The following is a 40,503-nucleotide window of genomic DNA, read 5'->3' as shown; positions in this document are numbered from 1 at the left end:
TCGCCCGCAGGTCCTCCCAGTAGGCGTACCACTCCTTGGCGTCCTCGACGGCGAAGCCGATCGACCCTTCCGGCGAGAACAGGGTCTTGCCGCGCTGGCGCAGCCAGACGTCCAGCACATAGGCGTAGCGGGCGCCGTAGGGTGCGCCCCAGAGCTGGTCCTTGCCGGCCGCCTTGGTCAGTTCGGCCGCCAGCTCGGCGAACTGGGTCCAGGTCGTGTCCGGCGTCGGCACCGGGATGCCGGCCTTGGCGAACACCGTGGTGTCGTAGAACATCGAGAAGGAGTTCAGCCCCAGCCCGACGCCGTAGATCTTGCCGTCGACCCGGCACAGGTCGAGCATCTTGGTGCCGAAGGCCTCGACATCGAGCGGCTTGGGGATGAACTGGTCGAGCGCCATGCAGGCGCCGCGCTTCGAGTAGTCAGAAACGGTGCTGGGCTCGAGCTGGAAGATGTCGGAGACGTTGCGCCCCGCCATCTGCGTCGACAGCTTGGTCCAATAGGCATCGCCGGCGAGCGGCTCGCCGACGATGGCGACGTCGGGCGCCTTCTGCTTGTAGAGGTCGGCCACGCCCTGGGTGCGCTTGGCGCGCTCCTGCGAGCCCCACCAGGTCATGCGCAGCCGCGTCTCGGCGGCCATGGCGCGGCCGGCATCGAAGGACAGAGCCGCGCCGCCGGCGGCCCCGGCGAGAAGCGAGCCCTGCAGGAACGAACGGCGGTTGAAAGCCTTCATTGTTGCCTCCCCTGGCACAGCGGCGTTCGGCCGCCACGTTATAACCGTTTGGTTACTTATTATTGAGCGGCGAGACGGGAAGTCAAATCAGGAATGGCTAAGCCAGGTGGCGCCTCACGGCGCGGCCGGATGTAACCAATTGGATATAACTTGTCTGGCAAATCCGAGCCGACTCAGCGGGCCGAGACGCCCTTGCCGAAACGCTTCTCGATCCGCGCCTGGACCAGCTCGAACACGGCCGACATCGCCCAGTAGATCAGCGCGGCGACGATCAGCATCTCCATGTATTTGAACTCGGCCCGGCCATGGGTGCGGGCCAGGAACATGATCTCCCACACCCCCATCACCGAGACCAGGGACGAGTCCTTGAGCATGGCGATGAACTGGTTGCCGGTGGGCGGGATGATCAGCCGCATCGCCTGCGGCAGCACCACCAGCCAGGTGACCTCGGCCGGCTTCAACCCCAGCGATCGAGCGGCCTCGGTCTGGCCGTGCGGCACCGCCAGGATGCCGGCGCGGAAGATCTCGGCCATATAGGCGCCGTAGCACAGCGACAGCGCGATGATGCCGGCGGGGATGGCGTCGATCACCAGGCCGAGCTGCGGCAGGCCGAGATAGATCAGCATGGTCTGCAGCAGCAGCGGCGTGCCGCGGAAGAAGGAGGTGTAGAAGGTGGCGACGCCGAAGGCAGGCCCGCTGTCGGATAGCCGGGCCAGAGCCGCGGCCAGGGCGATCACGGTCGAGATCGCGATCGACACGGCGCAGATGAACAGGGTCAGCGCCGCGCCCTGGATGAAGCCGTCGCGCAGCTCGAGCCCGAGCAGAATCGGCGCCCGGTCGAGCATGAAGGAATAGCTGAGGCTGAAGCTCCAGCAGAAGGCCGCGAACAGGCCCAGCAGCTCGACCCAGATCACCGTCACCTGCGCCCGGAACGGCAGGTGCGACAAGAGCCAGAAGTTCAGCACCACCAGCGCGGCCAGGATGGCGACGACCAGCCAGGGCCCGGCCGCCTGGCCGGCCGGCAGGGCCAGGGCCGGCACCACCGCCGCCAGCCTTGCGACCAGCCCCGAATAGTCGAAGCCGGCCAGCACGGCGGCGGAGACCAGGAACAGAAGCCCGCGCAGCAGCTGCGGCCGCGCCAGCGCCTCGAACAGGCGAAGCACCCTCTCAGGCCGCGGGCTTGGTCAGGTCGACCCCGTACCATTTCTCCGACAGCTTGGTCAGCGTGCCGTCATCCTGCATCGCCTTGACGATCTCGGCGATCTTGGCGTGCAGCTCCGGATCGCCCTTCTCGATCGCCACCGCCAGCGGCTCGTAGTACAGCGGCTCGCCCACCACCTTGATCGGGTAGCCGTTCTTGATCGCGCCCTGGATCGTCGGCAGCGCCGTCATCGCCGCGTCGAGCCGGGTGCCGTCGCCCAGCTTCAGGTCGTCCAGCGCCGGCACGTCGGTGTCGTAGGACTGGATCTTGGCGTCCTTGACCACGAACTCGAATTTCGGCGCGCCGGCGGCGTCGATCACCAGGTCGCCGCGCAGGTAGTTCTCATAGGTCGTGGCCGCGCCGACGCCGATCTTCTTGCCCGAGGCGTCGGCCGGGGTCTTGATCGTGGTGTTGGCCGAGTTCACCGCCAGGGCCGCCGGGGTGTAGTAGTAGATCGCCGGGAAATCCAGCACCTCGGCCCGCGCCTTGGTCGGCGTCATCGACCCGACCGAGACGTCCCAGCGCCCGGCCCATTTGCCTGAAACGATGGTCTCCCACCCCGGGGTGACGAACTCGATCGAGACGCCGAGGCGCTTGGCGATCTCGGTCCCGACATCGATGTCGAAGCCTTCGAACTTGTTGCTGGCGTTGAGCGAGGATTGCGGCGGGTATTCCGGATCCGTCGACATCACCATCTTCTTGTTCTGCATGATCCGGTCCAGCACGGCGCCGGCGAAAGCCGGGCTGGAGGACAGGACGCCCATGGCGGCGACGGCCAGGACGATGCTGCGCAGACGCATATTCAGTCTCCCTGTGACGCGGGGACGGCGCCTCTTCCGGACGTCCGCCCGCAGCCAGCCTAATCCCGGCCCGCCGCACCATACAAGGATCAGCGGGCGTCGAGTGGTACGGTCGCCGTGGCGGGCGCAACGCGGCCGGGCGCACCGGCCGAGACCGCCCGACGGTGGGTGCTGAGCCGCGCCTCGAGCCAGGCGAAACCGCGGACGATCAGCCAGGTCAGCACCAGATACATCAGCGCCGCGGTGATCAGCGGCTCATAGGTGCGGAAGGTCTGCGCCCGGATGATGTTGGCCTCGCCCATCAGGTCACGCACGGTGATGGTGAAGACGATGGCGCTGGCCTTTAGCAGCAGCACCGTCTCATTGGCGAAGACCGGCAGGCTCTGGCGCAGGGCGATGGGCAGCACGATTCGGCGCATCATCAGGCCGCGATGCATGCCGACGGACCGCGCCGCCTCGACCTCTCCCCGCGGCACCGCCTGGACGGCGCCGCGCAGCACCTCGCCGGAATAGGCGGCGGTGCTGATGCTGAGCGAGATCACCGCGCACCACATCGGCTCACGCAAAATCGGCCACAGCACGCTGTGCCGCACCGCCGGGAACTGGGCCAGGCCATAATAGATCATGAACATCTGCACGATCAGCGGCGTGCCGCGGATGAACAGGATGAACAGGAAGGCCGGCGCCTTCAGCCACCAGCGCCGTGATACCCGGGCCAGCGCCACCGGCACGGCGAGCGCGTTGCCGCAGACCATCGACGCTGCCACCAGCAGGATGGTGACGACGACGCCGTCGAAGAGGTTGCCGACAATGCGCTGGACGAAGTCGAGATCCATCGTTCAGCGCCCCTGGAAGCCGCGGCCATAGGCACGCTCGGCCAGCTGGAACAGCCCGACCGAGGCGATGGTCATCAGCAGGAAGATCACGGCCACCACGGCGTAGAAGGTGAAGGGCATGCGCGTGGTGGCGGCGGCGGTGGCGGCGCTGCCCAGCAGGTCGCGGATGCCGACCACGCTGATCAGCGCGCTGTCCTTCAGCACCACGACCCAGAGATTGCCCAGCGCCGGCAGGGCGAAGCGCATCGCCTGCGGCAGCACCACGCGGAAGAACATCACCCGCGGCGGCAGGGCCAGCGACTTCGCCGCCTCGATTTGCCCGGGCGGCACCGCCAGGATGGCGCCGCGGAACACCTCGGTCGCATAGGCGCCGGAGACGAAACCGAGCGAGGCGACGGCGGCGGCGAAGGCGTCGATCTCCACCATCACCCCCGGCACCACCAGCCCGATCAGCGATCGCAGCGCGGTGGTGCCGCCGTAATAGACGAACAGGATGATCAGGATGTCCGGCACACCGCGGACGATGGTGGTGTAGGCGTTGCCCAGGGCCCGGATGGGCCGGGGCCCGGCCAGCTTGGCCCAGGCCCCGAGCAGACCCAGCAGCAGCCCGACCAGGTAGGAGGCGATGGCGATCTCGATCGTCACCACCGCCCCGGCCAGGAGCTGCGCCCCCCACCCCTTCTCCCCGAAGCCCAAGAGGGCGGCGAGCTCGTCCATCCCCGCGGCCTCAGCCGTAGATGTCGAAGCTGAAATACTTGTCGTTGATCTTCTTGTAGACGCCGTTGGCGCGGATCGCCTTGATCGCCTCGGAGAACTTCGCCGCCAGTGGGTCGTCCTTGCGCACCGCGATGCCGGCGCCGGCCCCCAGCAGGGGGTCGCGGATCGGCTGGCCCTTGGCCTCGAAATCGGCGCCTTCCGGCGACTTCAGGAAGCCGTCCAGCAACGCCACCGAATCCGCCAGCAGCAGGTCGACGCGCCCGGCGATCAGGTCGAGATTGGCGTTCTCCTGCGTGTCATAGGTCTTGATCGTGACGATGCCCTTGTACTTGGCCTCGATGTAGTTGGCATGGATGGTCGAGACCTGGACGCCGACGGTCTTGCCCTGCAGCCCCGCCGGCGAGATGTCGATCGTCTCGCTCTTCGGACCGATGAAGATCGCCGGCGAATCGTAGTACTTGTCGCTGAAGTCGACGACCTGCTTGCGCTCGTCGGTGATCGACATCGAGGCGACAATGGCGTCGAACTTCTTCTCCTGCAGCGCCGGGATGATGCCGTCCCAGCTCTGCAGCACCCATTCGCACTTGACCTGCATCTGGGCGCAGAGCGCGTCGGCGATCTCGATCTCGAAGCCGTTCAGCTTGCCCTGGGCGTCGACCCAGGTGAAGGGCGGGTAGGATTCGGGCGTGGTGCCGATGCGCACCACCTCCTGCGCCGAGGCCGGGGCGGCGAGGCCGGCCAGGGCGGCAACCGCCAGGCAGGCGGCAAGGATCGGTCGGTTCATCTCTTCTGCGCTCCCTGTTTCTTGGTTCGACGGTACCGGCCCCTCAGGGTTCGAGGGGTCCGGGCCTGGCCGTCGCGCTGGGCGACCGGCAGACCAGCTTCATCAGATCGTCGCCCGGGCGGGTGCGGCGATGGGCGCGACGGGTCATCACCACGCCGGCCTGCGGCGCCAGGACCGGCACCCCGCCGCCCTCCTCGCCCGGCCGGATCAGGATCGTCGCCAGCAGGTCACCGGCCTCGACCCGGTCACCCGGCTTGCGGACGAAGGAGATGGCGCCGCCCGCCGGCGCCTTGATCATCTCGACCCAGTCGAGCGGCACGGCCGGGCCGGACCAGTCGGCGCGCGGCCCGGCATCGCCGGCGACCACGCCGCGGCCGGCCAGGAAGCGGAACAGCCCGTCGGCATCGCTGTCGGCCAGACCGGCATCGACATCGGCCATGCCGCGCAGCTCGACCGTCGACACGGCGCGGCCGGCTAGGTCGCCGCTGCGCAGCCAGGGCTCGAGGCAGGCATCGTCGAAGGCACCGCCGCCGTCGCCGTCCCACAGCAGCACGGTGTCCGCGCGCATGGCCGCCGCGAGGTCGGTCATGGCCGGCCACAGGGCCGTGGGGATGTAGAGGTACAGCGGCGATTCATCGTCGCAATGCAGGTCCAGCACGATCTCGCAGGGCATCGCCAGCCGCAGCAGCCGGGCCTTCAGCCGGTCGGTGGCGGTGACCACGGCATCGTCGCCCGGCAGCAGCGACGGGTCGGGCCGCTGCAGCCGCGGGAAGCCGCGGTTGAAGTTGACCCGGCTGTCGAGCTCGTACCGCCCCTGGCCGGTGCCGTGCAGCCATTGCTGCTGCCCGATCGGGTTGGCCCAGGGCACGATGGTGATGTCGCCGCGGATGTCGCCTGCCGCCTCGGCCCGGCGCAGCCGGGCGCACAGCGCGTCGATGGCGATGACGCCGGGCAGCTCCTCGGCATGCAGCGCCGCCTGGAGATAGGTGGAAGGCCCGCCGCCGCGGCCGCGGAAGCGCAGCACCGGGATCCGCCATTCGAGGCCCGGCATATCGCCGGGAATCACGTCCCAGGAACGGTCCATACCTGCCCTGCCCGTCTTAGGATGGGAGCACGATCATGCCGCGCGCTTCAGGCGGCGTCGCTTGAAATCGGCCAGGATCTCGCGCGCCGCATTGTGGCCCGGCGCCCCGGTGACGCCGCCGCCGGGATGAGTACCCGACCCGCACATGTACAGGCCCGGCACCGGCGCTCGGTAGTCGCCATGGCCCAGCACCGGCCGGGCCGAGAAGATCTGGTCCAGCGACAGCGCGCCGTGGAAGATGTCGCCGCCCACGAGCCCGAAGGTGCGCTCGAGATCCAGCGGGCTGTTGATCTGGCGGCCCAGCACCGAGGCCTTGAAGTTCGGCGCCCAGGCATTGACCGTGTCGATGATCAGGTCGGCCGCCGCTTCGCGATGGTCGTCCCAGCTCGCGCCATCCGGCAGCTTCGGATCGAAGTGCTGACAGAACAGGCTGGCAACGTGCTGGCCCGGCGGCGCCAGCGAGTCGTCCAGCGTCGACGGGATCAGCATCTCGACGATCGGCGTCTTCGACCAGCCGCCGGCCTTGGCATCGAGATAGGCCTTGTCCATGTAGTCGAGGCTGGGGCCGAAGATGATGCCGCTGGTGTGGTGGTCGGCCAGTTGCTTGCCGGGCAGGCAGGTGAAGTCCGGCAGCTCCGACAGCGCCACGTTCATGCGGAAGGTGGCGGAGCCGCATTTGAAGCGGTCCATGCGCTCGCGGAAATCCTGCGGCAGCGCCGCCGGGTCGACCAGCTTGCCGTAGAGCAGCTTGGGGTTGAGGTTGGAGACGATGCAGCCGGCGCGGATGATGTCGCCCGCCTCGGTCACCACGCCGACGGCGCGGCCGCCCTCGACGATCACCTCGCGCACGCCGGCATCGGTGCGGATCACCGCGCCGCGCGACGCCGCCGACTTGGCCATCGCCTGGGTGATCGCGCCCATGCCGCCGATGGCATGGCCCCACACGCCCTTCTTGCCGTTCACCTCGCCGAAGACATGGTGCAGCAGCACGTAGCCGGTGCCGGCATGGCTGGGGCTGGCATAGTTGCCGACGATGCTGTCGAAGCCGAACAGGGCCTGCACCACCGGCGTCTCGAACCAGCCCTCCAGGATGTCGGTCGCCGATTTGGTGAACAGGTCCAAGAGGTCGCGCCGCATCACCATGTCGAGCTTGCGCAGCCGGTTGCCGAGCGAACCGGCCTTGATCAGCTCCGGCAGCGCGCCGGACCAGCCGCCGGACGCGACATTCGGCGGGGTGCGCAGCACCACGTCGCGCAGCACGTCGGCGATGACGTCGAGCCGATCGCCATAGGCATCGTAGCGCTCGGCATCGCGGGCCGAGAACCGGGCGATCTCCGCCTTGGTGCGGCCCGGGCCGGACAGCAGGTAGCGGTGGTCGTCGACCGGCAGGAAGTTGGACAGCTTCCGCTCCACCACCTTCAGCCCGTGGCCCGGCAGATCGAGGTCGCGGATCACCTTGGGGTTCAGCAGGCTGACCGTGTAGGAGGCGACGGAGTTGCGGAAGCCGGGGTGGAACTCCTCGGTCACCGCGGCGCCGCCGACCACCCTTCGCCGCTCCAGCACCGTCACCTTCAGCCCGGCGGCCGCCAGATAGGCGGCGCAGACCAAGCCGTTATGGCCCCCGCCGATGATCGCGACGTCGAAGACCTGTGTGTTCGCCATGAAGATCCGCCCGCCCTGTCTTTCTGCTTCTTATTCCGCCGCGAAGGCGGGCGCCTGCGACGCCTCGCGCCGCAGGCTCCAGCCCGGCGGCGGCGGCCGGTGCAGCCGGCTTTCCGGGATCAACCGGCGCATCGCGCGGGCGAAGCTGCGCAGGCAGACCTCGGTGGTGCCGAGCGGCCCGACGGTGTAGCTGGAGGAGCCCATGCCGGCCTGCACCCGGTCGATCAGCGTCTTGTCCTCGATGCTGACCCGGCGGTTGATCCGCCAGTTCAGGTAGCGCGCCGCCTTCATCTCCGGCCGGTGGTCCGGATGCACATAGGCGATCTCGCGGATCATCGTCTCGGTCGGCGAGACCGGGATGAACTGCATGAAGTCGATCTGGTCCGGATAGATGTCGAAAGCGACATTGGGCCAGAGCTTGAAATAGGTCCACAGCCGCTGCCGCTCCGGCGGCAGATGCGGCACCTCCGGCAGGAAGTGCTGGTAGGCGCGCTCCGACAGCACGGCCGACGGCCGCTCCTGCAGCTGGCCCCACATCTTGTCGACCCAGGGCCGGGCCTCGACGCCGTAGCCGCGGCCGAACAGCCGGGTCAGCCCGGGATGGGCGACGGTGATGTGCAGCCCGTCGGAGTAGTTGTCGGCGACGTTCTTCCAGTTGACCGCGCGCGGCCGCATCGTCACCCGGCCCAGCGGCACCATCTCCTCGATCCGGTAGGCCGCCATCTCCTCGGCATAGCCGCCCATCATCTCGGCCACGCTCGGCGTGCCGGGGGCGAGGCGGATGAAGATGAAGCCGCAGAACACCTCGTGCTCGACCGGCACCAGCCCATGGGTGCCGAAGTCGAAATCGCCGTAGCTGGAGCGCTGCGGCATGCCGACCAGCCGGCCGTCATGCTCATAGGTCCAGGCGTGGTAGGGGCAGACGATGCGGCTGCCGCACTGGCCCTTCGGCCCGTCGAGCAGCCGCGCGGCGCGGTGCCGGCAGACATTGTGGAAGGCGCGCACCTGTCCGTCGCGGCCGCGCAGCACCACCACGTTCTCGCCCAGGAACTCGAAGGTGTGGAAGTCGCCGGCCTGCGGGATGTCGTTCAAGTGGCAGACCACCTGCCAGGAGGTGCGGAACACCGCCTCCTGCTCGACCGCGAAGAATTCGGGATCGCGGTAGAGCCAGGCCGGCAGGCTGACATCGTCATCCGGCAGGCCCGCCTCGGCGCGGCGGTGCATCGGTTCGATCATGGCTGGCCTCCCGCGGCCTTATGGCCGCCTTGTTATACGACCGTATAACAGCCGTGGAGGACCGGTCAACTCCCTATCCGATCGGCGGCGATGCCCTCATCGCGCCCGGGCCTCGCCTTCCGGCTGCCGGTCGAGCAGACGCTCGATCTCGGCCATGATGTCTGTCGGCAGGGGCCCTTTCTCCAACGCGCCGGCATTCTCCCGCACCTGCGCCGGGGAGCGGAAGCCGGGGATCGGCAAGGTGCGGGGCGACTTGGCCCAGAGCCAAGCGATGGCGCCCTGGGCCGGGGTGCGGCCATCGACGGTCAGCAGGTGCCGGATCCGGTCAAGCCGACCGGCGAATTCCGGGACGACGCGGCCGTCCTTGAAATAGTCCATCCAGCCGAAGGTGTTGGAGCGGACGTCGCCCGCCGGCAGCGCCTGTCCGGCCGCGAACTTGCCGGTGAGCAGCCCCATCGCCAACGGCGAGCGGTTGATCGAGACCAGACCGTGCTCCTCGACCACCGCGAGCAGGCTCGGCGCGTCGAAGAACAGGTTCATTCCGTGCTGCACGGCGACGAAGCCCGACCGCCCGGCATAGGCCGCGGCCCGCTCGGGGAAATCGGTGCTCCAGCCATAGGCGCCGACGGCGCCGGCGGCACGGAGCCGGTCCAGCTCGTCGAACACCTCTCCGGCCGGCCCGATCGGCAGGTCGTTGAGATGCAGCTGCACGAGGTCGATCCGCTCGCGGCGCAGTCGGCGCAAAGAGGCCTCGACCGCGCTGCGGGTCTCCCGCCTCAGGTCGCCGTCGGCGATGCTGCCCGCCATCTGCTTGGTCGCGGGATCGAAGCGGTTGCCGAGCTTGGTCGCGATCACCACGTCGTCCCCACCCTCGAGAGCTTGGCCGAGCACCTCCTCAGAATGGCCGGCGCCGTAGACATCGGCGGTGTCGAAGACGCGGAGGCCGAGATCGACGGCGCAGCGGATCGCGGCGATCGATTCCGCATCATCGACCGTGCCGTAGCCCAGCGGCGTCTCGCCGGCGAAGAACGGGCCGCCGATCGCCCAGCAGCCGAGGCCGAGGCGCGGCACCTCCCGCTCGTCCCACAGGCGGATCGTGGCGGCCGGATGCGGTTCGGTTCGGTCGGTCATGGCATTCCCTTTTCAGGATCGAAACAAAAGTCGATCGGACTTCCAGAGCCTATGGGCTAGGATGCCGATCGGAAACGCACGGCTTCGCAATGAGCTTTTCAGGATTGAAAAGACCGCTCGATTGGGAGGACATCCGGCTGTTCCTCGCCGTCGCCCGCGGCGAGGGGCTGAGCGCCGCGGTCCGCCAGGCGGGGTCCAGCCCGGCCACGCTGGGACGGCGGATGACGGCGCTGGAGCGCAGCCTGGGCCAGCGCCTGTTCATCCGCGAGCGGCTGGGCTACCGGCTGACCGAGCCGGGGCGCCAGTTCCTGGCCCAGGCCGAGGAGATGGAGGCCGCCGCCACCGGCATCGAGCGCTGGCGCGACGGGCTGTCGCCGCGCCGCACCGTGCGGATCTCGGCCGGCACCTGGACCTCCTGGTTCCTGGCCCGGCACATCGATGCGCTGTGGTCGCCGGGCGAGCCCTGGACCATCGACTTCGTCGCCGCCAATGCCCGGCTCGACATCGCCCGCGGCCAAGCTGATATCGGCGTGCGCAACCGCCGGCCGGAGGAGCCGTGGCTGGCCGGGCGCCGCACCGGCGACGTCGCCTTCGCCGTCTATGGCCGGCGCGGCGGCGGGCTGGAGGAGCGCTGGATCGGCGTCACCGGCGACGGCGCCGTCACCCCCTCGGCCCGCTGGGTGGCGGAGCGGCACGCCGCCGCCACGGTGATGCGCGGCAACGATCCGCGGCTGATCCTGGACCTGCTGCGCCGCGGAGTCGGCCGGGCAGTGCTGCCCTGCTTCGTCGGCGACACCGAGCCGGAGATCGAGCGGCTGGAGGAGATCGAGGCGTTGCGCCACCAGCAATGGCTGGTGCTGCACCAGGATGAGCGCCGGCATCCGGCGGTGCGCGCGGTGATCGAGCGCATCGTCCGGCTGATGCGGGACCATCGGGCGCTGTTCCGCGGAGAAGGCTAGGCGTCCGCCGCCAGCCCCATCGAGCCACCGGAGAGCAGGCCGTCGACCCAGCCATTGGCGATGCGCACGGCATCGTCCGGCGTGAACACCGAAGGGTCGAGGCAGAGCTCGAGCCACAGCCCGTCGAGCATGGCGGTGAAGGCCAGCGCCGCCAGCGCCGTGTCGATACGGCGCGACCGGGCGGCGGCGGCCTCGGCGATCAGCCCTTCCAGCCGGCGGCGATAGGCGGCGTAGACGTCGCGATGGATCCGGCGGATCGCCTCGTCGCGGCGCACCAGCGCCCAGAAGGACAGCCAGATCGACAGCAGGTCGGGGTCCAGCACCGGCGGCCTGAAGCTGGCGTCGATGAAGGCGCGCAGCCTCGCCTCCGGCGTCGTGTCGGCCGCGCCCAGCGCCGTGGCCAGCGTGTCGGACACATGGCCGCCGATGAATCGATAGGTTTCGGCGATCAGGGCGTCGATGCCGCCGAAATAGTGGCGCACCAGCCCGAGGGACACGCCGGCACGCGCGCAGACCTCGCGCACCGATGTGGCCGCATGGCCGCGTTCGGCCAAACATTGGGCCGTAGCTTCGATCAGCGCCCGGCGTCTGACCGCCGGCAATTCGCGCGTGAACTTCGCGCGCGGCCCAGGTTTATCTTCGGGCACGCTATCGGGGGCGGAGCGTGGCTCAGCCAAGAAAGGCTACGGCCCGGGGTTTCCCCCGGGCCGTGTCCGCTGTCACAGGAGCTGGACGGCTTCCGCCATCGGGCCCTTCTGGCCCATGCGGACCGTCAGGCGCACCCGCTGCTCGCTGTTCAGGCTCGGCAGGCCGGCCTTCTGCAGCGCGCGCGAAGCGACATAGACGTCCTTGCCGCCATCGTCCGGGGTGACGAAGCCGAAGCCCTTCTCCGCGTTGAAGAACTTCACCGTGCCCTCGACCTCGGTGGCCGGGCCGCTGAAGCCGCCGCGATCGCCGCCGAAGCCGCCACCGCCGCCGCCAAAGCCACCACGGCCGCCGCCGTCACCGAAACGGCTCGGGCGGAAACCGCCAGCGCCGGCGCCACCGCCGGCCGGCGGAGCGCCGAGCTCCTCGATGCGATGGATCACCGCGACCTGCGGGCCCTTCTGACCTTCCGCGATATCGCAGACGATCTTCGTGCCCTCATACATCTCGCGATGGCCGGACTGTTCCACGACCGAGGCGTGCAGGAACGCATCCGGCGAACCGTCCGTCACCTGGACGAAGCCGAAGCCCTTCGTCGGGTTGAACCACTTGACCACTGCCGTCACGTCACGGCGATATTCGCCGCCTCCGACGCGCGGCGGATGACGTCGGTTCATCATTGAACTGAAACTCCAAGAGAAAGTGCTGCACCAGGACCAAGGGTGCGGCTTCCGCGAGCGGAAACCAGAATCTGTCCGCTCGCAACCGGCATGCCACCGGTGCTGGACGGTCTGAACGTTTTTGTCGAGACGACCATTCGTTACCTGAGACAACCAGCCCGCGTGTGGTGGACCACCCGCGGGCGACGATCGTCTCTATACCCCTCAGCCGAGCCTACAGAAGACACCCGGGCGAACTATAACCTCAGGCCGCGCGCCTTGACCATAGGCGTCGCACCGGGTTGCGAGAGATTCTTTCGCACGACAAATCGAGGCGGGATCAGCGTGACAGCCGCACCGGAGCGCCGGTCTTGCACGATTCCCACGCCGCGTCGGCGAGCAGCAGCGCCCGCTTTCCGTCCTCTCCCCCGGCGCGGGGCGCCCGCCCCTCCAGCACCGCGTCGATGAAGTCGTCGAGCTCGCGCCGATAGGCTTCGGCGTAGCGCTCCAGGAAGAAATGCAGCGGCTTGTCCCGCACCACCCCGTCGGCGCCGGCATATTCCACCGTGGTCGCGGCCCGGTTCTCGGCCCGCAGCATGCCGAGCGACCCGAAGGCCTCGACCCGCTGGTCGTAGCCGTAGACGGCGCGGCGGCTGTTGGAGATCTGGGCGATGGCGCCGCCCGCGGTCTTCAGAGTCACCACCGCGGTGTCGACGTCGCCCTCGGCGCCGATCGCCGGGTCCACCAGGTTGCTGGCCGTGGCGTAGATTTCCACCGGCTCCTCGCCCAGCAGCCAGCGGGCGATGTCGAAATCGTGGATCATCATGTCCCGGAACAGGCCGCCGGAGACGCGGATATAGCTGGCCGGCGGCGGGCCGGGGTCACGGCTGGTGATCGCCACCAGCTCGACCTTGCCGATGCGGCCCTCGGCGATGCCGGCATGCACCGCCTCGAAGCTCGGGTCGAAGCGGCGGTTGAAGCCGAGCGCCAGCGGCACCCCGGCCTGGGCGACGATGTCGAGGCAACCCTCCACCCGAGCGCTGTCGAGGTCGATCGGCTTCTCGCAGAAGATCGCCTTGCCGGCCTTGGCTGCGGCCTCGATCAGGTCGGCATGGGTGTCGGTCGAGCTGGCGATCACCACCGCGTCGGCGCCGTCCAGCGCCGCCAGGCCGTCGCCGACCGCGGCGCCGTGCTGCTGCGCCAGCACTTCGGCCGCCTCGCGATGCACGTCGACCACCGCCACCAGCTGGGTGCGCGGGTTCCGGGCGATGTTGTCGGCATGGATCTTCCCGATCCGTCCGGCACCGAACTGGCAGATCTTGAGCATGATTCCTCTCCCTCGCGACGCGCCGGATCATCGTCTGGGCGGCGGCCGACCGCGACAGAAAAATCAGAATTCTGAGGTTGCAGTCAAATGGAATATTTGTTCTATTTGGCCGAAACAGCCTTGGGGAGGACCAGCCCATGACCCGCCATCTGACCGGCCACCGCGGCGGCTTCGGCCCGGGGCTGACGCAGATCACCCGCTTCGACGAACCCGAGGACGACACCGGCATCGCGGTCGCCGTGCTGAAGCTGGCGCCGGGCGAGAGCCGCGAGATCGAGACCGTGAACGAGACCGCCTGGCTCCTGATGTCCGGCACCGCCGAGGTGACCGTCGACAACCAGGCCGTACGCTTCTCCCGCGCCTCGCTGTTCGATGAATCGGCCAGCGCCGTGCATGTCGCCGCCGGCGCCCGGGTGCGGCTCGCGGCCGAGACCGAGGCCGAGTTCACGGTCTACGAGACGAAGAACGCCAAGCCCTTCCCGCCCCGCGTCTTCGGGCCGGCGGACGTGCCGAACGAGCATCGCGGCAAGGGCCAGGTCGACGAGGCCTGCTACCGTTATGTCCGCACCATCTTCGACCTGCGCAACAGCGACCCGAACGCCGAGCTGGTGCTGGGCGAGGTCGTCACCTTCCCCGGCCGCTGGTCGAGCTATCCGCCGCACCACCACCCGCAGCCGGAGATCTACCACTACCGCTTCACCGATCCGCGCGGCTACGGCCATGCCGAGCTGGGCGAGACCGTGCTGAAGGTGCGCGCCAACGACACCGTGAAGATCTTCGACGGCTTCGACCATGCGCAATGCGCGGCGCCCGGCTACGGCATGTACTACGCCTGGGTGATCCGGCACCTGCCGGGCAACCCCTACACCGTGCCGGAATTCACCGAGGAGCACCGCTGGACCATGGACGCCCAGGCCGAGTTCTGGCGCCCGGAGGGAGTGTCCCGCCGTGGCTGATCCCACCCTCGACGTCATCTGCATCGGCCGGTCGTCGGTCGACCTCTATGGCGAGCAGGTCGGCGGCCGGCTGGAGGACATGGCGTCCTTCGCCAAATACGTCGGCGGCTGCCCGACCAACATCTCGGTCGGCGGCGCCCGGCTGGGCCTGCGCACCGCCCTGCTGACCCGGGTCGGCGACGAGCACATGGGCCGCTTCATCCGCGAGCAGCTGGCGGCGGAGGGCGTGGACACCAGCCATGTCATCACCGACCCGAAGCGGCTGACCGCGCTGGTGATCCTGGGCATCCGCGACCGCCACACCTTCCCGCTGATCTTCTACCGCGAGAACTGCGCCGACATGGCGCTGACCGAGGACGACATCGACGAGGCCTTCATCGCCTCGGCCCGCGCGGTGGTCGTCACCGGCACCCATTTCTCCACCCCCGGCGTCGCGGCGATGAGCCGGAAGGCGATGCGGCTGGCCCGGGCCCACGGCCGCAAGGTGGCGCTGGATATCGACTACCGCCCGGTGCTGTGGGCCCTGACAGGCCACGGGCTGGGCGAGGAGCGCTTCGTCGAGAGCTCCGCCGTCAGCGCCCATCTGCAGGCGATCCTGCCGGACTGCGACCTGATCGTCGGCACCGAGGAGGAAATCCACATCGCCGGCGGCGCCACCGACACGCTGGCGGCGCTGCGCCGGGTGCGGGAGCTGAGCGCCGCCACCATCGTGGTCAAGCGCGGGCCGATGGGCTGCGTCGTGTTCCCCGGCGCGATCCCGGACGATATCGAGCAGGGGGTCAAGGGCCCCGGCTTCCCGGTCGAGGTCTACAATGTGCTGGGCGCCGGCGACGGCTTCATGGCCGGCTTCCTGCGCGGCTGGCTGCGCGACGAGCCGGTCGAGGCCGCCTGCCGCTACGCCAATGCCTGCGGCGCCTTCGCCGTGTCGCGCCATGGCTGCGCCCCGTCCTATCCGAGCTGGGCGGAGCTGTCGCAGTTCCTGGCCGAGGGCAGCGCCCATCACCGGCTGCGCGAGGATCCCGCACTGAACCAGGTGCACTGGGCGACGACCCGGATCCGCGACTGGCCCGAGGTCCACGCCATGGCCTTCGACCACCGGTCGCAGCTGGAAGAGATGGTGGCGCGCCACGGCGTCGACCCGGAGCGGATCGGCGAGTTCAAGCTGCTGGCCTGGACCGCGGCGAAGCAGGCGCATGGCGACCGGCCCGGCTTCGGCGTGCTGATCGACGGGCGGCTGGGCAGTGAGGCGCTGTTCGCCGCCGCCGGCACCGGCGCCTGGATCGGCCGGCCAATCGAGCTGCCGGGGTCGCGCCCGCTGCGCTTCGAGGGCGGGCCCGATGTCGGCGTCACCCTGCGGGAATGGCCGCTGGAGCACGTCGTGAAGTGCCTGGTGCAGTACCACCCGGACGACCCGCCGGAGATCCGGGCCGAGCAGGAGCGCCAGCTGCTGGCCCTGTTCGACGCCAGCCGCGCCACCCGGCACGAGCTGCTGCTGGAGGTGATCCCGCCCCGGACCATGCCGGCCGACGACCGCACCGTGGCCCGGGCGCTGGACCAGCTCTACGCCCTCGGCATCCATCCGGACTGGTGGAAGCTGCCGCCCCCGCCCTCGGAGGCCGCGTGGCAGGCTGTCCAGGAGGTGATCGCCCGGCGCGACCCGCATTGCCGCGGCGTGGTGCTGCTGGGGCTGGAGGCGCCGGAGGAGGAGCTGATGGCCGCCTTCACCCTCGCCGCGCGCCAGCCCTGGTGCCGCGGCTTCGCGGTCGGCCGCACCATCTTCGGCCGCGCCGCCGAGGACTGGATCGCCGGGCGCATCGACGACGACGAAGCGGTGAGACGGATGGCCGCCAGCTATGGCAGCCTGATCGCCGCCTGGGAGAATGCCCGCGCCGCGGCGCAAGCCGCGGCCTGAAGGGAGCGATAGGGATGGGAACCGTGCGTTTGACCATGGCGCAGGCCCTGGTGCGCCACCTCGCCGCGCAATGGATCGAGGATGAGGATGGCAGCCGTGAGCGCCTGTTCGCCGGCTGCTGGGCGATCTTCGGCCATGGCAATGTCGCCGGCATGGGCGAGGCGCTGTACGCCCACCGCGAGAAATTGCCGACGCTGCGGGCGCACAATGAGCAGGCGATGGCTCTGTCCGCGGTCGCCTATGCCAAGGCGCAGTTCCGGCGCCGGATGATGGCGGTCACCACCTCGATCGGCCCGGGCGCCACCAATCTGATCACTGCTGCCGCCCTGGCCCATGTCGACAGGCTGCCGGTGCTGCTGCTGCCGGGCGACGTCTATGCCAGCCGCCGGCCCGACCCGGTGCTGCAGCAGGTCGAGGATTTCGGTGACGGCACGGTCAGCGCCAATGACTGCTTCCGCCCGGTGTCACGCTATTTCGACCGGATCACCCGGCCGGAGCAGATCCTGACCGCCCTGCCCCGCGCCCTGGCGGTGCTAACCGACCCGGCCGAGTGTGGGCCGGTGACGCTGGCGCTGTGCCAGGACGTGCAGGCCGAGGCCTTTGACTATCCCGCCTGGTTCTTCGAGGCGCAGGTCCACCGCATCCGTCGCCCCGGCGCGGATGAGGCCGAGCTGGCCACGGCCGTCGCGGCGCTGAAGCGGGCCGAGCGGCCGCTGGTGATCGCCGGCGGCGGCGTGCTGTATTCCGGCGCCGCCAAGGCCCTGGCCGGCTTCGCCGAGCGGCACGGCCTGCCGGTGGCCGAGACCCAGGCGGGCAAGGGCAGCCTGGCCTGGAACCACCCGAACAATGCCGGCTCAATCGGCGTCACCGGCTCCAGCGCCGCCAATGCGCTGGCGGTCGATGCCGATGTGGTGCTGGCGGTCGGCACAAGGCTGCAGGACTTCACCACCGGCTCCCGCGCCCTGTTCCGGGCGCCGGGGGGGACGCTGATCCAGCTCAACGCCGCGGTGTTCGATGCCGGCAAGCACGGCGCCCTGCCGCTGGTCGCCGATGCCCGCCGCGGCCTGGATGAGCTGTCCGAGGCTCTCGGGTCCTGGACCGCGCCGAAGGCCCAGTCCGACCGCACCCGCGGGCTGATCGCGGAATGGACCGCGTCGGTCGACCGCGCCACCGCCGCCAGCAACGCCCCCCTGCCCTCCGACGCCCAGGTGCTGGGCGCGGTGAACCGGGCGGCCGGGCGCGGCGCCATCGTGGTCTGCGCGGCCGGCGGCCTGCCGGGCGAGCTGCACAAGCTGTGGCGCACCGACGCGCCGGGCGGCTACCACCTGGAATACGGCTATTCCTGCATGGGCTACGAGATCGCCGGCGGCCTCGGCGTCAAGCTGGCCCGGCCGGACCGCGAGGTCTATGTCCTGGTCGGCGACGGCAGCTACATGATGATGAACTCCGAGATCGCGACCGCGGTGCAGCAGGGCGTGAAGCTGACCATCGTCGTGCTCGACAACCGCGGCTTCGGCTGCATCAACCGGCTGCAGAACGCCACCGGCGGCGCGTCCTTCAACAACCTGTTCCGCGACATCGAAGGATCCCAGCCGATCGACTTCGCCGCCCACGCCGCCAGCATGGGCGCGGCGTCGGAGAAGGTGGCCGGGATCACCGAGCTGGAGGGGGCGCTGCTGCGCGCCAAGGCCACCGACCAGACCAGCGTCATCGTCATCGACACCGACCCGGTGGTGACGACCGAGGCCGGCGGCGCCTGGTGGGACGTGGCCGTCCCCGAAGTCTCCGACCGCGATCCGGTGCGCCGCGCCCGCGCCGGCTATGAGGAACAGCTGGCCGGCCATCCCGTCACCGGGCGCTCCGCCTGAACCATCAACCAACCGACCGCACGAGACCGCCGCGATGACCGTCACCCTCGGCACCAACCCGATCGCCTGGAGCAATGACGACCTGCCGGAGCTGGGCGGCGAGACGCCGCTCGAGACCTGCTTGTTCGAGGCACGCGAGGCCGGCTTCACCGGCATCGAGCTGGGCAACAAGTTCCCGCGCCAGGCCGACGCCCTGCGGCCGATCCTGGAGTCGCACCACCTGTCCCTGATCTCGGGCTGGTACAGCGCCAACCTGCTCGACCGCTCGGTCGAGGAGGAGATCGCGGCGATGGAGCCGCACCTCGCCCTGCTCGCCGCGCTCGGCTGCAAGGTCATGGTGTTCTGCGACACCTCCGGCGCGGTGCATGGCGATCGCGGCACGCCGCTGACCCAGCGCCCGACCCTGCCGGAGGATGCCTGGCCGGAATTCGGCCGCAAGCTCACGGCCGTCGGCGACCACATGGCGAAGCGCGGCGTGCGGCTGGCCTATCACCACCACATGGGCACGCTGGTGCAGAGCGAGGCCGAGGTCGACCTGCTGATGCAGCACACCGGCCTGTCGGTCGGGCTGCTGCTCGATTCCGGGCATATGACCGTGGCCGGCGGCGACCCGACGGCGCTGGCCGGGCGCTACGCCAGCCGGATCAACCATGTCCATGCCAAGGACGTCCGCCGCGACGTGCTGCAGACCGTCCGCGACGAGGATTGGAGCTTCCTCGACGGCGTCATCGGCGGGCTGTTCACCGTGCCGGGCGACGGCATGGTCGACTTCCCGCGCATCTTCGACGCCCTGCCGAAGAGCTACACCGGCTGGATGGTGGTGGAGGCCGAGCAGGACCCGGCCAAGGCGCATCCGCTGACCTACGCCCGGCTGGGCTACCGCAACCTGTGGAAGTTCGCGACCGGCGCCGGCTTCGAGGTCACGACCTGAGGCGAGAGTCTCCTCGATCGACCCTCCAAATTGTCATGCCCGGGCTTGACCCGGGCATCCAGAGATGTCGAGGCCGCTCCAGGTGGCCCTGGATTGCCGGGTCAAGCCCGGCAATGACAATGAGGGAATACGGGCCGGGCGGTTGATGTCATAGTGCCCGCATCGAATCACTTGCCCGGATGGTGAAATGTCGGCTTTCTCTTCTTTCTTCGCCTTCTTCGCCCGCATCTTCCTCGCCGTCCTGTTCGTGGTCTCCGGCTGGACCAAGCTGATGGCCTTCGACGGCACGGTGCAATATGTGGCTCAGGCCTCGAACCTGCCGGCGCCGCAGATCTTCACCGCGCTGACCATCCTGGTCGAGCTCGGCGGCGGCATCCTGCTGGTGCTCGGCCTGTTCTCGCGCTTCGCCGCCTTCATCATGGCCGGCTTCACGCTGCTGACCATCCTACTGGTTCATCATTTCTGGACGATGGCCGATGCCGAGATGCAGTTGAATCAGCTGATGGCGATGAAGAACCTCGCCATCGCCGGCGGCCTGCTGATGGTCACCGCCTTCGGCCCCGGCGCCTGGGCGATCGGCCCCGGCCGCGACTGAGCCGCGGCTTCAAATCGATGAAGAACGGCGGGCCTCGGCCCGCCGTTTTCGTTTTGATCAGCGGTGCTTGAACTGCGGCGGCCGCTTCTCGGCGAAGGCGGCCATGCCCTCGCGCCGATCCTCGGTGCCGAAGGTGGCGTGGAACATCCGCCGTTCGAACAGGATGCCCTCGGCCAGCGGCGTCTCGTCGGCGCGGTGCACCGCCTCCTTCGCCATCATCGTGATCGGCAGCGAATAGCCGGCAATGGTCTCCGCCGCCTTCACCGCCTCGGCCAGCAGCTCGGCCGCCGGCACCACGCGGGCGACCAGGCCCGACCGCTCCGCCTCCGCCGCATCCATCATCCGGCCGGTCAGCACCAGGTCCATCGCCTTCGACCGGCCGATCAGCTTGGTCAGGCGCTGGGTGCCGCCGGAGCCGGGGATGGTGCCCAGCTTGATCTCCGGCTGGCCGAACTTCGCCGTGTCGGCGGCGATGATGAAGTCGCACATCATCGCGATCTCGCAGCCGCCGCCGAGGGCATAGCCGGCCACAGCGGCGATGATCGGCTTGCGCAGCTTGACGATGCAGGTCCAGTTCTCGATCAGGTTGCCGCGATAGGCGGCGATGAAGTCCTTCGACGCCATCTCCTTGATGTCGGCGCCGGCGGCGAAGGCCTTCTCCGACCCGGTCAGGACGACGGCGCCGATATCGTCATCCGCGTCGAAGGCGGCCAGGGCCTGGGCGAGGTCCCGGAAGATCGCGTCGTTCAGGGCGTTCAGCGCCTGCGGCCGGTTCAGCGTGATCAGGCCGACCCGCCCCCGGGCCTCCACCAGGATGGTCTCGTAGCTCGCGGTCATATGGTCCTCCGCCTCGGATTGATCGAACGCCCGGTCAGCGTTGGCAGACCGGGCAGAAGAAGGTGCTGCGGCCGGACTGGACCAGGCGCTGCACGGTGCCCCGGCACTTCGGCTTGCGGCACGGCTCGCCCTCGCGGTCGTACACCGACCAGGAATGCTGGAAATAGCCGAGCTCGCCATCGACCTGGACGTAGTCGCGCAGGCTGGACCCGCCGGCCTCGATGGCGCGCTGCAGCACGGCCTTGATCTCCGGCACCAGCCGCGCCGACCGCACCCCGGCGACCGAGGCGGCGACCCGGCGTGGCGAGATCCGCGCCGCCCACAGCGCCTCGCAGACATAGATGTTGCCCAGGCCGGCGACGACGCGCTGGTCCAGCAGCGCCGCCTTGATCGGCGTGATCTTGCGGGCCAGCGCCTGGTCCAGATAGGCGGCGTCGAACTCGTCCGACAGCGGCTCCGGCCCCAGCGCCTCCAGCGACTTGTGGGCGTGCAGCGCGTTCTGGCTGACCAGGTCCATCATACCGAAGCGGCGGGTGTCGTTGAAGGTGACGACCGACCCGGCCTCGGTCTCGAACACCACGTGGTCGTGCGGGCTGACGATCTGCGGCCGGCCCTGGCTGACCATCATCCGGCCGGACATGCCGAGATGGATCAGCAGCACCATGCCGTCATCGAGATGGATCAGCAGGTACTTGGCGCGGCGGTCCAGCCGGACGATGCGGCGGCCGGTCAGCCGCTCGGCCATCCGCTCGGGCAGCGGGAAGCGCAGATCGGGGCGGCGCTGTTCGACGCGGGCCAGGATCTGGCCTTCCAGGACGGGCACCAGGCCGCGGCGAACGGTCTCGACTTCGGGAAGCTCGGGCATGGCCGGCACACTGGCACGACCCGGCGCCGGACGCTATGGTCCCGGCCATGAGCGACGCGCCCCACAATCCTGAATCCCGCTGGTTCGGCGACACCGAGGTCGACCCGACGGAGAAGACCCATCGCGTCCACGGCGTCTTCACCAGCGTGGCCCAGCGCTACGACCTGATGAACGACCTGATGAGCGGCGGCGTCCACCGGCTGTGGAAGGCCCAGTTCATCGCGGCGATCCGGCCCCACCCGGGCGAGGTGCTGCTGGACGTGGCCGGCGGCACCGGCGACATCGCCTTCCGCTTCCTCGACCGCGCCGGCCCGACCGGGCGCGCCATCATCTGCGACCTGACCGAGGGCATGGTCGCGGTCGGCCGCGACCGGGCGATCGACCGCGGCCGGGTCGGCCCGATCCTGCACATGGTCGGCAACGCCGAATCGCTGCCGGTCGCCGACCGGTCGGTTGACGTCTACACCATCTCCTTCGGCCTCAGGAATGTGACCCGGATCGACGACGCGCTGCGCGAGGCGCGGCGGGTGCTGAAGCCGGGCGGGCGCTTCTTCTGCCTGGAGTTCAGCAAGGTTGTGCTGCCGGGCCTCGATCGCGCCTACGACCTCTATTCCCGCGCGGTGATCCCGCGCATGGGCAAGGTGGTGGCCAAGGACGAGGACAGCTACCGCTACCTGGTCGAGAGCATCCGCCGCTTCCCCGACCAGCCGAGCCTGGCCGAGCGAATCGAGGCCGCGGGACTGGAGCGGGTGCGCTGGACCAACCTGTCGGCCGGCATCGCCGCGATCCACACTGGCTGGCGGATCTGAGGGTTTCGAGGAGGCCGCATGATCGATCGCGAGCGAGAAAGAACTTCGGACGCTCAGCCACCAAAGGGAGAACGGCAGCGGATCGAAGAAGACACCGCGGCCTCGATAGCGTTCTGGAACGAATACGAGGCTCGATTCGGAACGCCCGCTGACGAGTATTGCGAGATCTGATCCGGTCGAGCCGGACCAAATTTCACGGCCGCCGTCGCGCATTTCGTCGCAAGCGGCGATCGTAGGGCTTGCCGAATCCGGCTGAGCGCCCTAAAGAACATTCATGCGATGTAGTTCGCCTCTGCCGCCCCTGGGGACCTGCCGTGACGCTGACGCTGCGTGACCGCCGCATCCTGCTGGTCATCGCGGGCGGCATTGCCGCCTACAAGTCGCTGGACCTGATCCGCCGGCTGCGCGAGCGCGGGGCGCGGGTGCGCTGCATCCTCACCCAGGCGGCGACCGAGTTCGTCACCCCCCTCGCCGTCTCCGCCCTCACCGAGGACACGGTCTATCGCGAGCTGTTCTCGCTGACCGACGAATCGGAGATGGGTCATATCCGCCTGTCGCGCGACGCCGACCTGCTGGTGGTCGCCCCGGCCACCGCCAACATTCTGGCGCGGATGGCGGCCGGCCTGGCCGACGATCTGGCCACCACCGCCCTCCTGGCCACCGACAAGCCGGTGCTGGTAGCGCCGGCGATGAATGTGCGGATGTGGGACCACCCGGCGACGCGGGACAATCTGGCCTTGCTGCAGCGCCGCGGCGTGCGCGTGGTCGGCCCGAATCCGGGCGAGATGGCCTGCGGCGAATACGGCCCCGGCCGGATGTCGGAGCCGCTGGAGATCGTCGCCGCGGTCGAATCCTATTTCGCGGAGTTCGACCGCTTCGGCACCGGCGGGCCGCTGCATGACCGCCACGTCATCGTCACCAGCGGCCCGACGCATGAGCCGATCGACCCGGTGCGCTACATCGCCAACCGCTCCTCCGGCAAGCAGGGCCATGCCATCGCCGCGGCGCTGCGCCAGGCGGGAGCGCGGGTGACGCTGGTCAGCGGCCCGACCCATGAGCCGGCGCCGCACGGCGTCACGGTGGTGCCGATCGAGACCGCCGACGAGATGCTGGCCGCCTGCCGCGCCGCCCTGCCGGCCGACGCCGCGATCTGTGCCGCCGCGGTGGCCGACTGGCGCGTCGCCGCCCCGTCGGGGCACAAGATCAAGAAGGGCGCCGGCGGCCCGCCGGCCCTGGCCCTGGCCGAGAACCCCGATATCCTGGCGACGCTGAGCGCGCCCGGTCCGGACCGGCCGGCCCTGGTTGTGGGATTCGCCGCCGAGACCGAAGACGTCATCGCCCATGCCCAGGCCAAGCTGGCCCGCAAGGGCTGCGACTGGATCCTGGCCAATGACGTGTCGCCCGGCACCCAGGCCTTCGGCGGCGATTCGAACATCCTGCACCTGATCACCGCCGACCGCACCGAGACCTGGCCCCGGCTGAGCAAGGCCGATATCGGCACCCGCCTGGCCGGCGCCATCGCCCGCCATTTCGAGAAGGCCTGAGCCCATTCCGATGACCGAAGCCGTCCCCATCGCCATCACCCGCCTGCCGCACGGCGCCGACCTGCCGCTGCCCGCCGCCGCCACCGAGGGGGCGGCCGGGCTGGACCTGCTGGCCGCGGTGGCGGAGCCGGTGACGGTGGCGCCCGGACGGCGGGCGATGATCCCGACCGGCATCGCCATCGCCCTGCCATGCGGCTGGGAGGCGCAGGTGCGCCCGCGCTCCGGCCTCGCCCTCAAGCACGGCATCACCATCGTCAATGCGCCCGGCACGATCGATTCCGACTACCGGGGGGAGATTGGCGTGGTGCTGATCAATCATGGCGACGAGCCAGTCGCCATCACCCGGGGCATGCGGATCGCCCAGATGGTCGTGGCCCGCCACGCGACCGTCATCTGGGACGAGCGCGCGAGCCTCGACGCCACCGCCCGCGGTACGGGCGGCTATGGATCCACCGGAACGGGAGCCTGAGGGATGTTCCGACTGCCCAAGAAGATGCTGTTCGCGATCGAGGCGGTTCTCGACATCGCCTACAATGCTGTCGATACGCCGGTGCAGAGCGCCGAGATCACCAAGCGCCAGGGCATCCCGCGGCGCTACCTGGAGCAGGTGCTGCAGCAGCTGGTGCGGGTCGACATCCTGACCGGGGTGCGCGGCCCGCGCGGCGGATATCGCCTGGCGCGGGAGCGCCGGCGCATCACCGTCGGCGAGATCGTCCGCGCCATCCGCTCGCTGGAGACCGCGGCCGATGACGAGGATGCATTGCCGCCGGGGTCCCGGCTGGGGCAGGAGATCGTCCGCCCCCTCTGGGCCGAGCTGCAGGAGGAGGCAGTCAAGAAGCTCGACGCCCTGAGCATCGAGGACCTCTCGAACCAGGCCCGCGACAAGGGCATTCCGCGCGAGCGGGCCGCCCCGGTGGACTTCTCGATCTAAAACCGGTCCGGCCTGCTGGCCTTCCCCAGGGCCGGCGCGTATAAATGTTGATCACCCTATTTAACGCCCCTGGAGAGTAATATGTCGTCCACCGTCGGCAAGATCGAGCTGCCTGCCCGGACCGAGTTCCGGGGCAAGATCTACGACTCGATCCTCGACACCATCGGCGCGACCCCGCTGGTACGGGTGAAGAAGCTGGCCGCGGCCCATGACGCCAAGGCCGACATCCTGGCCAAGCTGGAGTTCTTCAACCCGCTGTCGAGCGTGAAGGACCGCATCGGCCTGGCGATGATCGAGGCCCTGGAGGCCGCGGGCAAGATCAAGCCCGGCGTGAGCACCCTGATCGAGCCGACCTCGGGCAACACCGGCATCGCGCTGGCCTTCGTCGCCGCGGCCAAGGGCTATCGCCTGATCCTGACCATGCCGGAGACCATGTCGGTCGAGCGGCGGAAGATGCTGAAGCTGCTGGGCGCCGAGCTGCACCTGACCGAGGGCCCGAAGGGCATGAAGGGGGCGATCGCCAAGGCCGAGGAGCTGGTCCAGACGATCCCGAACGCGATCATCCCGCAGCAGTTCGAGAACCCGGCCAACCCCGAGGTGCACCGCCGCACCACGGCCGAGGAGATCTGGGCCGACACCGATGGCGGCGTCGACATCCTGATCTCCGGCGTCGGCACCGGCGGCACCATCACCGGCGTGGCCGAGGTGATCAAGCAGCGCAAGCCCAGCTTCAAGGCGATCGCGGTGGAGCCCGAGGACAGCCCGGTTCTCTCCGGCGGCAACCCGGGCCCGCACAAGATCCAGGGCATCGGCGCCGGCTTCGTCCCCGGGATCCTGAACACCAAGGTCATCGACGAGGTCGTGCGGATCTCGAACGAGCGGGCCTTCCAGGTCGCCCGCCAGGTGGCGAAGCTCGAGGGGCTGCCGGCCGGCATCTCCTCCGGCGCCGCCCTGGCCGCGGCGCTCGAGGTCGGCGCCCGGCCGGAGAACGAGGGCAAGAAGATCGTCGTGATCGTCCCTTCGATCGCCGAGCGTTACCTGTCGACCGCGCTGTTCGAAGGGCTGGATTAAGCTCCGCCTTCTCAGTGCGTGCGGGGGAAGCGGGCCTTCGGGCCCGCTTCTTATTTGTCCAAAGCGATCACCCGGCCGATACCCACCGCCTCGAGGAAGTCCGGGTCGTGGCTGGCGACCAGCAGCGCCCCGTCATAGGCCGCGACCGCCCGCTCGATCGCCGCGATCGAGTCGAGGTCGAGATGGTTGGTCGGCTCGTCGAGAATCAGCAGGCGGGGCGGCCGCGGCCCGCCCAGCACGCAGGCCAGCGCCGCCCGCAGCGTCTCGCCGCCGCTAAGGTCCCCGGCAGGGCGCAGCGCCGCATCGGCCCGAAACAGAAAGCGCGCCAGCGCCGCCCGGCAGGCATTGTCGGTGGCGTCCGGATGCATCGCCCGGAAATTCTCCAGGATGGTGCGGTCCGGCCGCAGCCCGCCGGCCCGCTGGTCGAGCATGGCGACGCCACCAAAGCGACGAACCCGGCCCTCATCCGGCTCCAGCTCCCCGGAAGCGAGGCGCAGCAGCGTCGACTTGCCGGCGCCGTTCGGCCCGGTCACCGCCACCCGCTCCGGCCCGGTCAGGGCGAAGGACAGGTCGCGCAGCACCGGCCTCACGGCACCCGGCGGTCCCCAGGACACATGCTCGAAAGCCAGGACCGTGGTGCCGGCGGCCAGCCCGGTGGAGGGCACGGAGGCCCCCAGGGTATCGGTCCGCTCGACCGCGGCCCGCGCCTCGGCCAGCGCCGCCTCGGCCCCCTCCTCCCGCCGGTCGCGCAGCCCCGTCTGGCGCGACTGGCTCTGCCCGGCCTTCTCCTTCTTGAAGTCCAGCAGGATCTTGGCCTGGCCGCCGCCGGCGCGGGATTTGCGGGCGCGGGAATCGCTGCGGGCCTTGCGCTCCAGCGCCGCCTGCCGCTCCCGCGCCAGCCGCGCCACCTCCTGCTCGGCATGAGCGAGGTCGTGCCGCGCCGCCTCGGCGTCGGCCTCGCGCCGCGCGCGGTAGTCGTCCCAGTTGCCGCCATAGATCCGGGCGCCGAGGCTGGACAGCTCGACGATCCGGTCCATCCGGCGCAGCACCTCGCGGTCGTGGCTGACCACCAGGGCGCTGCCGCGCCAGCCTTCCAGCAGGGCGCAGATCGCGGCGCGGCCATCGGCGTCGAGATTGTTGGTCGGCTCGTCCAGCACCAGCATGTCCGGCGGGTCGACCAGCAGCCCGGCCAGGGCCAGGCGTGTGGCCTCGCCACCGCTCAGCGTGCCGAGCGGCCGGCGCAGGTCGAGATCGCCGGGAAGGCCCATCCTGGGCAGCGCTGCGGCCGCCCGCTCCTCCACCGTCCAGTCGGCGGCGGCCAGGTCATCCTCGTCCCCTTCCCCCGCCAGCAGCCGGTCCAGCCGGGCCAGGGCCGGGGCGATGCCGAGCGCGTCGGCAGCGGTCATGCCGGGCACGACCCGCACGGCCTGGGGCAGCAGCCCGATCCGGCCCTGGCGCAGGACGCGGCCGGATTGCGGCGGCACCTCGCCCAGCAGCAGGCGCAGCAGCGTCGACTTGCCGACGCCGTTGCGGCCGACGAGGCCCGTCCGCTCCGCCCCGAAGGCGAGCGTCAGATCCTCGAAGAGCGGGCGATGATCAGGGGTGTGGTGGGACAGCGACTCGGCGGCAAGGAGAGGCATGGGGACTCGACGGATTCAGCATGACGGGGCGGGTGAAGTTCCGGTCCGTCCTGCTTTCCATCGGGTCTCTCCTTGGCTGTGAGGCGGGCAGCATAGACAGCCCGTCCCCGCCGCGCTAGCCCGGAGCAAACGACGCAGCGGAGGAAGCGACGATGACCAAGCCACGGGCCCGCGACCTGGGCATTCCCTTCGACGGCGAGCCCGGGCCGCTGAACGCCATCACCGACATCGCCGGAATCGAGGTCGGCGCCGCCACCATCATCTCCGGCAACGGCAGGATGGAGGTCGGGCGGGGGCCGGCGCGCACCGGCGTCACCGCCATCCTGCCGCGCGGCCGCGTCTTCAACCCGGTCTTCGCCGGCACCGCCGTGCTGAACGGCAATGGCGAGATGACCGGCACGATCTGGATCGAGGAATCGGGCTTCCTCGAAGGGCCGCTGGCGATCACCAACAGCCACAGCGTCGGCGTCGTGCGCGACGCGGTGATCGGCTGGCAGGCCCGCCACGGGCTGGTGGCGCCGCTGAGCCACGACCTTTACTGGTGCCTGCCGCTGGTGGCCGAGACCTGGGACGGGATCCTGAACGATATCAACGGTTTCCACGTCACGGCGCAGCATGCGGTCGAGGCGCTGGACGGCGCCCGGCCGGGCCCGGTGGCGGAGGGCAATGTCGGCGGCGGCACCGGCATGTCGCTGTTCGGGTTCAAGGGCGGCACGGGCACGGCGTCGCGCCGGCTGTCATCCGGAGAGGGCGGCCACACCGTCGGCGTGCTGGTGCAAGGCAATTTCGGCCGCCGCAAGAACCTGATGATCGCCGGCGTGCCGGTCGGCCGCGAGATCCCGGACCTGCTGCCCGACCTGGCCTGGGACCGCGACGCCGGGTCGATCATCGTCGTCATCGCCACGGACGCACCGCTGCTGCCGCATCAGTTGAAACGCCTGGCCCGGCGGGCCCCGATCGGCATCGCCCGCACCGGCGGCTATGGCGCCAATGGCAGCGGCGACATCTTCGTCGCCTTCTCCACCGCCAATCCCGGAGCCTTCAGCCGCCAGGACAGCCGGCTGGTGCAGGTGCTGCCGAACGACGCCATGGACGGGCTGATCGAGGCCGCGGCCCAGGCGACCGAAGAGGCGATCGTCAATGCCATGATCGCGGCCGAGACCATGACCGGCCGCGACGGCAACACGCTGCATGCGATCCCGCATGACCGGCTGCGGGAGATTCTCAAGAAATACAACCGCTTGACGGAGTGAGTGGAGGGGCCCGACAGGTTGGGTCCGTTCTTGCGAACCCAACGGAGGTACGAGTCGCAAGATATTGGGTTCGCGGGCCAACCCAACTTTCCGCTTAATGCACCGCCATCTCGGCCCGGATCTTCTGGCGCAGCAGGTCGATCGGCGCCAGCCGGTCGCGCTGGGCCTCGAAATGCCAGAAGGTCCAGCCGTTGCAGGACGGCGCGCCCTGCAGCGCCGCGCCGACGCGGTGGATCGAGCCGGCATGGTCGCCCTCGCTGTTGCTGGCGATCAGCGTGCCGTCGGCCCGCACCTTGGCGACGTAGCGGCGCTGGGTGTCGAACAGCCGGTCGCCCGGCCGCAGCATGCCGCGCTCCACGACCCAGCCGAAGGGCACGCGCGGCGCCTGGCGCTTCGACAGGGTGTCGAGCATGCTCGGATCGGCCGGCGATTCGATCGTGGCGATGCGCTGGGCGGCGACGCGGGCATAGACCTCCTCACGCTCGACGCCGATGAACTTGCGGCCCAGCCGCTTGGCCACCGCGCCGGTGGTGCCGCTGCCGAAGAACGGGTCGAGGATGGTCTCCCCCGCCCGGGTCGAGGACAGCAGGACGCGCCACAGCAGCGCCTCGGGCTTCTGCGTCGGATGCGCCTTGCGGCCGTCGATCTTCAGCCGCTCGCCGCCGCTGCAGATCGGCAGCGTCCAGTCGCTGCGCATCTGCAGTTCCTCGTTCAGCGCCTTCATGGCGTCGTAGTTGAAGGTGTAGCGGCTGTCGGGCGACTTGGCGGCCCAGATCAGCGTCTCATGCGCATTGGTGAAGCGGGTGCCGCGGAAGTTCGGCATCGGGTTCGATTTGCGCCAGACGATGTCGTTCAGGATCCAGAAGCCGAGATCCTGCAGGATGGCGCCGACCCGGAAGATGTTGTGATAGGTGCCGATCACCCACAGCGTGCCGTCGTCCTTCAGCGCATGGCGCGCCGCCGCCAGCCAGTCCCGCGTGAACCGGTCATAGGTGGCGAGGTCGCTGAACTTGTCCCACTCGGCATCCACGCCGTCGACCCGGCTCTCGTCGGGCCGGCGCAGCTCGCCCCCCAACTGCAAGTTGTAGGGCGGATCGGCGAACACGCAATCGACCGAGCCGGCGGGCAGCGACCGCATCGCCGAGATGCAGTCGCCAAGGACGATCCGGCAGCCCGGCGGCAGGCGCTCGGTGATGGTGGGTGATTCGCTCATAGGCCGACGATGAGTCGCGAAGGACTCGGCGTCAATACCCCTTCGAATCAGCCGGTTATGGCGAGTCGCTGAAACACCGGGGCGAAGGACCGGCGATGGTGGTCACAGACCCCGATCCGGTCGAGCGCGGCGATATGCTCCGGCGTTCCGTAGCCGGCGTTGCGTTCCCACCCATAGCCTGGATGGAGGGAGGAGAGACGCAACATCTCGTGGTCGCGCACAACTTTTGCGAGGATCGAGGCCGCCGCGATCGACAGCGACAGGGCATCGCCGCCGACCACCGCGCGGCCGTCGCAGGGCAGCCCGTCGGGCACCTTGTTGCCGTCGACGAGGGCGATGTCCGGACGCTCCGGCAGGGCGTCCAGCGCCCGCTTCATCGCCAGCATGCTGGCCTGGAGGATGTTGATTCGGTCGATCTCCTCGACTGTCGCCCAGCCGAGTCCGACCTGGGCCACCGCCCGGATGCGCGGCACCAGCGCCTCGCGCCGCTGCGCCGTCAGCACCTTGCTGTCATCGATCAGGGAGGCGAGATCGGGGTCGAGCGGCCGGGTCAGCACCACGGCGGCGGCCAGCACCGGGCCGGCCAGCGGGCCGCGGCCCACCTCGTCCAGCCCGGCGACGCTCCGCCCCGGCGCGCCGCATTCAATCTCGAGACTCCAATCCGGCATGCCGCCCCTCCTGCCCCAGGGCATAGCGCCGGCAGGCTGAAGAGCCAAGCCCCAAGGATCGGATGCGAATTAGGCCGGCTGGTCCGAAAGGTCGAGGCGTCGCTCGATACGATCGAGCCGGTCATGGATACGATCGAACCGTCCGCCGATCTCGGCGCAGAACTCGGCACCGTCGCGCTCCAGATGCGCCAAATGACGTTCGATCGCTGCAAGATGGACGCGCTGCTCGCGCTGTTCCGACCGCATCTCCGCCACGTCGGCGCGGACGGCGCGCAGAAGCTCGATGACGAGGTTTTCAGGTTCGGTCGTCATGATCCGAATCTGCGGTGAGCCGTGCGGGATGTCAAACCATTGGCCAACATGCCCTTCCTCTAGAACAGACTCATCTGGTCGCCCGGCCGCGGCGGTGGGGAGAACTGGGTGGTGTCGAGGGTCCAGCGCTTGCGGTCTAGGCCGAGCCGGCGGACGGCGTGGTTGAAGCGGGTGCGGATCAGCTCCGCCACCGGCCCCTCGCCGCGATGCCGCTCGCCGAAGCCGGATTTGTAGAGCTTGCCGCCGCGGGTCTGGCGGATCAGCGACATCACCCGTCCTGCCCGGTCCGGCGCATGCGCCTGCAGCCATTCCTCGAACAGGCCGGCGATCTCCAGCGGCAGGCGCAGCAGGGTCCAGCCGGCCGCCGTGGCCCCGGCCTTCACCGCCGCCTCCAGCACCTGCTCCAGCGAATGGTCGTTGAGGCCGGGGATCATCGGCGAGGTCAGCACGATCACCGGGATGCCGGCCTGGGTCAGCTGGCGCATCGTCTCCAGCCGCCGCGGCGGAGTCGCGGCCCGCGGCTCCAGCGTCCGGGCCAGCTCGCGGTCGAGCGTCGACAGCGAGATACAGACCGCCGCCAGGCCTTTCGCCGCCATCGGCGCCAAGAGGTCGATGTCGCGGGCGATCAGCGCCGATTTGGTGACGATGCCGAGCGGGTGGTTGAAGCGCGACAGCACCTCGATCACCCGGCGGGTCAGCTTCAGCTCGCGCTCGATCGGCTGGTAGGGGTCGGTGTTGGTGCCCATCGCCATCACCGCCGGAACATAGCCGGGTCGACGCAGCTCGGCCTCCAGCAGCTCCGGCGCATCCGGCTTGTAGAACAGCTGGGTCTCGAAATCGAGGCCGGGCGACAGACCCAACCAGGCATGCGTTGGCCGGGCGAAGCAGTAGATGCAGCCATGCTCGCAGCCCCGGTAGGGGTTGATCGACCGGTCGAACATGATGTCCGGCGAATCGTTGCGGGTGATGATGGTGCGCGCGGTGTCGACATGCAGCTGCGTGCGCAGCGGCGGCTCCTCATCATCCTCCGCCTGCGCCAGGCCGGCCCAGCCGTCGTCGATCCGATGGCGGGTGGCGGCCTCGAAACGGCCGGTGCGGTTGCTGACCGCGCCGCGGCCCTTGCGCGGCTGATCGGGCAGCTCGTCCAGGTCTGGGGGCTTGATGGGCATAGGAACAAATATAGAACATGGCTTCGAGCTTGCCAATCCCTCGCGGGCGGGCCACATGGGGGACCGCAGGCGGCGTCGAGACTCGTCTTGACGCCCGGGCGCGAAGGGACTATCAAGCGCCCTCGATTTTTCTTGGGGCCGTCGTTGGCCCGAACTGGGACCGACAATGGCCAACCACAAGTCCGCCGAGAAGCGTATCCGCCAGACCGAGCGCCGCACGGTCGTCAACCGCAACCGCGTCAGCCGCATCCGCACCTTCGTCAAGAAGGTCGAGGCGGCGATCGAGTCCGGCGACAAGGCCGCCGCGGCCGAGGCTTTCAAGGCGGCGCAGCCGGAGATGCATCGCGGCGTCACCAAGGGCGTGCTGCAGAAGAATACGGTCGCGCGCAAGCTGTCGCGCTTGTCCGGCCGCATCAAGGCCCTCTGAGCCCCGATCACCGACGAGCCGTTCCGCGGCAGCCGCCGCGGAACGGCTTTCTTATTGCCTGAATGATACGGCGGATGCGGCACGATGGGCCGCTGTCCGGGACCGTTTTTTGCGTTTTGGGATGGTCCGGATTTGTTCCGTTGCCAGCCCGCGCCCACCCTGCATATGATCGTCTTTCGCCTGCCATTGGCAGGTTGAAGATGGCCTCAGGACACAACTTGCCCGGCTACCAGCCTTCCTCCCGAAGATTGGCAGAAGTCTGCGAGTGCCCCTGAGAAATACTCGTACATCTTTTATTAATCATCCCCGTAGCTCCACAAGTAGCTGCGAGGAATTGTTCCTGCACGTCGGTCGTGATACTGTGATTATTACAGTTTGAATTCTGCAAGCATGGCAGCCGCGCATCGGGCATCTGGTGCTGTCGGTGGTGGGAGCGGATACAATCGGGGACGTGGCGGGCAGTGCGCCGCGGATCGGATCGAGAGGGGTCGGAAGGCAGCATGTCGTCGATGGGGGGAGTCATCGCATCGATCGATCAACAATGGGCCAAGGTCTGCGGCCGGTTGCGCGACGAGGTGGGCGAAGGCGCCTTCAAGAGCTGGCTGCGCCCGGTGGTCGTCGTCGATCTCGACGGCGGCGAGGTCCGCATCGCCGCTCCCACCCGCTTCATGCGCGACTGGGTCGCCGCCCATTATGCCGACCGCATCCGCAGCCTGTGGCATTCCGAGAATCCGGACATCCACAGCGTCGACGTGATCGTGGTGCCGGACCGGCTGGCCACCAAGCCGGCCGCCATGGCTGCCCCGGCCGCCACCGCCCCGGCGTCGCGCGCCGAGTCGCAGGCCCCGGCGCCGGAACGCTCTCCCGAGTCGGCGGCCGAGTTCGGCGCCGTGCTGGACCAGCGCTTCACCTTCGACAATTTCGTCGTCGGCAAGCCGAACGAGCTGGCCCATGCCGCCGCCCGCCGGGTGGCGGAGGCCAACAGCGTCACCTTCAACCCGCTGTTCCTCTATGGCGGGGTGGGGCTCGGCAAGACCCACCTGATGCATTCGATCGCCTGGCACATCCGGCAGAAGCATCCGGAGCGGCGCGTGCTCTACATGTCCGCCGAGAAGTTCATGTACCAGTTCATCCGTGCCCTGCGGTTCAAGGACACGATGACGTTCAAGGAGATGTTCCGGTCGGTCGACGTGCTGATGATCGACGACGTGCAGTTCATCTCCGGCAAGGACTCCACCCAGGAGGAGTTCTTCCACACCTTCAACGCGCTGGTGGACCAGAACCGCCAGGTGGTGATCTCGGCCGACAAGTCGCCCTCCGATCTCGAGGGGATGGAGGAGCGGCTGCGCTCCCGTCTCGGCTGGGGCCTGGTGGCCGACATCCACCCCACCACCTATGAGCTGCGGCTGGGCATCCTGCAGGCCAAGGCGGAGACCGCGCGGGTCGAGATCCCGGCCAAGGTGATGGAGTTCCTGGCCCACAAGATCACCTCCAATGTGCGCGAGCTGGAGGGGGCGCTGAACCGCATCACCGCCCATGCCGAGCTGGTGCACCGGCCGATCACCCTCGAATCGACCCAGGAGCTGCTGCACGACCTGCTGCGCGCCTCCGACCGTCGGGTCACGATCGACGAGATCCAGAAGCGGGTGGCCGAGCACTACAACATCAAGGTTGCCGACATGCATTCGGCCCGCCGCGCCCGCACCGTGGCCCGGCCGCGCCAGGTGGCGATGTACCTGTCGAAGCAGCTGACCCCGCGCTCGCTGCCGGAGATCGGCCGCAAGTTCGGCGGGCGGGACCACACCACGGTGATGCACGCCGTGCGCAAGGTCGAGGAGCTTTGCAGCGAGGACCGCTCTTTCGCCGAGGATGTCGAGCTGCTGCGCCGCATGCTCCAGGTCTGACGGACTCAATCCTATCAAGCCATTAGATACCGTTGTGAAAGCGGCGGCATAATCCGGGGTGGACCGCACCGCCGCCCGCGGCCATAGCCCATGCCCCACCCCCTCGCCGGGACCGGGAAAACCGCGGCGGACGGCGCGCGGCACTCGCCAGCGCCGCCGGCTTTCGGCTATAGTGCGCCCCCGCCGCGTCGGCCGGGCTTCTGCCCGTCCCGATGACCCAGTCCGGCGGCCGGCATCGTCGAAGTGGAATTGGGATGAAGCTGATCATCGAGCGCGCTGCCCTTCTCAAGGGCCTGAGCCATGTGCAGAGCGTCGTCGAGCGGCGCAACACCATCCCGATCCTGTCCAATATCCTGTTGCGCGCCGATGGCGGCGCGCTGCGCCTGACAGCCACCGACATGGATCTCGAGATCGTCGAATCCGTGCCGGCCGAGATCCAGGCGCCGGGCGGCACCACCGCCCCCGCCCACACTCTCTACGACATTGTCCGCAAGCTGCCCGATGGCAGCCAGGTCGAGATTGAGACCAACCCCGACGGCGGGTCGCTGACCCTGCGCGCCGGCCGCTCGAACTTCCGGCTGGGCTGCCTGCCGGTCGAGGATTTCCCGAGCATGGCGGGCGGCGATCTGAGCCACCGCTTCACCATCGCCGCGGGCGATCTGCGGGTGATGATCGACCGGACCAAATTCGCGATCTCGACCGAGGAGACGCGCTACTACCTGAACGGCATCTATCTGCACGCCGCCACGGCCGACACGGTGCCGGTGCTGCGCGCCGTGGCCACCGACGGCCACCGCCTGGCGCGGGTGGAGATGCCGCTGCCGGACGGCGCCGACGCCATCCCCGGCGTGATCGTGCCGCGCAAGACCGTGATGGAGCTGCGCAAGCTGCTGGACGAGAGCGGCGAGACGGTCGAGGTGCAGCTGTCCGAGACCAAGACCCGCTTCACGCTGCCGGGCGCGGCGGGCGACGGCGTGGTGCTGACCTCGAAGCTGATCGACGGCACCTTCCCGGAATATGAGCGGGTGATCCCGAGCGGCAACGACAAGATCCTCGAGGTCGACGCCAAGGAGTTCGCCAAGGCGGTCGACCGCGTCTCCACCATCTCGACCGAGAAGAGCCGGGCGGTGAAGCTGACGATCGAAAACGGCTCGCTCACCCTCTCTGCCAATTCGGCCGAGCAGGGCAGCGCGACCGAGGAGATCGAGGTCAGCTACGAGGCGGCGAAGATCGAGATCGGCTTCAACAGCCGCTATCTCCTCGACATCACCCAGCAGATCGAGGGCGACGGCGCCCGCTTCGCCATGGCCGATGCCGGGTCGCCGACCATCGTCCGCGACACCGCCGATTCCAGCGCGCTGTACGTGCTGATGCCGATGCGGGTGTGACGGCTTGAACCGAGGAATGCGGGCATTTGGGGCGAAGCGTCCGCTTCGGATGCCTTGAGCCACATGTCCCAGGACCCCATGCCGGAGCAGGCGGCCGCCTCGTCCGGGCGCCCCTCTCCTTCGGGAGGCGGGGCCCGGATCGCGGTGACGCGCCTGGTGCTGACGGAGTTCCGCTGCTACGGCCAGCTGCGGATCGACCTCGACCCGCGCCCGGTGGTGCTGACCGGGCCGAACGGCGCCGGCAAGACCAACCTGCTGGAGGCCGTGTCCTTCCTGTCGCCCGGCCGCGGCCTGCGCCGCGCCCCGCTGCCGGAGGTGACGCGCCGCCAGGCCACCGGCACCGCCGGCTGGGCCGTCGCGGCGCATCTGCTGACCCCGACCGGCGAGATCCGGCTGGGCACGCAGCTGGAGCCCGGCGAAGGCCGCCGCGCCGTGGTCATCGACGGCCGGCCGGCGCAGAGCCAGACGGCGCTGGGCGCCCGGGCGCCGATGCTGTGGCTGACGCCGCAGATGGACCGGCTGTTCGGCGACGCCGCCAGTCAGCGGCGCCGCTTCCTGGACCGGCTGGTGTTCGGCTTCCACCCCGACCATGCCGGGCAGCTCGGCGCCTACGAAAAGGCGATGCGCGAGCGCAACCGCCTGCTGAAGGACGGCCGCCCCGACCCGGCTTGGCTGGCGGCGCTGGAGGACACGATGGCGACCAGCGGCACCGCCGTCGCCGCCGCCCGGCGCGAGCTGGTGGCGCGGCTGCGCGGCGCCGAGTCGCTGATGACCGAAGGCCCCTTCCCGCGTGCCGACCTGGCCATCGACGGCCGGATCGAGGCGTGGCTTGAGGATCGGCCGGCGGTCGACGCGGAAGAGGCTTTCCGCAACTTTTTGTGCGATAATCGGCGCATCGACGCTGCGGCTGGTGCCGCGACGGAAGGTCCGCATCGCAGCGACCTGTCCGTCCACCACCGGACCAAGGCGATGCCGGCGGCGCAATGCTCGACCGGCGAGCAGAAGGCGCTTCTGATCGGCATCGTTCTTGCCAATGCCCGCCTGCTCGCCGGGGAACGCGGCGCCCCGCCCCTGCTGCTCCTCGACGAGGTGGCAGCGCATCTCGACGAGGCCCGTCGGGCGGCGCTGTACGAGGAGATCCTGGCGCTCGGCGCCCAGGCCTGGATGACCGGCACCGACCCGGCGCTGTTCGCGCCGCTCGGGGACCGGGCCCGCCACCTCGGCGTCGATGACGCCCGGGTGACGGCCCGGGATGCCGATTGAAACGGATGAAGAAGTAATGTCGGATTCTGCGATCCCGAACGACGACGGCGCCTATGATGCCGGTTCCATCACCGTGCTGCGCGGCCTCGAGGCCGTGCGCAAGCGGCCGGGCATGTATATCGGCGACACCGATGACGGGTCCGGCCTGCACCACATGGTGTACGAGGTCGTCGACAACGCCATCGACGAGGCGCTGGCCGGATACTGCGACACCGTCACGGTGACGCTGAACGCCGAAGGCTCCGTCACCGTCACCGACAACGGCCGCGGCATCCCGGTCGCGATCCATGAGGAGGAGGGCATCAGCGCCGCCGAGGTGGTGATGACCCAGCTGCATGCCGGCGGCAAGTTCAACCAGAACTCCTACAAGGTGTCGGGCGGCCTGCACGGCGTCGGCGTCTCGGTGGTCAACGCGCTGTCGGAGACGCTGGACCTGCGCATCTTCCGCGACGGCCATGAATGGTTCATGCGCTTCCATGACGGCGAGAGCGAGGCGCCGCTGGCGGCGCTGGGCCCGCAGGGCGAGAACCGCGGCACCCATGTGACCTTCCTGCCGTCGAAGCAGACCTTCACCAAGACCGAGTTCGATTTCGGCACGCTGGAGCACCGGCTGCGCGAGCTGGCCTTCCTGAACTCCGGCGTCAAGCTGACCCTGACCGATGCGCGCGGGCCGGAGCCGCGGATCGTCGAGATGCATTACGAGGGCGGGCTGAAGGCCTTCGTGAACTATCTCGACAAGGCCAAGCAGGCGCTGCATCCGGAGCCGATCACGGTCACCGCCGAGCGCGACGGCATGACGGTCGAAGTGGCGATGCAGTGGAACGACAGCTACCACGAGACCATGCTGTGCTTCACCAACAACATCCCGCAGCGTGATGGCGGCACCCATCTGGCCGGGTTCCGCGGCGCGCTGACGCGGCAGGTGAACAGCTACGCCACCGAGAGCGGCATCCTGAAGAAGGAGAAGGTGGCGCTGACCGGCGACGACGCCCGCGAGGGCCTGACCTGCGTCCTGTCGGTGAAGGTGCCGGACCCGAAATTCTCCAGCCAGACCAAGGACAAGCTGGTCTCGTCCGAGGTCCGCCCGGCGGTCGAGGCAGTGGTCAACGAGATGCTGGCCACCTGGTTCGAGGAGCATCCGAACGACGCCAGGCGGGTGATCCAGAAGGCGGTCGAGGCGGCGTCGGCCCGCGAGGCGGCGCGCAAGGCGCGCGAACTGACGCGGCGCAAGGGCGCGCTCGACTTCGCCTCCCTGCCCGGCAAGCTGGCCGACTGCCAGAACCGCGACCCGGCCGAATCCGAGCTGTTCCTGGTCGAGGGCGACAGCGCCGGCGGCTCCGCCAAGCAGGGCCGCGACCGCAAGTTCCAGGCGATCCTGCCGCTGCGCGGCAAGATCCTGAACGTCGAGCGGGCGCGGGTGGACAAGATGCTGTCCTCGGCCGAGATCGGCACGCTGATCACGGCGCTGGGCACCAGCATCCGCGACGAGTTCGACGCCGACAAGGCGCGCTACCACCGCATCATCATCATGACCGACGCGGATGTCGACGGCAGCCACATCCGCACCCTGCTGCTGACCTTCTTCTATCGGCAGATGCCGCAGCTGATCGAGCGCGGCTACCTCTACATCGCCCAGCCGCCGCTGTACCGCGCGGCGCGGGGCAAGGAGGCGGTGTACCTGAAGAACGACGACGCGCTCGAGGCCTATCTGATCGACAGCGGCATGCGCGACCTGGTGTTCACGCCGTTCGACGGGGCGCAGATCGCCGGCAACGACCTGCGCAGCCGGATCGAGCAGGCGCTGGAGGCCAAGCACAGCCTGGCGCCGCTGATCCGCAAGGTCGGCAGCCGCGCCGTGGTCGAGCAGGTGGCGGTGGCCGGCGCCCTGGCGTCGCGCATCGTCAACGACGCCGCCGTGGCCGGGGAGACCGCGGCCTATGTCGCCCAGCGGCTCGACGCGCTGGAGCCGGAGTTCGAGCGCGGCTGGCAGGGGGCGCCGCTGCCGCCCTCCGGCAACCAGCCGGGCGGGCTGGTGTTCCGCCGCACCCTGCGCGGCGTGACCGAGAGCCGGACGATCGATTCCGACATCGTCCGCTCGGTCGAGGCGCACCGGCTCGACCGCATGGCCGCCGACCTGCAGGCGCTGTACAGGCGGCCGGGCGTCCTGACCTGGATGAACCCGAAGGGCGCCGCCCAGGAATGGCCGATCACCGGCCCGCTGGACCTGATTGAGCGGGTGCTGGAGCAGGGCCGCAAGGGCCTGGCGGTGCAGCGCTACAAGGGCCTGGGCGAGATGAACCCGGACCAGCTGTGGGAGACCACGCTGGACCCGAACGCCCGGGTGCTGCTGCGCGTCGAGGTCAAGCACGCCGACGACGCCGAGGACGTGTTCTCGACCCTGATGGGCGACGTGGTCGAGCCGCGCCGCGACTTCATCCAGGAGAACGCGCTGAAGGTCACGAACCTGGACGTGTGACCGGGCGGGCCTTCTGCCCTTCCCTCGCCAGCGACACCATTCACAGTTCTTCGGAGAGAACTTTTTTAAGTCCCCCCTCCCCTTGCGGGAGGGGGGTAGGGGGAGGGGTCTGCGCGCGTCCGCGCGCGAATGGGGAAGGCCCGCTCTGTCGGGCAGGCCGGTTGCCGGGATCCAGGCCGGGTCGAGCCGAAAGAACCCCCTCCCCCTACCCCCCTCCCGCAGGGGGAGGGGGGACTCGAAAGGAGCGGCTGCCGCCTGCAATCGGCCTCGACGAACTCCCCTCACCCGGAGGCGCAAGCGCCTCCGACCTCTCCCGCAAGCGGGAGAGGCAAAACAATCGGCTCTCTTGATCGAAGGCACCTCGCGGACGAACCGCGCCCTTACCCCGTATCTGGGGACCTGGGCTTGCGGCTGGAGGCCCAGCGAGGCTCGGGCGGACTCTCCGGCGGATCGTCCTCGCCATCCGCCGGCGGCAGGAAGCCGAGATGCTCCATGGCCTCGTCGGCCATCTCCAGCCACTGCTCCACCCGCACCGGATAGCCCCAGCGCCGGCACAGCGCCGCCACCGCGACCGGCGCCGGGCTGGCCTCCACCAGCTCGGCCACCTCCGGCCGTTCCAGCCTTTCGCTCAGCTCGGCGGCGCGGCGATCCTCCTCGCCCTCCTCGGACGATTCGTAGACCGCCGCCATCATCGCCAGCG

39 protein-coding genes are annotated in these 40,503 nt (G+C 69.5%); 18 read left to right on the top strand and 21 right to left on the bottom strand.

Going from position 1 to position 40,503, the window contains the following annotated elements; genetic code table 11:
* The 10 genes from ABDW35_RS02055 to ABDW35_RS02010 form a co-directional block, all read right to left on the bottom strand.
* Positions 1-730: extracellular solute-binding protein (locus ABDW35_RS02055; RefSeq protein ID WP_343712178.1), on the bottom strand; the 730-nt coding region annotated here is incomplete at its 3' end.
* Between the two features lie 173 nt (positions 731-903).
* Positions 904-1,893 carry an amino acid ABC transporter permease gene (locus ABDW35_RS02050; protein ID WP_343712177.1) on the bottom strand — a complete coding sequence of 330 codons (990 nt, stop codon included), beginning with the start codon at positions 1,891-1,893 and terminating at the stop codon, positions 904-906.
* 4 nt (positions 1,894-1,897) lie between these two features.
* Positions 1,898-2,731, bottom strand: coding sequence for a transporter substrate-binding domain-containing protein (locus ABDW35_RS02045; RefSeq protein WP_343712176.1), 834 nt, complete (start codon positions 2,729-2,731; stop codon positions 1,898-1,900).
* An 89-nt stretch (positions 2,732-2,820) separates the two neighbouring features.
* Positions 2,821-3,567 (bottom strand): ABC transporter permease, encoded by a 747-nt coding sequence (locus ABDW35_RS02040; RefSeq protein WP_343712175.1) that lies wholly within the window; start codon positions 3,565-3,567, stop codon positions 2,821-2,823.
* A 3-nt stretch (positions 3,568-3,570) separates the two neighbouring features.
* Positions 3,571-4,284 (bottom strand): ABC transporter permease subunit, encoded by a 714-nt coding sequence (locus ABDW35_RS02035; RefSeq protein ID WP_343712174.1) that lies wholly within the window; start codon positions 4,282-4,284, stop codon positions 3,571-3,573.
* Between the two features lie 10 nt (positions 4,285-4,294).
* Positions 4,295-5,068, bottom strand: a complete 774-nt coding sequence (locus ABDW35_RS02030; protein WP_343712173.1) for a transporter substrate-binding domain-containing protein — start codon at positions 5,066-5,068, stop codon at positions 4,295-4,297.
* Positions 5,069-5,111: 43 nt separating this feature from the next.
* The gene (locus tag ABDW35_RS02025) at positions 5,112-6,152 is read right to left on the bottom strand and encodes a succinylglutamate desuccinylase/aspartoacylase family protein (protein ID WP_343712172.1); all 1,041 of its coding nucleotides are present in this window, start codon (positions 6,150-6,152) and stop codon (positions 5,112-5,114) included.
* 33 nt (positions 6,153-6,185) lie between these two features.
* Complete coding sequence (locus ABDW35_RS02020) at positions 6,186-7,814, bottom strand: NAD(P)/FAD-dependent oxidoreductase (protein ID WP_343712171.1); 1,629 nt, start codon at positions 7,812-7,814, stop codon at positions 6,186-6,188.
* A 30-nt stretch (positions 7,815-7,844) separates the two neighbouring features.
* The gene (locus ABDW35_RS02015) at positions 7,845-9,050 is read right to left on the bottom strand and encodes an aromatic ring-hydroxylating dioxygenase subunit alpha (protein WP_343712170.1); all 1,206 of its coding nucleotides are present in this window, start codon (positions 9,048-9,050) and stop codon (positions 7,845-7,847) included.
* A 96-nt stretch (positions 9,051-9,146) separates the two neighbouring features.
* Complete coding sequence (locus tag ABDW35_RS02010; protein WP_343712169.1) at positions 9,147-10,181, bottom strand: aldo/keto reductase; 1,035 nt, start codon at positions 10,179-10,181, stop codon at positions 9,147-9,149.
* Positions 10,182-10,285: 104 nt separating this feature from the next.
* On the opposite strand from ABDW35_RS02010, the gene ABDW35_RS02005 reads away from it, so the two are divergent.
* Positions 10,286-11,140 carry a LysR family transcriptional regulator gene (locus tag ABDW35_RS02005; protein ID WP_343712168.1) on the top strand — a complete coding sequence of 285 codons (855 nt, stop codon included), beginning with the start codon at positions 10,286-10,288 and terminating at the stop codon, positions 11,138-11,140.
* Here the strand turns inward: ABDW35_RS02005 and betI are convergent.
* The 3 genes from betI to iolG form a co-directional block, all read right to left on the bottom strand.
* Positions 11,137-11,787, bottom strand: a complete 651-nt coding sequence (betI, locus tag ABDW35_RS02000; protein ID WP_343712167.1) for a transcriptional regulator BetI — start codon at positions 11,785-11,787, stop codon at positions 11,137-11,139. The genes ABDW35_RS02005 and betI overlap by 4 nt on opposite strands.
* 72 nt (positions 11,788-11,859) lie before the next feature.
* Positions 11,860-12,411: a cold-shock protein gene (locus ABDW35_RS01995; protein ID WP_343712166.1), complete on the bottom strand. Its 552-nt coding sequence runs from the start codon at positions 12,409-12,411 to the stop codon at positions 11,860-11,862.
* A 373-nt stretch (positions 12,412-12,784) separates the two neighbouring features.
* On the bottom strand, positions 12,785-13,771 hold the full coding sequence (iolG, locus tag ABDW35_RS01990; protein ID WP_343712165.1) for an inositol 2-dehydrogenase: 987 nt from the start codon (positions 13,769-13,771) through the stop codon (positions 12,785-12,787).
* A gap of 137 nt (positions 13,772-13,908) precedes the next feature.
* Between iolG and ABDW35_RS01985 the strand changes: the two genes are divergently transcribed.
* From ABDW35_RS01985 to ABDW35_RS01965, 5 genes are all read left to right on the top strand, one after another.
* Positions 13,909-14,727: a 5-deoxy-glucuronate isomerase gene (locus ABDW35_RS01985; RefSeq protein ID WP_343712164.1), complete on the top strand. Its 819-nt coding sequence runs from the start codon at positions 13,909-13,911 to the stop codon at positions 14,725-14,727.
* Positions 14,720-16,639 (top strand): 5-dehydro-2-deoxygluconokinase, encoded by a 1,920-nt coding sequence (gene iolC / locus ABDW35_RS01980; protein WP_343712163.1) that lies wholly within the window; start codon positions 14,720-14,722, stop codon positions 16,637-16,639. The genes ABDW35_RS01985 and iolC overlap by 8 nt, the downstream gene beginning before the upstream one ends.
* A gap of 14 nt (positions 16,640-16,653) precedes the next feature.
* The gene (gene iolD / locus ABDW35_RS01975) at positions 16,654-18,507 is read left to right on the top strand and encodes a 3D-(3,5/4)-trihydroxycyclohexane-1,2-dione acylhydrolase (decyclizing) (protein WP_343712162.1); all 1,854 of its coding nucleotides are present in this window, start codon (positions 16,654-16,656) and stop codon (positions 18,505-18,507) included.
* A 34-nt stretch (positions 18,508-18,541) separates the two neighbouring features.
* Positions 18,542-19,438, top strand: coding sequence for a myo-inosose-2 dehydratase (iolE, locus tag ABDW35_RS01970; protein ID WP_343712161.1), 897 nt, complete (start codon positions 18,542-18,544; stop codon positions 19,436-19,438).
* A gap of 187 nt (positions 19,439-19,625) precedes the next feature.
* Positions 19,626-20,033, top strand: a complete 408-nt coding sequence (locus ABDW35_RS01965) for a DoxX family protein (RefSeq protein ID WP_343712160.1) — start codon at positions 19,626-19,628, stop codon at positions 20,031-20,033.
* A 57-nt stretch (positions 20,034-20,090) separates the two neighbouring features.
* Here ABDW35_RS01965 and ABDW35_RS01960 read toward each other — a convergent pair whose 3' ends face one another.
* Positions 20,091-20,870 carry an enoyl-CoA hydratase gene (locus ABDW35_RS01960; RefSeq protein WP_343712159.1) on the bottom strand — a complete coding sequence of 260 codons (780 nt, stop codon included), beginning with the start codon at positions 20,868-20,870 and terminating at the stop codon, positions 20,091-20,093.
* A 34-nt stretch (positions 20,871-20,904) separates the two neighbouring features.
* A complete protein-coding gene (gene mutM / locus ABDW35_RS01955; protein ID WP_343712158.1) occupies positions 20,905-21,735 on the bottom strand; it encodes a bifunctional DNA-formamidopyrimidine glycosylase/DNA-(apurinic or apyrimidinic site) lyase in 831 nt (276 codons plus the stop codon).
* Between the two features lie 47 nt (positions 21,736-21,782).
* Between mutM and ABDW35_RS01950 the strand changes: the two genes are divergently transcribed.
* The 6 genes from ABDW35_RS01950 to cysK all read left to right on the top strand — a co-directional run bounded on the left by ABDW35_RS01950 (position 21,783) and on the right by cysK (position 26,090).
* Entirely contained in the window at positions 21,783-22,544 is a 762-nt protein-coding gene (locus tag ABDW35_RS01950; RefSeq protein WP_343712157.1) for a class I SAM-dependent methyltransferase, read from the top strand.
* Between the two features lie 18 nt (positions 22,545-22,562).
* The gene (locus ABDW35_RS01945) at positions 22,563-22,715 is read left to right on the top strand and encodes a hypothetical protein (protein WP_343712156.1); all 153 of its coding nucleotides are present in this window, start codon (positions 22,563-22,565) and stop codon (positions 22,713-22,715) included.
* A gap of 143 nt (positions 22,716-22,858) precedes the next feature.
* Positions 22,859-24,088 (top strand): bifunctional phosphopantothenoylcysteine decarboxylase/phosphopantothenate--cysteine ligase CoaBC, encoded by a 1,230-nt coding sequence (gene coaBC, locus ABDW35_RS01940; RefSeq protein WP_343712155.1) that lies wholly within the window; start codon positions 22,859-22,861, stop codon positions 24,086-24,088.
* Positions 24,089-24,098: 10 nt separating this feature from the next.
* Complete coding sequence (gene dut, locus ABDW35_RS01935) at positions 24,099-24,557, top strand: dUTP diphosphatase (RefSeq protein WP_343712154.1); 459 nt, start codon at positions 24,099-24,101, stop codon at positions 24,555-24,557.
* A 3-nt stretch (positions 24,558-24,560) separates the two neighbouring features.
* Complete coding sequence (locus ABDW35_RS01930; protein WP_034848448.1) at positions 24,561-25,019, top strand: Rrf2 family transcriptional regulator; 459 nt, start codon at positions 24,561-24,563, stop codon at positions 25,017-25,019.
* An 81-nt stretch (positions 25,020-25,100) separates the two neighbouring features.
* Positions 25,101-26,090: a cysteine synthase A gene (gene cysK, locus ABDW35_RS01925; protein WP_343712153.1), complete on the top strand. Its 990-nt coding sequence runs from the start codon at positions 25,101-25,103 to the stop codon at positions 26,088-26,090.
* Between the two features lie 50 nt (positions 26,091-26,140).
* Here cysK and ABDW35_RS01920 read toward each other — a convergent pair whose 3' ends face one another.
* Entirely contained in the window at positions 26,141-27,730 is a 1,590-nt protein-coding gene (locus ABDW35_RS01920) for an ABC-F family ATP-binding cassette domain-containing protein (protein WP_343712152.1), read from the bottom strand.
* 152 nt (positions 27,731-27,882) lie between these two features.
* Here ABDW35_RS01920 and ABDW35_RS01915 point away from each other — a divergent pair, with 152 nt between their 5' ends.
* On the top strand, positions 27,883-28,983 hold the full coding sequence (locus ABDW35_RS01915) for a P1 family peptidase (protein WP_343712151.1): 1,101 nt from the start codon (positions 27,883-27,885) through the stop codon (positions 28,981-28,983).
* 94 nt (positions 28,984-29,077) lie between these two features.
* Here ABDW35_RS01915 and ABDW35_RS01910 read toward each other — a convergent pair whose 3' ends face one another.
* From ABDW35_RS01910 to ABDW35_RS01895, 4 genes are all read right to left on the bottom strand, one after another.
* Positions 29,078-30,196, bottom strand: coding sequence for a site-specific DNA-methyltransferase (locus ABDW35_RS01910; protein WP_343712150.1), 1,119 nt, complete (start codon positions 30,194-30,196; stop codon positions 29,078-29,080).
* A 47-nt stretch (positions 30,197-30,243) separates the two neighbouring features.
* A complete protein-coding gene (locus tag ABDW35_RS01905) occupies positions 30,244-30,864 on the bottom strand; it encodes a ribonuclease HII (protein WP_343712149.1) in 621 nt (206 codons plus the stop codon).
* 69 nt (positions 30,865-30,933) lie between these two features.
* On the bottom strand, positions 30,934-31,176 hold the full coding sequence (locus tag ABDW35_RS01900; RefSeq protein WP_343712148.1) for a hypothetical protein: 243 nt from the start codon (positions 31,174-31,176) through the stop codon (positions 30,934-30,936).
* Between the two features lie 59 nt (positions 31,177-31,235).
* Positions 31,236-32,345 (bottom strand): PA0069 family radical SAM protein, encoded by a 1,110-nt coding sequence (locus tag ABDW35_RS01895; protein ID WP_343712147.1) that lies wholly within the window; start codon positions 32,343-32,345, stop codon positions 31,236-31,238.
* A 166-nt stretch (positions 32,346-32,511) separates the two neighbouring features.
* Here ABDW35_RS01895 and rpsT point away from each other — a divergent pair, with 166 nt between their 5' ends.
* From rpsT to gyrB, 5 genes are all read left to right on the top strand, one after another.
* A complete protein-coding gene (rpsT, locus tag ABDW35_RS01890) occupies positions 32,512-32,772 on the top strand; it encodes a 30S ribosomal protein S20 (protein ID WP_034847866.1) in 261 nt (86 codons plus the stop codon).
* 509 nt (positions 32,773-33,281) lie between these two features.
* Positions 33,282-34,676, top strand: a complete 1,395-nt coding sequence (gene dnaA, locus ABDW35_RS01885; RefSeq protein ID WP_343712146.1) for a chromosomal replication initiator protein DnaA — start codon at positions 33,282-33,284, stop codon at positions 34,674-34,676.
* A 254-nt stretch (positions 34,677-34,930) separates the two neighbouring features.
* Positions 34,931-36,064 carry a DNA polymerase III subunit beta gene (gene dnaN / locus ABDW35_RS01880; protein WP_343712145.1) on the top strand — a complete coding sequence of 378 codons (1,134 nt, stop codon included), beginning with the start codon at positions 34,931-34,933 and terminating at the stop codon, positions 36,062-36,064.
* Positions 36,065-36,127: 63 nt separating this feature from the next.
* On the top strand, positions 36,128-37,327 hold the full coding sequence (gene recF, locus ABDW35_RS01875) for a DNA replication/repair protein RecF (protein ID WP_343712144.1): 1,200 nt from the start codon (positions 36,128-36,130) through the stop codon (positions 37,325-37,327).
* Between the two features lie 16 nt (positions 37,328-37,343).
* Positions 37,344-39,803: a DNA topoisomerase (ATP-hydrolyzing) subunit B gene (gene gyrB / locus ABDW35_RS01870; RefSeq protein WP_343712143.1), complete on the top strand. Its 2,460-nt coding sequence runs from the start codon at positions 37,344-37,346 to the stop codon at positions 39,801-39,803.
* 380 nt (positions 39,804-40,183) lie between these two features.
* Here gyrB and ABDW35_RS01865 read toward each other — a convergent pair.
* The coding region (locus ABDW35_RS01865; protein ID WP_343712142.1) for a hypothetical protein at positions 40,184-40,503 on the bottom strand (320 nt) is incomplete at its 5' end.

The organism is Inquilinus sp. (assembly GCF_039594555.1).
Taxonomy (GTDB): Bacteria; Pseudomonadota; Alphaproteobacteria; order DSM-16000; family Inquilinaceae; genus Inquilinus.
This window is presented reverse-complemented; position numbering and strand designations above follow the sequence as displayed.

Excerpts from the sequence above, each read along its gene's own strand:
- ABDW35_RS02045 (WP_343712176.1), bottom strand. The coding sequence starts at position 2,731 with ATGCGTCTGCGCAGCATCGTCCTGGCCGTCGCCGCCATGGGCGTCCTG.
- ABDW35_RS02040 (WP_343712175.1), bottom strand. The coding sequence starts at position 3,567 with ATGGATCTCGACTTCGTCCAGCGCATTGTCGGCAACCTCTTCGACGGC.
- ABDW35_RS02035 (WP_343712174.1), bottom strand. The coding sequence starts at position 4,284 with ATGGACGAGCTCGCCGCCCTCTTGGGCTTCGGGGAGAAGGGGTGGGGG.
- ABDW35_RS02030 (WP_343712173.1), bottom strand. The coding sequence starts at position 5,068 with ATGAACCGACCGATCCTTGCCGCCTGCCTGGCGGTTGCCGCCCTGGCC.
- ABDW35_RS02025 (WP_343712172.1), bottom strand. The coding sequence starts at position 6,152 with ATGGACCGTTCCTGGGACGTGATTCCCGGCGATATGCCGGGCCTCGAA.
- ABDW35_RS02020 (WP_343712171.1), bottom strand. The coding sequence starts at position 7,814 with ATGGCGAACACACAGGTCTTCGACGTCGCGATCATCGGCGGGGGCCAT.
- ABDW35_RS02015 (WP_343712170.1), bottom strand. The coding sequence starts at position 9,050 with ATGATCGAACCGATGCACCGCCGCGCCGAGGCGGGCCTGCCGGATGAC.
- ABDW35_RS02010 (WP_343712169.1), bottom strand. The coding sequence starts at position 10,181 with ATGACCGACCGAACCGAACCGCATCCGGCCGCCACGATCCGCCTGTGG.
- iolG (WP_343712165.1), bottom strand. The coding sequence starts at position 13,771 with ATGCTCAAGATCTGCCAGTTCGGTGCCGGACGGATCGGGAAGATCCAT.
- ABDW35_RS01985 (WP_343712164.1), top strand. The coding sequence starts at position 13,909 with ATGACCCGCCATCTGACCGGCCACCGCGGCGGCTTCGGCCCGGGGCTG.
- iolD (WP_343712162.1), top strand. The coding sequence starts at position 16,654 with ATGGGAACCGTGCGTTTGACCATGGCGCAGGCCCTGGTGCGCCACCTC.
- iolE (WP_343712161.1), top strand. The coding sequence starts at position 18,542 with ATGACCGTCACCCTCGGCACCAACCCGATCGCCTGGAGCAATGACGAC.
- ABDW35_RS01965 (WP_343712160.1), top strand. The coding sequence starts at position 19,626 with ATGTCGGCTTTCTCTTCTTTCTTCGCCTTCTTCGCCCGCATCTTCCTC.
- ABDW35_RS01960 (WP_343712159.1), bottom strand. The coding sequence starts at position 20,870 with ATGACCGCGAGCTACGAGACCATCCTGGTGGAGGCCCGGGGGCGGGTC.
- mutM (WP_343712158.1), bottom strand. The coding sequence starts at position 21,735 with ATGCCCGAGCTTCCCGAAGTCGAGACCGTTCGCCGCGGCCTGGTGCCC.
- ABDW35_RS01950 (WP_343712157.1), top strand. The coding sequence starts at position 21,783 with ATGAGCGACGCGCCCCACAATCCTGAATCCCGCTGGTTCGGCGACACC.
- ABDW35_RS01945 (WP_343712156.1), top strand. The coding sequence starts at position 22,563 with ATGATCGATCGCGAGCGAGAAAGAACTTCGGACGCTCAGCCACCAAAG.
- dut (WP_343712154.1), top strand. The coding sequence starts at position 24,099 with ATGACCGAAGCCGTCCCCATCGCCATCACCCGCCTGCCGCACGGCGCC.
- ABDW35_RS01930 (WP_034848448.1), top strand. The coding sequence starts at position 24,561 with ATGTTCCGACTGCCCAAGAAGATGCTGTTCGCGATCGAGGCGGTTCTC.
- cysK (WP_343712153.1), top strand. The coding sequence starts at position 25,101 with ATGTCGTCCACCGTCGGCAAGATCGAGCTGCCTGCCCGGACCGAGTTC.
- ABDW35_RS01920 (WP_343712152.1), bottom strand. The coding sequence starts at position 27,730 with ATGCCTCTCCTTGCCGCCGAGTCGCTGTCCCACCACACCCCTGATCAT.
- ABDW35_RS01915 (WP_343712151.1), top strand. The coding sequence starts at position 27,883 with ATGACCAAGCCACGGGCCCGCGACCTGGGCATTCCCTTCGACGGCGAG.
- ABDW35_RS01910 (WP_343712150.1), bottom strand. The coding sequence starts at position 30,196 with ATGAGCGAATCACCCACCATCACCGAGCGCCTGCCGCCGGGCTGCCGG.
- ABDW35_RS01905 (WP_343712149.1), bottom strand. The coding sequence starts at position 30,864 with ATGCCGGATTGGAGTCTCGAGATTGAATGCGGCGCGCCGGGGCGGAGC.
- ABDW35_RS01900 (WP_343712148.1), bottom strand. The coding sequence starts at position 31,176 with ATGACGACCGAACCTGAAAACCTCGTCATCGAGCTTCTGCGCGCCGTC.
- ABDW35_RS01895 (WP_343712147.1), bottom strand. The coding sequence starts at position 32,345 with ATGCCCATCAAGCCCCCAGACCTGGACGAGCTGCCCGATCAGCCGCGC.
- rpsT (WP_034847866.1), top strand. The coding sequence starts at position 32,512 with ATGGCCAACCACAAGTCCGCCGAGAAGCGTATCCGCCAGACCGAGCGC.
- dnaA (WP_343712146.1), top strand. The coding sequence starts at position 33,282 with ATGGGGGGAGTCATCGCATCGATCGATCAACAATGGGCCAAGGTCTGC.
- dnaN (WP_343712145.1), top strand. The coding sequence starts at position 34,931 with ATGAAGCTGATCATCGAGCGCGCTGCCCTTCTCAAGGGCCTGAGCCAT.
- recF (WP_343712144.1), top strand. The coding sequence starts at position 36,128 with ATGTCCCAGGACCCCATGCCGGAGCAGGCGGCCGCCTCGTCCGGGCGC.
- gyrB (WP_343712143.1), top strand. The coding sequence starts at position 37,344 with ATGTCGGATTCTGCGATCCCGAACGACGACGGCGCCTATGATGCCGGT.